Source organism: Pseudomonas sp. c313 (assembly GCF_055407145.1).
Genome location: NZ_JBUZRD010000008.1, coordinates 170402 through 227367 on the forward strand (window position 1 = coordinate 170402; position 56966 = coordinate 227367).

51 protein-coding genes and 3 pseudogenes (2 of these 54 running past the window's edge) are annotated in these 56966 nt (G+C 60.1%); 34 read left to right on the forward strand and 20 right to left on the reverse strand.

Annotated features, from left to right (window positions below):
• The 3 genes in view from ACZRKZ_RS20845 to ACZRKZ_RS20855 are tightly spaced (at most 37 nt apart) and all read left to right on the forward strand, a layout consistent with a single transcriptional unit that may run on beyond the window.
• A protein-coding gene (locus ACZRKZ_RS20845) for a CHASE2 domain-containing protein (RefSeq protein WP_463982601.1) crosses the window boundary here: on the forward strand, positions 1-797 show its 3' portion. It extends 547 nt beyond the left edge of the window; only the last 797 of its 1344 coding nucleotides appear in the window; its start codon lies off the left edge, out of view; the stop codon is at positions 795-797.
• Positions 798-834: 37 nt separating this feature from the next.
• Complete coding sequence (locus tag ACZRKZ_RS20850) at positions 835-1200, forward strand: hypothetical protein (RefSeq protein WP_133103076.1); 366 nt, start codon at positions 835-837, stop codon at positions 1198-1200.
• Between the two features lie 12 nt (positions 1201-1212).
• Entirely contained in the window at positions 1213-2778 is a 1566-nt protein-coding gene (locus ACZRKZ_RS20855) for a M48 family metalloprotease (RefSeq protein WP_463982602.1), read from the forward strand.
• A 95-nt stretch (positions 2779-2873) separates the two neighbouring features.
• Here ACZRKZ_RS20855 and ACZRKZ_RS20860 read toward each other — a convergent pair whose 3' ends face one another.
• Entirely contained in the window at positions 2874-4160 is a 1287-nt protein-coding gene (locus ACZRKZ_RS20860) for an OprD family porin (RefSeq protein WP_463982603.1), read from the reverse strand.
• Positions 4161-4627: 467 nt separating this feature from the next.
• Here ACZRKZ_RS20860 and ACZRKZ_RS20865 point away from each other — a divergent pair, with 467 nt between their 5' ends.
• A complete protein-coding gene (locus ACZRKZ_RS20865) occupies positions 4628-6697 on the forward strand; it encodes a TonB-dependent receptor (protein WP_463982604.1) in 2070 nt (689 codons plus the stop codon).
• A gap of 73 nt (positions 6698-6770) precedes the next feature.
• Here ACZRKZ_RS20865 and ACZRKZ_RS20870 read toward each other — a convergent pair whose 3' ends face one another.
• The 4 genes from ACZRKZ_RS20870 to ACZRKZ_RS20885 all read right to left on the reverse strand — a co-directional run bounded on the left by ACZRKZ_RS20870 (position 6771) and on the right by ACZRKZ_RS20885 (position 12333).
• A complete protein-coding gene (locus ACZRKZ_RS20870; RefSeq protein WP_463982605.1) occupies positions 6771-6983 on the reverse strand; it encodes a hypothetical protein in 213 nt (70 codons plus the stop codon).
• 243 nt (positions 6984-7226) lie between these two features.
• Positions 7227-8333 carry an agmatine deiminase gene (gene aguA, locus ACZRKZ_RS20875; RefSeq protein ID WP_463982606.1) on the reverse strand — a complete coding sequence of 369 codons (1107 nt, stop codon included), beginning with the start codon at positions 8331-8333 and terminating at the stop codon, positions 7227-7229.
• A gap of 5 nt (positions 8334-8338) precedes the next feature.
• Positions 8339-9217: an N-carbamoylputrescine amidase gene (gene aguB, locus ACZRKZ_RS20880; protein ID WP_463982607.1), complete on the reverse strand. Its 879-nt coding sequence runs from the start codon at positions 9215-9217 to the stop codon at positions 8339-8341.
• Positions 9218-9423: 206 nt separating this feature from the next.
• Positions 9424-12333: an aminotransferase gene (locus tag ACZRKZ_RS20885; RefSeq protein WP_463982608.1), complete on the reverse strand. Its 2910-nt coding sequence runs from the start codon at positions 12331-12333 to the stop codon at positions 9424-9426.
• Positions 12334-12621: 288 nt separating this feature from the next.
• On the opposite strand from ACZRKZ_RS20885, the gene rfbB reads away from it, so the two are divergent.
• From rfbB to ACZRKZ_RS20920, 7 genes are read left to right on the forward strand one after another with little or no spacing between them, the layout of a single operon-like run.
• Entirely contained in the window at positions 12622-13704 is a 1083-nt protein-coding gene (rfbB, locus tag ACZRKZ_RS20890) for a dTDP-glucose 4,6-dehydratase (RefSeq protein ID WP_463982609.1), read from the forward strand.
• Complete coding sequence (rfbA, locus tag ACZRKZ_RS20895; RefSeq protein ID WP_463982610.1) at positions 13701-14576, forward strand: glucose-1-phosphate thymidylyltransferase RfbA; 876 nt, start codon at positions 13701-13703, stop codon at positions 14574-14576. Before rfbB ends, rfbA begins: the two co-directional genes overlap by 4 nt.
• A complete protein-coding gene (gene rfbC, locus ACZRKZ_RS20900; RefSeq protein ID WP_463982611.1) occupies positions 14573-15118 on the forward strand; it encodes a dTDP-4-dehydrorhamnose 3,5-epimerase in 546 nt (181 codons plus the stop codon). Before rfbA ends, rfbC begins: the two co-directional genes overlap by 4 nt.
• A complete protein-coding gene (rfbD, locus tag ACZRKZ_RS20905; protein WP_463982612.1) occupies positions 15115-15996 on the forward strand; it encodes a dTDP-4-dehydrorhamnose reductase in 882 nt (293 codons plus the stop codon). Before rfbC ends, rfbD begins: the two co-directional genes overlap by 4 nt.
• Before the next feature lie 36 nt (positions 15997-16032).
• Positions 16033-17841 carry a sensor histidine kinase gene (locus ACZRKZ_RS20910; protein WP_463982613.1) on the forward strand — a complete coding sequence of 603 codons (1809 nt, stop codon included), beginning with the start codon at positions 16033-16035 and terminating at the stop codon, positions 17839-17841.
• Positions 17838-19220, forward strand: coding sequence for a sigma-54-dependent transcriptional regulator (locus tag ACZRKZ_RS20915; RefSeq protein ID WP_463982614.1), 1383 nt, complete (start codon positions 17838-17840; stop codon positions 19218-19220). Before ACZRKZ_RS20910 ends, ACZRKZ_RS20915 begins: the two co-directional genes overlap by 4 nt.
• A gap of 24 nt (positions 19221-19244) precedes the next feature.
• Positions 19245-19700 carry a YiiD C-terminal domain-containing protein gene (locus ACZRKZ_RS20920; protein ID WP_463968945.1) on the forward strand — a complete coding sequence of 152 codons (456 nt, stop codon included), beginning with the start codon at positions 19245-19247 and terminating at the stop codon, positions 19698-19700.
• Between the two features lie 42 nt (positions 19701-19742).
• On the opposite strand, the gene cysQ is transcribed toward ACZRKZ_RS20920, so the two are convergent.
• Both cysQ and nudE read right to left on the reverse strand, forming a co-directional pair.
• Positions 19743-20579: a 3'(2'),5'-bisphosphate nucleotidase CysQ gene (cysQ, locus tag ACZRKZ_RS20925; protein WP_463968944.1), complete on the reverse strand. Its 837-nt coding sequence runs from the start codon at positions 20577-20579 to the stop codon at positions 19743-19745.
• Positions 20576-21142, reverse strand: coding sequence for an ADP compounds hydrolase NudE (gene nudE, locus ACZRKZ_RS20930; RefSeq protein WP_463968943.1), 567 nt, complete (start codon positions 21140-21142; stop codon positions 20576-20578). Before nudE ends, cysQ begins: the two co-directional genes overlap by 4 nt.
• Positions 21143-21229: 87 nt before the next feature.
• Here nudE and yrfG point away from each other — a divergent pair, with 87 nt between their 5' ends.
• The gene (gene yrfG / locus ACZRKZ_RS20935) at positions 21230-21892 is read left to right on the forward strand and encodes a GMP/IMP nucleotidase (protein ID WP_350613900.1); all 663 of its coding nucleotides are present in this window, start codon (positions 21230-21232) and stop codon (positions 21890-21892) included.
• On the opposite strand, the pseudogene ACZRKZ_RS20940 reads toward yrfG, so the two are convergent.
• Positions 21891-21980, reverse strand: a pseudogene (locus ACZRKZ_RS20940) (outer membrane lipoprotein carrier protein LolA); the annotation flags it as partial. The gene yrfG and the pseudogene ACZRKZ_RS20940 overlap by 2 nt on opposite strands.
• Before the next feature lie 23 nt (positions 21981-22003).
• Positions 22004-22444, reverse strand: a complete 441-nt coding sequence (gene lysM / locus ACZRKZ_RS20945; protein WP_463982615.1) for a peptidoglycan-binding protein LysM — start codon at positions 22442-22444, stop codon at positions 22004-22006.
• 132 nt (positions 22445-22576) lie between these two features.
• Here lysM and ACZRKZ_RS20950 point away from each other — a divergent pair, with 132 nt between their 5' ends.
• The 5 genes and pseudogenes from ACZRKZ_RS20950 to ACZRKZ_RS20970 all read left to right on the forward strand — a co-directional run.
• Positions 22577-23464, forward strand: coding sequence for a LysR family transcriptional regulator (locus ACZRKZ_RS20950; RefSeq protein WP_463982616.1), 888 nt, complete (start codon positions 22577-22579; stop codon positions 23462-23464).
• 93 nt (positions 23465-23557) lie between these two features.
• On the forward strand, positions 23558-24397 hold the full coding sequence (fdhD, locus tag ACZRKZ_RS20955) for a formate dehydrogenase accessory sulfurtransferase FdhD (protein ID WP_463968939.1): 840 nt from the start codon (positions 23558-23560) through the stop codon (positions 24395-24397).
• Positions 24394-26742 (forward strand): FdhF/YdeP family oxidoreductase, encoded by a 2349-nt coding sequence (locus tag ACZRKZ_RS20960; protein WP_463982617.1) that lies wholly within the window; start codon positions 24394-24396, stop codon positions 26740-26742. Before fdhD ends, ACZRKZ_RS20960 begins: the two co-directional genes overlap by 4 nt.
• A gap of 288 nt (positions 26743-27030) precedes the next feature.
• Positions 27031-27510, forward strand: coding sequence for a glycine zipper domain-containing protein (locus tag ACZRKZ_RS20965; protein ID WP_463982618.1), 480 nt, complete (start codon positions 27031-27033; stop codon positions 27508-27510).
• A 33-nt stretch (positions 27511-27543) separates the two neighbouring features.
• Positions 27544-27660, forward strand: a pseudogene (locus ACZRKZ_RS20970) (outer membrane lipoprotein carrier protein LolA); the annotation flags it as partial.
• Here ACZRKZ_RS20970 and ACZRKZ_RS20975 read toward each other — a convergent pair.
• From ACZRKZ_RS20975 to ACZRKZ_RS20985, 3 genes are all read right to left on the reverse strand, one after another.
• Positions 27617-28048 carry an acyl-CoA thioesterase gene (locus ACZRKZ_RS20975; protein ID WP_463982619.1) on the reverse strand — a complete coding sequence of 144 codons (432 nt, stop codon included), beginning with the start codon at positions 28046-28048 and terminating at the stop codon, positions 27617-27619. The pseudogene ACZRKZ_RS20970 and the gene ACZRKZ_RS20975 sit on opposite strands and share 44 nt — an antisense overlap.
• Before the next feature lie 23 nt (positions 28049-28071).
• Positions 28072-30009: a RecQ family ATP-dependent DNA helicase gene (locus ACZRKZ_RS20980; protein WP_463982620.1), complete on the reverse strand. Its 1938-nt coding sequence runs from the start codon at positions 30007-30009 to the stop codon at positions 28072-28074.
• A 255-nt stretch (positions 30010-30264) separates the two neighbouring features.
• Positions 30265-31440 (reverse strand): tetratricopeptide repeat protein, encoded by a 1176-nt coding sequence (locus ACZRKZ_RS20985; protein ID WP_463982621.1) that lies wholly within the window; start codon positions 31438-31440, stop codon positions 30265-30267.
• 175 nt (positions 31441-31615) lie between these two features.
• Between ACZRKZ_RS20985 and ACZRKZ_RS20990 the strand changes: the two genes are divergently transcribed.
• From ACZRKZ_RS20990 to ACZRKZ_RS21005, 4 genes and pseudogenes are all read left to right on the forward strand, one after another.
• Entirely contained in the window at positions 31616-31786 is a 171-nt protein-coding gene (locus ACZRKZ_RS20990) for a YhfG family protein (protein WP_005783831.1), read from the forward strand.
• Positions 31786-32379 carry a putative adenosine monophosphate-protein transferase Fic gene (locus ACZRKZ_RS20995; RefSeq protein ID WP_463982622.1) on the forward strand — a complete coding sequence of 198 codons (594 nt, stop codon included), beginning with the start codon at positions 31786-31788 and terminating at the stop codon, positions 32377-32379. The genes ACZRKZ_RS20990 and ACZRKZ_RS20995 overlap by 1 nt, the downstream gene beginning before the upstream one ends.
• A gap of 137 nt (positions 32380-32516) precedes the next feature.
• Positions 32517-32870, forward strand: coding sequence for a DUF1493 family protein (locus tag ACZRKZ_RS21000; RefSeq protein WP_463968933.1), 354 nt, complete (start codon positions 32517-32519; stop codon positions 32868-32870).
• A 109-nt stretch (positions 32871-32979) separates the two neighbouring features.
• Positions 32980-33545 (forward strand): annotated as a pseudogene (locus ACZRKZ_RS21005) (EamA family transporter).
• A gap of 58 nt (positions 33546-33603) precedes the next feature.
• On the opposite strand, the gene ACZRKZ_RS21010 reads toward ACZRKZ_RS21005, so the two are convergent.
• From ACZRKZ_RS21010 to ACZRKZ_RS21020, 3 genes are all read right to left on the reverse strand, one after another.
• Positions 33604-35151, reverse strand: a complete 1548-nt coding sequence (locus ACZRKZ_RS21010) for a phosphoenolpyruvate carboxykinase (protein WP_133103048.1) — start codon at positions 35149-35151, stop codon at positions 33604-33606.
• A gap of 179 nt (positions 35152-35330) precedes the next feature.
• A complete protein-coding gene (gene hslO, locus ACZRKZ_RS21015) occupies positions 35331-36233 on the reverse strand; it encodes an Hsp33 family molecular chaperone HslO (RefSeq protein ID WP_463982623.1) in 903 nt (300 codons plus the stop codon).
• A gap of 167 nt (positions 36234-36400) precedes the next feature.
• On the reverse strand, positions 36401-36808 hold the full coding sequence (locus tag ACZRKZ_RS21020) for an RNA-binding S4 domain-containing protein (RefSeq protein ID WP_463982624.1): 408 nt from the start codon (positions 36806-36808) through the stop codon (positions 36401-36403).
• 297 nt (positions 36809-37105) lie between these two features.
• On the opposite strand from ACZRKZ_RS21020, the gene rimB reads away from it, so the two are divergent.
• Both rimB and rimK read left to right on the forward strand, forming a co-directional pair.
• Positions 37106-37588, forward strand: coding sequence for a retropepsin-like aspartic endopeptidase RimB (rimB, locus tag ACZRKZ_RS21025; RefSeq protein WP_133103045.1), 483 nt, complete (start codon positions 37106-37108; stop codon positions 37586-37588).
• On the forward strand, positions 37585-38490 hold the full coding sequence (gene rimK / locus ACZRKZ_RS21030) for a 30S ribosomal protein S6--L-glutamate ligase (RefSeq protein ID WP_038445187.1): 906 nt from the start codon (positions 37585-37587) through the stop codon (positions 38488-38490). Before rimB ends, rimK begins: the two co-directional genes overlap by 4 nt.
• 89 nt (positions 38491-38579) lie before the next feature.
• On the opposite strand, the gene ACZRKZ_RS21035 is transcribed toward rimK, so the two are convergent.
• Entirely contained in the window at positions 38580-39893 is a 1314-nt protein-coding gene (locus ACZRKZ_RS21035; RefSeq protein ID WP_133103044.1) for an ATP-binding protein, read from the reverse strand.
• Between the two features lie 117 nt (positions 39894-40010).
• Positions 40011-40751, reverse strand: coding sequence for an osmolarity response regulator transcription factor OmpR (gene ompR, locus ACZRKZ_RS21040; protein WP_133103043.1), 741 nt, complete (start codon positions 40749-40751; stop codon positions 40011-40013).
• A 355-nt stretch (positions 40752-41106) separates the two neighbouring features.
• Between ompR and ACZRKZ_RS21045 the strand changes: the two genes are divergently transcribed.
• The 7 genes from ACZRKZ_RS21045 to tauD all read left to right on the forward strand — a co-directional run bounded on the left by ACZRKZ_RS21045 (position 41107) and on the right by tauD (position 49302).
• The gene (locus ACZRKZ_RS21045; RefSeq protein ID WP_463982625.1) at positions 41107-43443 is read left to right on the forward strand and encodes a Tex family protein; all 2337 of its coding nucleotides are present in this window, start codon (positions 41107-41109) and stop codon (positions 43441-43443) included.
• The gene (locus ACZRKZ_RS21050) at positions 43443-43826 is read left to right on the forward strand and encodes a PaaI family thioesterase (RefSeq protein ID WP_149413872.1); all 384 of its coding nucleotides are present in this window, start codon (positions 43443-43445) and stop codon (positions 43824-43826) included. The genes ACZRKZ_RS21045 and ACZRKZ_RS21050 overlap by 1 nt, the downstream gene beginning before the upstream one ends.
• Positions 43827-44039: 213 nt before the next feature.
• Complete coding sequence (gshA, locus tag ACZRKZ_RS21055; protein ID WP_463982626.1) at positions 44040-45623, forward strand: glutamate--cysteine ligase; 1584 nt, start codon at positions 44040-44042, stop codon at positions 45621-45623.
• A gap of 180 nt (positions 45624-45803) precedes the next feature.
• Positions 45804-46781, forward strand: coding sequence for a taurine ABC transporter substrate-binding protein (gene tauA / locus ACZRKZ_RS21060; protein WP_463982627.1), 978 nt, complete (start codon positions 45804-45806; stop codon positions 46779-46781).
• 16 nt (positions 46782-46797) lie between these two features.
• Positions 46798-47577, forward strand: a complete 780-nt coding sequence (tauB, locus tag ACZRKZ_RS21065; protein WP_463982628.1) for a taurine ABC transporter ATP-binding subunit — start codon at positions 46798-46800, stop codon at positions 47575-47577.
• The gene (tauC, locus tag ACZRKZ_RS21070; RefSeq protein ID WP_463982629.1) at positions 47574-48410 is read left to right on the forward strand and encodes a taurine ABC transporter permease TauC; all 837 of its coding nucleotides are present in this window, start codon (positions 47574-47576) and stop codon (positions 48408-48410) included. The genes tauB and tauC overlap by 4 nt, the downstream gene beginning before the upstream one ends.
• 55 nt (positions 48411-48465) lie before the next feature.
• The gene (gene tauD, locus ACZRKZ_RS21075) at positions 48466-49302 is read left to right on the forward strand and encodes a taurine dioxygenase (RefSeq protein ID WP_463982630.1); all 837 of its coding nucleotides are present in this window, start codon (positions 48466-48468) and stop codon (positions 49300-49302) included.
• A gap of 64 nt (positions 49303-49366) precedes the next feature.
• On the opposite strand, the gene mgrA is transcribed toward tauD, so the two are convergent.
• Complete coding sequence (mgrA, locus tag ACZRKZ_RS21080) at positions 49367-50404, reverse strand: L-glyceraldehyde 3-phosphate reductase (RefSeq protein ID WP_463968924.1); 1038 nt, start codon at positions 50402-50404, stop codon at positions 49367-49369.
• 242 nt (positions 50405-50646) lie between these two features.
• Between mgrA and ACZRKZ_RS21085 the strand changes: the two genes are divergently transcribed.
• Complete coding sequence (locus ACZRKZ_RS21085) at positions 50647-50895, forward strand: hypothetical protein (protein WP_149413879.1); 249 nt, start codon at positions 50647-50649, stop codon at positions 50893-50895.
• A gap of 3 nt (positions 50896-50898) precedes the next feature.
• On the opposite strand, the gene betT is transcribed toward ACZRKZ_RS21085, so the two are convergent.
• Both betT and epsC read right to left on the reverse strand, forming a co-directional pair.
• The gene (gene betT / locus ACZRKZ_RS21090; RefSeq protein ID WP_463982638.1) at positions 50899-52860 is read right to left on the reverse strand and encodes a choline transporter BetT; all 1962 of its coding nucleotides are present in this window, start codon (positions 52858-52860) and stop codon (positions 50899-50901) included.
• A 317-nt stretch (positions 52861-53177) separates the two neighbouring features.
• Positions 53178-54104, reverse strand: coding sequence for a serine O-acetyltransferase EpsC (epsC, locus tag ACZRKZ_RS21095; protein WP_149413881.1), 927 nt, complete (start codon positions 54102-54104; stop codon positions 53178-53180).
• Between the two features lie 231 nt (positions 54105-54335).
• Here epsC and ACZRKZ_RS21100 point away from each other — a divergent pair, with 231 nt between their 5' ends.
• From ACZRKZ_RS21100 to tcyL, 3 genes are all read left to right on the forward strand, one after another.
• The gene (locus ACZRKZ_RS21100; protein WP_463982631.1) at positions 54336-55328 is read left to right on the forward strand and encodes a D-cysteine desulfhydrase; all 993 of its coding nucleotides are present in this window, start codon (positions 54336-54338) and stop codon (positions 55326-55328) included.
• A 185-nt stretch (positions 55329-55513) separates the two neighbouring features.
• Positions 55514-56308, forward strand: coding sequence for a cystine ABC transporter substrate-binding protein (gene tcyJ / locus ACZRKZ_RS21105; RefSeq protein ID WP_463982632.1), 795 nt, complete (start codon positions 55514-55516; stop codon positions 56306-56308).
• Positions 56308-56966, forward strand: partial view of a cystine ABC transporter permease gene (tcyL, locus tag ACZRKZ_RS21110; RefSeq protein WP_463968922.1) — the 5' portion only. Its footprint extends 7 nt past the window's final position; 659 of the gene's 666 nt are visible here — the first part of the coding sequence; its start codon is at positions 56308-56310; the stop codon falls past the right edge of the window. Before tcyJ ends, tcyL begins: the two co-directional genes overlap by 1 nt.

Consider the following 56966-nt stretch of genomic DNA (forward strand, 5'->3'; position numbering starts at 1 on the left):
TGGAGACGCCGGCGTTGGCGATGTATCGGCAGTTTTGCAAAGGGCTGGCGTGCGATGAGTTGCCGGCGGATGCCGAGGCAGCGGCGCGGTTACCGCCGATTGCGGTGCAGTGGGGGTTGAAGCTGGCGCCGGAGCAGGTGCGGATTGCCGATATTCGTCATTGCACGCCGTCGCGCAATTTTGTGCTGGATGGCGTGGCGCAGTTTTTCCAGGCGGTGTTCTGGAAGCTCGATGACTCGGCCCAGGCGCGCTGCCCTTACAGTTTTACCTTGTCGGCCAGTGATCTGGAGGTCAGTTCCGAGGAGGATCAGGCCTTGCTCGCTGAGTTGCTGCGTGATCGGCTGGTGATGGTCGGGGCGAATATTACTTCCACGGGCGACTTGGTGCAGTCGCCGGTGCACGGGCAGGTTCCAGGGATTTATCTGCATGCCATGGCGCTGGATAACCTGATCACCGACGGCATGGATTACGACCGGGAGCCGGCGAATCTGCCGTTCTTCAATATCAATTGGCTGGACGGACTGGAGCTTGGGCTGTTGGCGTTGATTGCCGTGCTCAAGGCCCTGCACGCCCGGCGCTCGGCCGGCCTGCATACCTGGAGCCGTTGGCGGCGCCAGGAGATCTGGTTTTTCTCTTCGCCTTACCTGTCGTGGCTATTGGTGATGCTGGTGTTGTTGGCGGTGTGTGTGCTGCTGCACTTCAACCACATCACGCCGGTCAACGTGCTGGGGATTGTTTTGCTGTCACTGGTGCTGTTCAGCGAGCGGATCGAAGCCTTTTTCGACCGTGGTCGCTGACGGTGCCGTTTTCTCGTCTTACTCAAGGAACTCAAGGATGAACAGAACCTTCATCGTGTTACTCGTCGCACTCTTCAGCCAAGCCGTGCTGGCCGAAACCCACGCCATCAAGGCGTTCCTCGCCGACCCGGTGGCGGTGCTGGATGAGCAGGGCAAGCAAGAGCGGGAAATCGCCCAGAAGGACGCGCCCAAACAGCCGGTGCCCGTGTTGCAGTACAACAAGGCGCTGGACCTGGTGCAGGTGGAGCTGGCGGGCCAGAAGGTCTGGCTGGACACCATGGACCTGCGCATCGACCCGCCGCTGAATGTGGTGGATCTGCCCTGCCAGATGATGCCCAAGAGTCTGGCCAAGGACAGTCACAACAATTCCACCATCGGTTTTGGTGCTGGCTGCAATCAATAAGGGAGCATCGCGGTGAAGGGATATCTATTGCTGGCCAGTGCATTACTCAGTGGTTGCGCCACCTTGAAGGGTGCCGACCAGGCGTTTCTGAACCTGGTGGGGCCGTCGACCCAGTCGCGGGTCCAGGGCCACTATGTCGATAACACCGACGTGCGCCAATACTACAAGCTCGACCCGCAACGCCAGGGCCAGCAGCGCTTGAGCTATGACGGCCACACGGTGCCCGCCGCCGAGGCGCGCCAGCAGAACCTGGTGGATATCCCGATGTTGCAGGTGTATTTGCAGGGCATCGTCACACGCCTGTCCAAGGGCTGGCCGGGGGAGTTGCCAGTGTTGCAGGTGAAGATCACCGACAGTTACGGCTTCGGGCCGTCGGCGGACCCGTACGGCAATATCTTCGTGCCGCTGGGCATGCTGGATAACGTGCGCAGCGAAGATGAAATCGCCGCGATGCTGGGCCATGAGATGAGCCATGTGTTGCTGCATCACCATGACCGCTCGGCGGCGTTCCAGCAGCAGAAGGAAATGTTCACCACCGTCGCATCCACCGTGGCCCTGGCGACGATGGCGGCAGACACAGGTATCGATCGCAGCTCCGGGACCATGAAGCTGTTCAGCAAGGACCCGGCGGGCACGCAGAAGACCATTGGCAACACTGTGTTGTACACCGCGCTGGCCAATTCCTTTTCCGACAATATCTGGAGCACCGCCTGGGGTCGCAGCCAGGAAGACCAGGCAGATTTGCTGGGCACTGACTTGATGATTCGCGCCGGTTACGCACCCCGCGCGGCGACTCATAGCCTGGAGCGGCTGAATGATTTCCAGGGCAAGCAAAAACCATTGCTCAGCGGTTTTCTCACTGCCCGCAAGAACGCCATGCAGGACTCGCTGCAGCAGTTCAACCTCAACCGCTTCACCCAAGAGTTGGACGTGCTGGTCAAGGACGGCCTGACCACCAGCATCGCCGCCACCAGCCAGTATTTCAACCGCTCCCATATGTCAGCCATGGACCGTGACAAGGAACTGCGCGAATACCTGCAACGCGAGTACCGCCAGGAGCGCCGCGCCAGGGTTAACACCCAGAGCTGGCCAAAAGTGCGTGACGCCGCGCCGGTGGCCAAGGCCATGCAGGGCTACAAGGACGCCTACGCCGCCACCGCCGCCCTGGAGAAGAACAAGGTGCCCGAGGCTGACGCCTTTATCCGTCGCGCCTTGAGTTCGCCGGTCAAGGACCAGCCGAACATTCGCCGCACCGCCTACACCGTGCGCCTGGCCCAGGGCAAAAACGCCGAGGCGTTGAAGGAGTTGCAGGCAATCAAGGACTGGTCGCTGGCCGGGCCGTCGACCTATGACTTGATGATCAGCTACCACCTCAAGCGCGGCGACGGGCAAGCGGCGCTGGCGATGATCGACAAGGCCGAGCGTCACTTGGGTTCGGAAGAGCTGTTTATCACCGAGAAGCTGCTGGCCAACCAGCAGTTGCAGAACACTCAGCAGGTGCAGACGGTGCTGCGCAAATGTGAGCAATACCCGATGCGCAAGGCCGGCTGCAAGAAGCTGGCGCCCATGAAAGCCTGAGTACTCGCCGCCAACACGCGTTAATCACAGGCATAAAAAAACCCCGACACGTCGGGGTTTTTTATCGCCTTGTATCAGGCACTGCACTAGATCAATTAGAAAACGTTGATCGGGTAGTCAGCGTACAGACGGATTTCGTTACCGCCCTCGTTGTATTTACTGGCGTTGTTGGAGACGCGCAACCACGACGCACGGGCACGCAGGCTCAGGTCTTTGGCTGGGCCGGCTTGTACCACGTATTTGAACTGGTTGAAGATCTCACGCTCGCTGCCATCGCCACGGCCGCTGCCGTCGTCGATGTTGGTGCCGCGCACGTAGGCAATGTTGTAGCTCAGGCCAGGAACACCGAAGGCGCTGAAGTCGAGGCCGTAGCCTGCCTGCCAGGAGCGCTCGTCTTTACCGTTGAAGTCGGACCAGTAGGAGTTGGCCAGCAGGATGGTGTTACCACCGTCACCAAAGCCGCCATCGTTGCGGTAGCCACCGTACAGGTAAGCGGTGTCACCGGTGCTGCGCTGGTGGGCCAGGGTCAAGCTGTGCGGACCAAAGGCCCATGTGGCGCCCAGGCTCCAGATCTTGTTGTCGCGGGCATCGGCATCACCTTGGTTGTCCAGGGCGAAGCTCTTGTCCAGCTTGGTTTTGTAGCCGTTGAAGTCAAAGGTCAACGATTGTTTTTCTGGCAGGGCCAGCACGTAGTTGACGTTGACGTATTGTTTCTTCAGCACGTTTTCCATGTCGGAAGCATAAAGAGCGGCCGACAGGCTTTCGGTGAATTTGTAGCTACCACCGATGTAGGTGATGTTTTTCAGGTCGCCGCTGTCGGTGCCTTCGGCACTCTTGCGTGCTTCCTTGGTGAAACGCCCGGCGTCCAGTTGCAGGCCTTCGATCTCTTGGGAAACGATGGAAGTACCGGTATAGACTTCCGACAACAGACGGGAATTGTCGTACTGAAGGACCGGCACGGCTGGCATCTGCTCACCGTACTTAATTACGGTGTTGGAGATGCGTGCCTTGACGGCTGCGCCGCCCTTGGCCAGGTCGCTTGCCGCTTCGCCGCTGTCACCTTGCTTGAAGAAGTCGATACCGCCATTGCCGCTTTTGCCTTTACCGCCATCCAGACGAACAGCGTATTGGCCCGTCACGTCGACACCAAAACCTACAGTGCCCTGGGTGAAGCCGGACTCGAACTTGCCGATGATGCTTTGACCCCATTCGGCGTTGTCTTGCCTGCCATTCTTGTAGTCGCGGCTGATGTAAGCATTACGCAGCGCGATGTTCAGGTGGCTGTCTTCTACAAAACCCTTGGATTGCTCCTGATCGTTAGCCATTGCCTGTGTTGCGCTCAAAATCCCCAGAGCAATCAGACCCATCCGTTTATTCAACATCTTTTTATATTCCTTATTACTGGTTGAGTACGCGCTGTGATACCAGGCTCCGTGTAGCTCTTTTGGTGTCGGCTTATCACGGATAAAAAAAGGCCCACGGACGACTGAACATGCCGCGGGCCTTTTATTATTGGGAAGTCATGGCGGTTAGCCACAGGCGTTGGGGCGAATCCTAGTCGCGCCTTTAACTGCATGTCAATTTCGTGAATCGTCTGTATTTAGGCAAAAAAATTCTAAGTAGTATTATTTGGCCATCTCTCGCATGAGGCAGGCGCATTTGCAGCTCATTGAGTGAACATCCATCTGTCTCTCAGGGAAGTTTCCCGGTGCGACAAAATATCCACGCAAAAAACACATTCCGTAACACATTACCGAGAAGCCGTGCGCAAGAATGAATAACGCAAGCAAATAGTAAGCATTATCATTCGCGCACTATTTCCTACCCTTCTTTTCGGATGCACTCCCAGATGCCTGCCCCTCGCCTGACGCCCATAACCATTGGGCTTTGCGTATTGCTGTCCGCCGGATTTGCCTGCGCTGCGACCACTCTGCCCGAAACCTCCATCAGCGCCGAAGCTGACGAAGACGATCCGCGCATCAAAGAAACCACCACCGCCACCCGCACCGCCACGCCCGTGCGCTACGTGCCCCAGGCCATTAATTCGGTAAAGACCGAAAACCTGCGCGCCTACGGCACCAATGACCTGGGCCAGGCGCTGAGCGGTATCCCCAACGTCAGCAGCGGCGCCGACACCCGTTTTGACAGCCTGCGTATCCGTGGCTTCGAGGCCAGCAGTGACTTCTACCTGGACGGTATCCGCGACGACAGCCAATACGTGCGCGACTTGCACAACATCGAGCGCATTGAAGTGCTCAAAGGCCCGGCAGCAGTGTTGTACGGGCGCGGCGGCCAGGGGGGCATCGTCAACCGGGTGAGCAAACTGCCCCAGGCCGGTCACGCCTCCAGCATTGAAGCCCAGGGCGGCAGCAATGACCTGCGCAGCCTGTACGCCGACCTCAGCACTGACCCCTCCGACGACATCAGCCTGCGTCTGAACATGGGCAACCAGGACAACAACAGTTTTCGCGATGGTGTCAGCGGTAATCGACAACTGTTTGCACCGTCCATGAGCTGGCAACTGACCCCGCAGCTGAATTGGCTGGTGCAATACGAATACAGCCGCTACAACCGCACGCCGGATCGCGGTATTCCCGGCGTCAACGGGCGCCCGGCGGATGTCGGCCGCGACACCACCTATGGCGACAATCGCGACTATATCGACGACACGTCCCAGTCCCTGCGCTCCAAACTTGCCTACGAACTCAACGACAGCTGGCAACTGCGCCACACCCTCGGCGTGTTCAAGCTCGACAGCGATTTCGACAACACCTACCTGACCGGTTACAACGCGTCGACCAACAAAGTCACGCGCCAGCGCTGGCAGCAGGACCTGACCACCCGCAACATCTTCAACAACGTCGAACTGGAAGGCGGCTTCAGCACCTTCGGCCTGGAGCACCGCCTGCTGACCGGCGTGGAACTGGGCAGCCAACGCCGTGACCCCAAGCTGTACAGCGGCGGCCAGGCGGTGCCCGGCCTTGATTTGAACCAGCCCAATCGCGACCTGAGCCACACCGGCCCCATGACGATTTCCAGCAACAACCACACCGAAGTCGAAAGCCAGGGCCTGTATGTGCAAGACCAACTGCGCCTGAACGATCAGTGGCAACTGCTGGCAGGTTTGCGTTACGACCGCTTTGAAGTGGATACCACCAGCAAAGTGGCCAACACGCGGCAAAAGGTCGACAGCCACAACACCAGCCCGCGCGTGGGCCTGGTCTGGACGCCGCTGGAAAACCATTCGTTCTACGCCTCCTGGAGCAAGACCTTCTCGCCTACCGGTGGCGGCCTGATCGGCATTACCCCCAACGCCGCTGGCAACGCCAACGACCTGAGCCCGGAGCTGACCAAGCAGAAGGAAATCGGCGTCAAGAGCGACTGGTTCGACGATCGCCTGAGCACCACCCTGGCCGTGTACGAGCTGGAACTATACAACCGCCGCACTCGCGACCCTCTGGACCCGACTATCACCCTGCTCAGCGGCCTGCAACGCTCTCGCGGTGTAGAGCTGACCGCGACCGGGAAGATCGTCGGTAATTGGTATGTGCGCGGTGGTGTCGGGCTGCAGGATGCCAAGGTCGAGAAGGACAACAACGGCTTTGAAGGCAAGCGCATCAGCGACGTGGCCAAGCGTAACGCCAGCCTGTTCGTCACCTGGAAGCCCGAGATGGGCTGGTACGCGGAAACCGGGTTGACGTTGGTCGGCGATCGTTATGCCGATAACGCCAACACAGTAGTGCTGCCGGGTTACGGGCGCTGGGACGCACTGGCCGGATTCCGGCAGAAGGAATGGGATGTAAGGGCGGCGCTGAACAACATCAGCGACAAGACGTACTACGCGTCAGCGACCAGTGCGTTCCAGATTCAGCCGGGCGATCCGCGTAGCTTGGTGGTGACAGGAACATACAGCTTTTAGGCACTACCGCACTTTTTGTGGCGAGGGGGCTTGCCCTCTCGCCACAAGGTCAGTGCAGATCTGGCTCTGTTATTCAGTCTTTCATCAACTCACACAACACCTGCAGCTCATCCTCGCTCAACAGCCCCACCGGATATCGCTCACTCATAACCCGTCGCGAATCAGGCGTCCTGATCTGTCGCGAGCCGTTTGCCTTCAACCAAAGTGCCAGCGCCTGAATCGCGTTGCCATCCACCATCAAGGGATGGGAGGTGCGCGTGTAGATCGTGTTGATTTCGGCGTTCATTCCAGCGTTCTCTCCTACTGCGTAAGCGGTCAACTTACTCAAGGTTTATGACAGAACCGTGCAGTCACACACCTTGATAACCGTCACAAAGCAGATACAAGGGCGATGCCAATGTCTGCAGTTTGTCGCCGCGCAGACAAAAAAAAGCCCACAACCTTGACGGGCCATGGGCTTGCTGCAATCGCCAGAACAACATCCTGGCTGACAGTCGCTTCCTGGGGAAATCGGCTGTTACAACTGCACTCAGATTTTGTGCGGTGCCGGCTGCTGTTGAGTCAGGCAATGGATATTGCCGCCCCCCAGTAACAGCTCGCGGCCCGGCACCATCACTACTTCATGCTGCGGGAACAGGCCCTGAAGGATTTCCCGTGCGCGGTTGTCCAGCGGGTCGTCGAAACTCGGCGCGATGATGCCGCCATTGACGATCAGGAAGTTGACGTAGGAACCCGCCAACCGCACGGTCGGATTACGCTCCTGGGTGCCATCCACGGGATCAACACCGGCGCACTCTTCCTCGGTCGCATACAGCGGGCCAGGAATCGGCATTTTATGCACTGTGAACGAGCGGCCCTGGGCATCGGTGCTGCTTTGCAACACGTCCAGTGCGGCGTGGCAGCGCGCGTAGTTCGGGTCTTGCGGGTCGTCGGTCCAGGCCAGCAATACTTCACCTGGGCGCACGTAGCAGCAGAAGTTATCCACATGGCCGTCGGTTTCGTCGTTGAACAGGCCATCCGGCAGCCAGATGATCTTATCCACAGCCAGGTTGGCGCTGAGCACCGCTTCGATTTGCGCACGGTCGAGGTGCGGATTGCGGTTGTGGTTAAGCAGGCATTCTTCGGTGGTGATCAGGGTGCCTTCGCCGTCGACGTGAATCGAGCCGCCTTCCAGCACAAAGCCTTCGGTGCGGTAACGTGGGCTGCGCTCGATCTCCAGGATCTTGCCGCCGACCTGGGCATCACGGTTCCACGGTGAATACAGGCCACCATCAAAACCGCCCCAGGCGTTGAAGTCCCAGTTCACGCCACGGACTTCACCGCGGTTATTGATCACGAAGGTCGGCCCGGTATCACGTACCCAGGCGTCGTCGCTGGACATTTCCACCAGGCGAATATTCGGCACGTCCAAACGGGCACGGGCGTTCTCGTACTGGCCGGCCGAGACCGCCACGGTTACCGGCTCAAAGCGGGCGATGGCCTTGGCCACCGCTACGTGGGCAGCCTGCGCCGGCTTGCCGCCCAGACGCCAGTTGTCCGGGCGCTCGGGCCAGATCATCCACGCTTGGGTCTGGGTCGCCCACTCGGCCGGCATGTAGAAGCCGTCAGCGCGAGGTGTGCTGTGCAAAGTGGTCATGGCGGTCAGGACTCCAGGGAACCGTCGAGGGTTTTCAGCGCGCCGTACAGGTTCGGGCGGCGGTCACGGAACGAACCCCAGGCACTGCGGATGTGCTCCAGTTCGTCGAGGTCAAAGCTGTGCACCAGGATGCCTTCTTCGGTCTCGTTGAGTTCTTCAACCTTTTCGCCGAACTGGTTGGCGATAAACGACGAGCCGTAGAAGTCGATGTCGTAGCCGTCCTGCTCTTCGTTGCCAATGCGGTTGCTGGCGATCAGCGGCATCAGATTCGCGCCGGCATGGCCTTGTTGCACGCGTTGCCAGTGATCACGGGACGAGATGGTCTTGTCATGTGGCTCGCTGCCGATGGCGGTCGGGTAGAACAGGATTTCCGCGCCTTGCAACGCCATGCTGCGGGCGCATTCCGGGAACCACTGGTCCCAGCAGATGCCCACGCCGATTTTTGCGTAACGGGTGTTCCACACTTTGAAACCGGTGTCGCCGGGGTTGAAGTAGTACTTTTCGTGGTAGCCAGGGCCATCCGGGATGTGGCTTTTACGATAAGTGCCGAGGTTGGAGCCATCAGCATCGATGATCGCGATGCTGTTGAAACGCGCACGGCCGGCCAGCTCGAAGAAGCTGATGGGCAGAACCACCTGCAACTCCTTGGCGATTTTCTGGAAGTGCTTGATGGCGACGTTGTCTTCAACAGTGGTCGCCAGTTGCAGGTAATCCGGGTTGGGCTTCTGGCAGAAGTACGGGCTCTCGAACAGTTCCTGGATCAGGATGATCTGCGCGCCTTTGGCTGCAGCCTCACGGACCAGCTTTTCAGCGGTCTCGATGTTGGCTTCAAGGTCCCAGGAACAGGCCATCTGGGTAGCGGCGACGGTAACGATACGGCTCATGAATCATCTCCTGGGCGGTGGTCAATGATCAGGGTGGCAGTGATCGATGACAGAAAAGGGAACGCTGGACGCCAGTGTATAGCGTCGGGGGCATGGGCGACTTTATAGCGGATAAAAATCGGCTTTTGAAGTACCCATAGATCCACTCATCGAAAAAAATCCTAAAATTACCGATAACAATCGGGTTATCCGGGTGAATGATCGCCTTACAACTCCTCACCCAACACCTTCGACAGCATGTCGACAAAGAAATCCACACTGCGCCTGGAGGTGACCATCGGCGGCTTGATCTTGAGGATGTTCAGATAATCCCCGGTCGGCTGCATGAATATCCCCAGCTCCCGCAGCCGATCACACAGCAACGCGGTTTCTTCGGTGGCCGGCTCCAGGGTCTGCCGATCACGCACCAACTCCAGCCCCAAGTAGAACCCGGAACCATGCACCGCACCCACCAAGGGATGGTGCTCAGTCAACGCTTCCAACCGCGCCTTGAAATGCCCGCCCACCACTTGGGCGTTTTCCCACAGCTGTTCTTCTTCCATGACATCCAGCACCGCCATGCCAATCCGGCAACTGACCGGACTGCCGCCCGAGGAAGAAAAGAAGTACCCCTCGGCCTCCAACGCCTCGGCGATTTCCCGTCGGGTGATCACCGCGCCCAAGGGTTGGCCGTTGCCCATGCCCTTGGCCATGGTGATGATGTCCGGGACCACACCCTGCTCTTCAAACCCCCAGAAGAAATGGCCCATACGCCCGTAGCCCACCTGCACTTCATCGGCGATACACACACCACCCTGGGCACGGACCAGGGCATATACCTGTTGCAGATAGCCCGGCGGCAGCGATATTCCGCCAGCATTGCCGTACACCGGTTCGCAAATAAAGCCCGCCAGTTGGCGCTTGTGGGCGGCGATTTTCGCCAGATTGTGTTCGACGCTGCGCACGTAGTCTGGTGCGCTGTCCTGGCCGCGAAACTCGCCGCGATAAGTGTTCGGCGCGGTCACCGGGTGCACCCAGTCCGGGCGGCTGCTCAGGGCCAGGGGGTTGTCGGCAATCGAGGTGGACACCGCATCAGCGGCCACCGACCAGCCGTGATAAGCCTCCAGCACGCTGAGCATGTCGCGCCCGCCGCTGTAGGCCCAAGCCAGGCGGATCGCCAGGTCATTGGCCTCGGTGCCGCTGTTGACCAGAAATACCCGGTCCATGGAATCCGGCGCCAGCGCCAGCAAACGCTCGGAAAACTCGGCAATCGCTGCGTAGTGAAAGCGTGAATTGGTGTTGAGCAGCGACCATTGCCGCGCCGCCACTTGCGCCATGCGCGGATGACCATGGCCCAGCACTGCGACGTTATTGAGCATGTCCAGGTAGGAACGGCCCTGCATGTCGATCAGATGATTGCGCCAGCCGCGCTCGATACGCGGCGGGTCGACGTAATAATGCTTCTGCGAACGAGCGAAACTGGCGTCGCGCCGGGCCAGCAAGGCGTCGGAGTCCAGCTCCGGCTCGGCGTCACAGGCCAGCCCCAGCAGCGCCGCTGGCGAAGGGCACAACGCCTGCCACGCCTGCGCCCGTGACGGTGAGCAGAACAGCGGCGCCTCAAGATCGGCGCGACACACTTGCACCGTCAACGGCCCGCCAGCCTCGCCGAGCACCTGGCCCTTGAGCACCGCTGCGCCAGGCTGCAATAAGGCTTTCACGCCCCACAGCCAAACAGTCAATTGAGCACTGTGCAGCGACAGCCTGCCATCGGCGGCATAGTGCAGGGTGCCGGCGAACGGTGATTCCACGGTGGTGCCGTCTGGCACCCATAGCTCTACGTGGATCGGGAAGGTGTCTGGCTCAGCAGAACTGTCAGCACAGGTGCGGGACAGCCGATATTGACCATAACGACTGGCCGCCAGCCCATGAGCCACCGCGGCCTCGTGCAACAGTCGCCGATCAATACCGGGCAACTCCCAGTTGCCCGCCTCGAAATGCGGGCTGAGTACGCCCAGGTCAATCAGCGCGAACTCACGCCCCACCAGCCCCGGTAATAACGGCGCGAAGCCCTCACTGACAATTGGCGGCAAGGCGCCACCGACGCAGGTCAGGATCGCTGCATCCATCAGTTCAAAAGGCACGGACGTGGCAACGTGGAAAATCTCCCACTCGTGCTTGGCATTCTTCAGCAGGTACTGGTTCTGCGGGTCGAGGCGCTGCTGCTGTTCACTGCTGAGCACCAGCACCGCCGCACGGGCAACAATCAGCGGCCACAACACCTGCAACTCTTGCGGCTGCAAGGGCGTGATGGCATGACAGGCGTGAATCGCCGGCAGGATGGCAAACGGATCACCCTCGGCGTGATGCAGCAATGCGGCGCACGTCACCGACAGGTCGGCGATGCGCCAGGTGCGCACCAGGTCGCCGAAATCGATGACGCCCTGGATCTGCCAGTGGCGCTGCTCATCCCGATGCCAGACCACATTGTCATCGGTGATGTCCATGTGCACCGCTTGCTGGGGCAGGCCATCGGCCAAGGGTCGCACCCGCCGTTCAACCTGCTCTGCCACTTGCTCAAGGGCCGCACGCTGCGGCAGGTTTTCCAGGGTCGACAACAGATAGGTAATCAGTTCATGGGCATGGCGCGGGTCCCATTGCAGGGTGCGCGCAAGGCCCGGATGCTCGAAGCCGGCCAACGCCTGGCTCATGCGCCCGCAAAGCTGGCCAAATCCGGCGATCACGTCACGGCCCAGATGGGGTAGATGGGTCAGCGGCTGGCCGTCGATATAATCCAGCAGCCGCAGACGCACGGTTTGCCCGTCGACCGTTTCCGTCAGCAACTCTTCGCCATTGAGGGCGGCAATCACCCTCGGCACCCGCACATCCGCGTGTTCCTGCAGGTGCTGAAGAGCAGCGTGCTGCGCCTGCAACTCAACAGCGGCATAGTCGCCCCGACAGATTTTCAGGACAAACCGGCCGCGATCACTGTCGACCCGGTAGTTGAGGTCTTGCTGGCTGCCCAGGGACTGCAACGTGCCGGTGAGGCCGTAATGCTGCTCAAGCCATTGCAACGCCTGCTCAGGGCCGACCTGTGGGCACGGCAGACTGGCGCGGTGAATCAACGTGGCGAGCAGCATGTGACGACCCCTTGGTGTTTTATCAGGCGCTTATATCGCCACTGTTGGTGGGTGTTAAGCAACCCCCGAAGCTGCATGAAATGTCTCATTCAATGCTGTTGTCTTCGATAACCAACCATTTTTGCGTAACCGTAACCCATGGTGAAGATCGATACAGGAGAGCTTGGTCTTGCGAAAAATGAATCCCGGCGCCCTCCAATCTGACCACCGCCCCTTGCACCGCTCCCCGCATGCCCGCAAGCTATGCACCATTCGCTCAATGTCCGTCTAAGGAAAAGGCCTCTCGACATGCGCATTCTTGTCACTGGTGGTGCAGGTTTTATTGGCTCCGCACTAATCCGTCATTTGATTCAACACACCGAGCATGAAGTGCTCAACCTCGACAAGCTGACCTACGCCGGCAACCTTGAGTCGCTGACCAGCATCGCGACCAATACCCGCTATGAGTTCGTCCAGGCAGATATCATCGACCAGGCCGCCGTCAGCGCAATCTTGGCGCGCTTCGAGCCCCAGGCGATCATGCACCTGGCGGCCGAATCCCATGTCGACCGCTCCATCGACGGCCCTTCGGATTTCATCCAGACCAATATAGTCGGCACCTACAGCCTGCTGGAGGCCACCCGCGCCTATTGGCAGACGCTGGCGGAGCCTGAAAAGAGCGCCTTGCGCTTCCACCACATTTCCACCGATGAGGTGTATGGCGACCTGCACGGCGTCGATGACCTGTTCACCGAGACCACGCCCTACGCGCCAAGCTCGCCGTATTCCGCCAGCAAGGCCGCGTCCGACCACCTGGTGCGCGCCTGGCAGCGCACCTATGGCCTGCCGGTGCTACTGACCAATTGTTCGAACAATTACGGGCCGTTCCACTTCCCCGAGAAGCTGATCCCGCTGGTGATCCTCAATGCCCTGGCCGGCAAGCCACTGCCGGTGTACGGCGATGGCCTGCAAGTGCGCGACTGGCTGTTTGTCGAAGATCACGCCCGCGCACTGCTTAAAGTCGTCACCGAAGGCGTCGTAGGCGAGACCTACAACATCGGCGGCCACAACGAGCAAAAGAATATCGACGTGGTCCGCAGCATCTGCGCCCTGCTGGAAGAGCTCGCGCCACAGCGCCCAGCCGGTGTTGCGCAATTTACCGACCTGATCACCTTCGTCAAGGATCGCCCAGGCCACGACCAGCGCTACGCCATCGACGCCAGCAAGATCGAGCGAGAACTGGGCTGGGTGCCTGAAGAAACCTTTGAAACCGGCCTGCGCAAAACCGTGCAGTGGTACCTCGATAACCTGGAATGGTGCCGCAGGGTCCAGGACGGCAGTTATCAAGGTCAACGACTTGGCTCCACCGACATGAAGGACCTGATTGCATGATGAAGGGAATTGTATTGGCCGGTGGCTCCGGTACCCGTTTGCACCCCATTACCCTGGGCGTTTCCAAGCAGCTGTTGCCGGTGTACGACAAGCCGATGATCTACTACCCAATCTCGGTGCTGATGCTGGCCGGGATCAAGGATATCCTGGTGATTTCCACTCCGGTGGATCTGCCGCAATACCGCAACCTGCTGGGAGATGGCAGCCAATTCGGCGTGCGCTTTACCTATGCCGAACAACCCTCCCCCGATGGCCTGGCCCAGGCATTCCTGATTGGTGAGGAGTTTATCGGCGAAGACCCGGTGTGCCTGATCCTGGGCGATAACGTCTTCCACGGCCAACATTTCGGCGACCAACTACGCACTGCTGCTGAACGCCCATCCGGCGCCACCGTGTTTGGCTACTGGGTCAAGGACCCGGAACGCTTCGGCGTGATCGACTTCGACAGTGAGGGCCGCGCCCTGTCCATCGAAGAAAAACCGGCCAAGCCCAAATCGAGCTATGCGGTAACCGGCCTGTATTTCTACGATAATGACGTGATCAAGATCGCCAAGGCGGTCAAGCCGTCGCCGCGCGGCGAGCTGGAAATCACCGACATCAACAATGCTTACCTCAAGCGCGGCGACCTGCATGTCGAGCGCTTTGGGCGTGGATTCGCCTGGCTCGATACCGGCACCCATGACAGCCTGTTGGAAGCCTCGACTTATGTGCAGACCATTGAGCACCGCCAAGGGCTGAAAGTGGCCTGCCTGGAAGAGATTGCTTACCAAAATGGTTGGATTGATCGTGATCATTTGCTGGAACGGGCCAAATATTTTGGCAAGACCGGCTACGGCCAATACCTGTTCATGATTGCCAGGGAAGCGCAATGAAAGTCACTGAAACGACATTGCCTGGCGTGCTGATCATCGAACCTAAGGTATTTGGTGATGAACGCGGCTTCTTCTACGAAAGCTTCAACGCCCGGGCCTTCGAAGAGGCCTCTGGGCTGAAACGCGACTTCGTCCAGGATAACCACTCGCGCTCGCAAAAAGGCGTGTTGCGCGGCCTGCATTACCAGCTCGAACACACCCAGGGCAAACTGGTGCGCGTCACCGCCGGAGAAGTGCTGGACGTGGCCGTCGACATTCGCCGCAGTTCGCCCAACTTCGGGCAGTGGGTCAGCGTGCGCCTGTCAGCACAGAACCATCGCCAGCTGTGGGTACCAGAAGGTTTTGCCCATGGTTTCGTGGTGTTGAGTGAATTCGCCGAGTTCCTCTACAAAACCACCGACTACTACCAGCCCAGCGCCGAGCGCAGCATTCTCTGGAATGACGCGACGCTGGCCATCGATTGGGAACTGACGGAACCGCCACAGCTGTCCGCCAAGGACCAGAACGGCAAAAGCCTGCAAGAGGCTGATCTGTTCCCATGAACCCCCCCCTGAAAATCCTCATCAGCGGCCAACACGGCCAGGTTTCCCAAGAGCTGCAACAGCGGCTCAAGGGCCTGGGCGAATTGGTGATCCTGGGCCGCGACCAGCTCGACCTGACGTACCCCGAGCAAATTCGCCAACAGGTGCAAGCCCATCGCCCTGGGTTAATCATTAACGCCGCAGCCCATACCGCCGTCGACCAGGCCGAAAACGAGCCGGATGTCGCCTTTGCGATCAACGCCACGGCGCCAGGCATCTTCGCCGAAGAGGCCAAGGCCCTGGGCATCCCGCTGATCCACTACTCCACCGACTACGTATTTGACGGCAGCAAAACTGCGCCCTATACCGAAGACGACGCGCCAAACCCGCTCGGCGTCTACGGCAAGAGCAAGCTGGCCGGCGAACAGGCCATCGCGGCCGTGGGCGGTGAGCACCTGATCCTGCGCACCAGTTGGGTCTACTCGACCCACGGCAAAAATTTCCTGTTGACCATGCAACGCCTGCTGCAGGAAAAACCGCATATGCGCATCGTCGCCGACCAGATCGGCGCGCCGACCTGGGCCGGGAGCATCGCCAACAGTACCCGCGCCTTGATCGAGCACTGGCAGGCAGGCCAGGCAGGCAAATGGGGCACCTATCACCTGACCGCCCAGGGCGAGACCTCCTGGTTCGGTTTTGCCCAGGCCATTGGTGAGCAATTGCTGGCCGAAGGCAAGGCCTGCGCCAAGTTGGAAGCAATTCCCTCCAGCGCCTATCCAACGCCGGCAAAGCGCCCCTTGAACTCGCGCCTCGATTGCAGCCGTCTACAGCAACAATGGCAAGTCTCGCAACCACAATGGCACGACGCATTGCGCGAGTGTCTTGCCGGGCAGCACTAGGCATAATGCGCCTGTACCCCCAGGCGCCCGACTCCCATGACCCCACCCCTTGCGCGAAGACCCCGCTGGCGTAGCCTGGCCTTGCTGGCGCTATGCCTGGCGCCGCTACTGTGGCCGCTGGAGCACTTGGCCGAGCGCTACTATCGTAGCGAATTGGCCGGGCAGAACCGTCAGACCCTCGACCTGTACGTCGCCAACCTGCTGGGCACCCTGCACCGCTACGAAGTGTTACCGCAGATCCTTGGCGACTTGCCAGCCCTGCGTACTGCCCTCGACGCGCCCCACGTCAGCACCAACCTGGTCAGCGCCAACCTGCTGCTCAAGGACGTCGCCGCCCAGGCCGGGGTGGAAGTGATGTACCTGATGGACACCACCGGCAAGACCCTGGCCGCGTCGAACTGGGACAAGCAAGACAGCTTCGTCGGTCGCAACTTCTCCTTTCGCCCCTACTTCAGCGAAGCCATGGCTGGGCGCATGGGCCGTTTCTTCGGCCTGGGCACCACCTCGGCCAAGCGCGGCTACTTCTTCGCTGCTGCTGTGCGCGACGGTGAAACCATCATCGGCGTGCTGGTGGTCAAGGTCGACCTGGACCACACCGAAAGCCTCTGGGGCAAGACCCCGGAGCAATTGCTGGTGACCGACCACAACGGCGTGGTAATTCTCACCTCGCGCCCACAATGGCGCTTTCGTGCTACCCGGCCGCTGACCGATGCGGAGCGCCAAGCCATCATCGCCATCCAGCCCTATCCGACCCGTGACCCGCAGCCACTGAACCTCAATCCCAATGCCTGGCTGCGGCAATCCACGGCAATCGCCGAAACCGGCTGGAACGTTGAAATCCTCGCCCCACGCACATTGATCGACCGTCCGGTGCGTACTGTCGTTGCGGTCGGGGGCGCGGCGTTGCTGGTGCTGATGCTCTTGCTCGGCCTGATGATGCAGCGCCGTCGCCACTACCTGGAACGCATTGCCTTCGAAGCCAAGGCCCGCCGCGAACTGGAAATGCGCGTGATCGAGCGCACCAGCGACCTGGAAGGCCTCAACCGACGGCTCAAACAGGAAGTGCTGGAGCGTGAGCACGCGCAGCAGGAACTGGTGCGCGCCCAGGATGACCTGGTGCAGGCCGGCAAACTGTCAGCGCTGGGCACCATGTCGGCAAGCATCAGCCATGAACTCAACCAACCGCTGGCGGCCATTCGCAGCTATGCGGAAAATGCCGAAATCCTCCTCGACCATCAACGCACCGACGATGCCCGAGACAACCTCAAGCTGATCAGCGAACTGACCGGGCGCATGGCCTCGATCATCGCCCATCTTCGTGCCTTTGCTCGACGTGACCGCCATGCACCGGAAAGCGTGGCCCTGCAACCGGCCCTGGATGACGCCCTGGCGCTGCTAGCCAAACGCAGGCGAACCATGGAAGTCGAGTTGATCCGCGACTTGCCGGAGGCGACCTTGTGGGTGGAGGCTGGGGAAACACGGCTGCGCCAGGTGCTGGGCAACCTGCTGGCCAACGCCCTGGATGCGCTGACCGAAAAAGGTCCGCCGCGAAAATTGTGGTTGAGTGCCCAATCCACCGAACAGGGCGTCAACCTGTACATTCGCGACAACGGCCCGGGGTTCTGCATGGAAGCCCTGGGCCGCGCCAGCGAGCCCTTCTACACCACCAAGACCCGCACCCAGGGCCTGGGGTTGGGCCTGGCGATCTGTGACACGCTGATGCGCGCCTTTGGCGGTGAACTGCTGTTCGCCAACCACCGCGAAGGTGGCGCACTGTTAACCTTGAAACTGCGCGCCGGAGCACCTGGCGTCAGTTTGCAACCGTCCGAGGACCGCAGTGTATGAGTATCGATAACCAGATTCAGGTGGTGTTGATCGACGACGATCCGCATCTGCGTCAGGCCCTGTGCCAGACCCTGGACCTGGCCGGGCTGAAAGTCCTGCCCCTTGGCGAAGCCACGGGCCTGACCCCACGCTTGTCCCGAGATTGGCCGGGAGTGGTGGTCAGTGATATCCGCATGCCAGGCATGGACGGTCTTGAGCTGCTGGCCGAACTTCACGGCCAGGACCCTGAGTTGCCGGTGCTGCTGATCACCGGCCACGGCGACGTGCCGCTGGCGGTTCAGGCCATGCGTGCCGGCGCCTACGATTTCCTCGAAAAACCCTTCGCCAGCGACGCCCTGCTCGACAGCGTGCGCCGCGCCCTGGCCTTGCGCCGGCTGGTGCTGGACAACCGCAGCCTGCGTCTGGCCCTGAGCGATCGCCAGCAACTGAGCACGCGACTGGTCGGGCAATCGGCACCGATGCTGCGCCTGCGCGAACAGATCGGGGCGCTGGCGGCGACCAAGGCCGACGTGCTGATCCTTGGCGAAACCGGCGCCGGCAAGGAAGTGGTAGCCCGCGCCCTGCACGATCTGTCGAACCGCCGTGCTGGTCCGTTTGTAGCGATAAACGCTGGCGCCCTGGCCGAGTCGGTGGTGGAAAGTGAGTTGTTTGGTCATGAACCAGGCGCGTTCACTGGTGCGCAAAAACGACGAATCGGCAAGTTCGAATTTGCCAATGGTGGCACGCTATTTCTCGATGAAATCGAAAGCATGAGCCTGGACGTGCAGGTCAAACTGCTGCGGCTGTTGCAGGAACGGGTGGTGGAGCGCCTGGGGGGCAATCAACTGATCCCGCTGGATATCCGCATCATCGCCGCCACCAAGGAAGACCTGCGCCAGTCGGCCGATCAGGGGCGCTTTCGGGCCGACTTGTACTATCGCCTCAACGTCGCGTCGCTGCGCATTCCGCCCCTGCGCGAGCGCGGCGAAGATGCGTTAATGCTATTCCAGCACTTCGCCGACGAGGCCAGCACTCGCCATGGCCTGCCGCTGCATGAGTTGCAACCGGGCCAGCGCGCCTTGCTGCTGCGCCACAGTTGGCCGGGCAATGTACGGGAGCTGCAAAATGCCGCCGAACGCTTCGCCCTGGGCCTGGAGCTGGCGCTGGACAATACGCCGGACGGCCCGGCGGCGGGCATTGCGATCGCGACCGGTGGCCTGAGTGAGCAAGTCGAACACTTCGAGAAAAGCCTGATCTGCGCCGAACTGGCCCGTCCCCACAGTTCCATGCGCAGCCTCGCCGAGGCCCTTGGCGTGCCGCGCAAAACCCTGCACGACAAACTGCGCAAGCACGGGCTGAACTTCGCCGACAGCGGCAACAGCAGTGCGGACGACGAATGACCTTCACTTTGCCAAGAGGCACCCATGAGTCGCGATAGCCGTTACCTCGAATCGATCCTCCACCACGACATTCCCCTTACGCGGGAGATGGGCCTCAAGGTGCTCGGCTGGCAGGACCGGCAACTGCAACTGCACTTGCCGTTACAGGCCAATATCAACCACAAAAGCACCATGTTCGGCGGCAGTCTCTACTGCGGTGCCGTGCTGGCGGGCTGGGGTTGGCTGCACCTGCAATTGCGTGAGGAAGGGATCGAGGACGGGCACATCGTGATTCAGGAAGGGCAGATCAGTTATCCGTTGCCCGTCACTCGGGATGCGACGGTGATTTGCCAAGCGCCGGAGGAAAAGGTGTGGAAGCGTTTTGTGGCGACGTATCGGCGGTATGGGCGGGCGCGATTGGCGCTGGAGACGTGGATTGTGAATGACGGCAGTGAAGAACGTGCCGTCGCCTTCACTGGCCAATATGTCCTTCACCGCTAAACGCAGGCTTGCCACACAACGGCGCTTGTAGGAGCAAGCTTGCTATAGGCTAGCCAGGGTCAACAGCCGCTCGCGCCACGCGGCCTTCGCCGGCAACGCCAAAAAAAACGGGTTCAGTAGCGATTCCCGCGCTGGATAACTGAACGGCTGGCCATTCAACTCCAGCACTTCACCACCCGCCCCCTCCAGCACGCCCTGGGCGGCAGCGGTGTCCCATTGCGAGGTCGGTGCCAGGCGCGGGTAGCAATCAGCGGAGCCCTCGGCCAACAGGCAAAACTTCAGCGAGCTGCCGATATTGGCCAGCTTCAACTCCCCCAGTCCTTCGCTCAATCCAGCCAGCAAGCGCTCTTGCTCGGGACTGGAGTGGCGGCGGCTGGCAACCACGGTAAACGCCTCACCCGCCGCAGGCATCTGGCGTACCTGAATCTGCTTGGGCGCTTCATTCACATCAGAGCGCCAGGCCCCAAGGCGGGCACCACCGAAATAACAACGGCCGCTGGTGGGAATCGACACCACGCCAAACACCACCCGGCCTTGTTCGATCAAGGCGATATTGACGGTAAATTCTTCACTGCCGCTGATGAACTCCTTGGTGCCATCCAACGGGTCCACCAGCCACCAGCGCTGCCAACCGGCACGTACGCTTTGATCGATGTCGGCGTCTTCCTCCGAGAGCACTGGAATGCTCGGGTCCAGCGCGGTCAGCCCAGCGAGAATCAGATGGTGAGCGGCAAGATCAGCGGCGGTCACCGGTGAATCATCGGACTTGTTGGTCACGGCTACATCGGCACGCCAATACGGCAGGATCACTTCACCCGCCTGGCGGGCCAATTCAATCACAGGAGCAATAAGCGGGTGACCCAGGAACAGTTCGCTCATGGCTGGAACGCTCCTCGTTGGGTCAACAGGTCTCGCACCAGATAGAGCGCGGCCAGGGCACGGCCTTCGCTGAACTGCTCGTTTTGCGCCAACTGTGAGAGCTCGCGCAGGTTAACCCGCTCCACGCGCATCGGCTCGGGTTCGTCGCCTTCCAGGCGCTCTTCATACAGGTCAGTGGCCAGCACTACCTGGATTTTCTGGCTCATGTAGCCGGGAGACAGCGACAGTTCTGTCAGGTGTTCCAACTGACGGGCGCCGAAACCTGCTTCTTCCTTAAGCTCCCGGTCCGCCGCTGCCAATACGTCTTCACCCGGCTCGATCAGGCCCTTGGGCAAGGACAATTCGTACTCGTCGGTGCCACCGCAGTACTCTTCGATCAACAGCGCATGGTCAGAATCGATCATCGCCACGATCATCACCGCGCCATACCCTGCGCCTTTGCCCACCAGGCGCTCGTAGGTACGTTCCACGCCATTGGAAAAGCGCAATTGCACTTCCTCCACGCGGAACAAACGGCTGCTGGCGACGATTTCGCGGGCGAGGACGGTGGGTTTCTGGCGCATAAGCGGCTCCTTGGCGTGATCGGGTTACTATACCGTGGCTTTTCCGATTGTCTGTGTCGGATGTCTTTACTTACATGAGAGCTTTTCATGCCCCCATTGCCTTGGCACGCCATCGACACCGTCCTGCTGGACATGGACGGCACCTTGCTGGACCTGCATTTTGACAACCATTTCTGGATGGAGCACCTGCCCCAGCGCTATGCCGACCTGCATGGCGTGAGCCGGGCCATGGCCGAGATGGAGCTGCAGCCGTTGTTCGAGCGTAACGCCGGTCAGTTGCAATGGTATTGCCTGGACTTCTGGAGCGCCGAGCTGAACATCCCGGTGCGCGAACTCAAACTGGAAACCGCCCATCTGATCGCGCTGCGCCCGGATGCCGACACCTTTCTGGCAGCGATCAAACAGGCCGGAAAACGCGTGATCCTGATCACCAACGCCCACCGCGACTCACTGTCGCTGAAACTGGAACGCATTGAGCTGGCGCCGTATTTCGAACGGCTGATCAGTTCCCATGACTATGGTTTCGCCAAGGAAAACCCGCAGTTCTGGGACGCCCTGCAAGCAGACATCGCCTTCGACCCGGCCCGTAGCCTGTTTATCGACGACACCTTGCCGATCCTGCGCAGCGCTCGGGATTTTGGAGTGGGGTATTTGCTGGCAGTGAAAGAGCCGGACAGCCGGAAGGGGCCTAAAGACACGGCGGAGTTTGCGGCGGTGGGGGATTATCGGGAGTTGATTGTCGGACTGTAACTGTAGGAGCGAGCTTGCTCGCGAAGAACCCGAGAACGAAGCGGGGCGTCAGGCTTCCCGCGTTATCGTTGACGACCTTCGCGAGCAAGCTCGCTCTTACAGGGGTACTGCTTACTCAGGAATACGCAGCGTCTGCCCAGGATAGATTTTGTCCGGATGGGACAGCAGCGGCTTGTTGGCCTCGAAGATTTTGTTGTACTGGTTGGCGTTGCCATACACTGCCAAGGAGATCGCGCTCAGCGTGTCGCCCTTTTTCACCACAACAAAGCGGGCCGCAGCAACTACCCGACCAGAAACAGTGATCTGGTCATCCACACTGGCCACACCGGCAATATTGCCCAGCGCCAACAGGATCTTTTCTTTCTCTTCCTGACTGGCGACTTCACCCGTTACGGTCACCTTGTCACCATCAACCGTGGTCTGCACATTCGGACTCCCCAGACCAACTTTGGCGACGTGGTCTTTCAACTGCTCACTCGCGTTCGCATTACCCGGCGTCAACAGATCAATCAACTTCTCGCCTGCTTCTTTAACAAAGCTAAAAATACTCATGGTGCGCTCTCCTTGGGTTTTGATTTCCAGATGCCCAAGACTAGACCAGTCTTACAGACCTTGGTTCCAGTCCGACCAATGACCCAAACGCGCTAGAATCCCCCAGCCATTGGAATAAGCACTGGAGCGAAGATGGACATCAAACAACTGAAATTCCTCATCGCCCTCGACGAAACCCGTCACTTCGGCCAGGCGGCCGCGCGCTGCCACATTACCCAGCCCACGTTGTCGATGCGCCTGCGCAGCCTGGAAGAAGAGTTACAGCTGCCACTGGTCAATCGCGGCCAGCGCTTCGAAGGCTTTACCGCCCCCGGTGAGCGCGTGCTGGCCTGGGCGCGCACAGTGCTGGCGGCCTATGACGGCTTGCAGGCCGAAGCGGCTGCCTGCCGTGGCAACCTGGTAGGCACGCTACGCCTGGGCGTGGTGCCATTGTCGAGTTTCGATCCCTTGGCCCTGATGCAACAGCTGCACAAACAACACCCCAGCCTACGCTTTGAACTGTCGGCCTTGAGTTCGGAACAGATCCTCGAACACTTGGCGAGCAATCGCCTGGACCTCGGCGTGTCGTACCTGGAACGCCTGGACAGCGAACGCTTCGACTCCCTGGCCTTGGGCGAAACACGCATGGGCCTGCTTTACGACCAGCGTTTCTTCAGCTTCGGTGAAAAACCCCTGAGCTGGGAATCGCTGATCGAATTGCCCCTGGGCATGCTCACCAGCGGCATGCATTTTCGCCAATCCATAGACCACAACTTCCACAGCCGTGGCCTCACGCCACAACCGCTGCTGCAAACCGATGCTGTCCATCAGTTGCTGCAAGCGGTACACGGCGGCTTGTGTTGCGCGGTGATGCCACTGGACGGAGGCCTGGACGCCTTGACTGAGCATCTGCGCCTGCAACCCATTGAAAATGCCCATACCCTGGCGAACCTGGGCCTGATCATGCGCCGCAGCGCCCCACGCTCCGCGCTGGCGGAAGCCTGTTTCGCGCTTTACCAGAAATCGCTGCTGGAACCCTGATCGACGTCATCTATCGGTAGATCAGTACTGACGATTAGACGCGACTCTTTGTCGCGCCTAGTCTTAGTACTGAACAGTCCGCAGGTATGACCCATGAACGCCAAGCGCCAAGCCTGCGCGGCGCCCGCTCTCAAAATGCCAGCGCCCGCCGCCAGCCAGAGCTATCAATACAGCAATCTCGAACACACCGAATCAGCCAGCACCGCCTTGGCCGAGGAAGTCGCGCTGGCGATTGCCTACAACGACATCAGCCAGGCGGTCATGCTGGTTACACCCACCGACCTTGAAGACTTTATTGTTGGCTTCAGCCTGGGTAGCGGCATCATTGCCGACGTCAGCGATATTTATGACCTGAAACTCAGCGGCGCAGGCTCGGCCCAGTACGCCCAGGTACAGATTTCCAGCCGCGCCTTCTGGAACCTCAAGCAGCAACGCCGGCAACTGGCCGGTACCAGCGGCTGCGGCCTGTGTGGCGTGGAAGCGGTGGAGCAGGCGCTGCCAGACCTCAAGGTGCTGCCCGGCGCGCCCTTGCCGCCTGCCGCATGGCTCGACGGCCTGCGCCAGCGCATCAGCGCCTTCCAGCCCCTGGGCCAATACAGCGGCGCGGTGCATGCGGCGGTGTTCATGAACGGCCAGGGCGAATTGCTGCTGGGTCGTGAGGACATCGGCCGACATAACGCGCTGGATAAACTGATCGGCGCGCTGATCCGCCAGAACATCTCGACCGACGGCGGCGTGGCGATTGTCACCAGCCGCTGCAGCCTCGAACTGATCCAGAAAGTCCTGCGCGCCGGCATCCAGACCCTGGTCAGCCTATCGTCGCCCACCGGCCTGGCCCTGCAATGGGCCCGCCGGCACAACCTCAATCTCATCCACCTGCCGCAGAAAAGTGCGCCGCGGGTCTACAGCCCTGCGATGGAGAATCAAGCGTGAGCACTCATCATCAAGCCGACAAGCCCCCAACCCCGCGCTACAAGCCTTACAAAGGCCCGGCCGGCGGCTGGGGCGCATTGATCAGCGTGGCACAGGCCTGGTTGACCAGTGACAACGCGCTGAAAAACCTGCGCATGATGCTCAAGACCAACCAGAACGGCGGCTTCGACTGCCCTGGCTGCGCATGGGGTGACTCGCCGGAAAGCGGCATGGTCAAATTCTGCGAAAACGGCGCCAAGGCGGTCAACTGGGAAGCCACCAAGCGCCGGGTCGACAGCGCGTTCTTCGCCAAGCACAGCGTCAGCTCGCTGCTGGAACAGAGTGACTACTGGCTGGAATATCAGGGCCGCCTGACCGAGCCGATGAGCTATGACGCCGAGACCGACCGTTACAAACCCATCAGTTGGGAGTCGGCCTTCGACCTGATCGGCAAGCACCTGCAGGCGCTGCCAAGCCCGGACATGGCCGAGTTCTACACCTCGGGCCGGGCCAGCAACGAGGCGGCTTATTTGTACCAGCTGTTCGTGCGCGCCTATGGCACCAACAATTTCCCGGATTGTTCGAACATGTGCCACGAGGCCAGCGGTGTGGCCCTGGCGCAAAGTGTGGGCGTCGGCAAAGGCACCGTGACCTTCGACGACTTCGAACATGCCGATGCAATTTTCGTCCTCGGCCAGAACCCTGGCACCAACCATCCGCGGATGCTGGAGCCACTGCGTGAAGCGGTGAAGCGCGGCGCCCAGGTGGTGTGCATCAACCCGCTCAAAGAGCGCGGCCTGGAACGTTTCCAAAACCCACAACACCCGCTGGAAATGCTTACCAACGGCGACAAGCCGACCAACACCGCGTATTTCCGTCCGGCGCTGGGCGGCGACATGGCGATCCTGCGAGGCATGGCCAAGTTCCTGCTGCTGTGGGAGCGCCAGGCCCAGGCCGAAGGCAAGGAAGCGGTGTTCGACCACGACTTTCTCAACGAACACACGGCCAACATCCTCGAATACCTGGGGCGCATCGACGATACCTCTTGGGAGGAAATCGTCGAGCAATCCGGCCTGACCCTGGTGGAGATCGAGCAAGCGGCGCGCATGTACGCCAAAGGCAAGAACGTAATCATGTGCTGGGCCATGGGCATCACCCAGCACCGCCACTCGGTGCCGACCATCCAGGAAATCGCCAACCTGATGATGCTGCGCGGCAACATTGGCCGCCCAGGCGCGGGCCTGTGCCCGGTGCGCGGCCACAGCAACGTGCAGGGCGACCGCACCATGGGCATCAACGAACGGCCACCGGTGGCGTTCCTCGATTCCCTGGAACGGCGCTTCCAGTTCAAGGTTCCCCGTGAAAACGGCCACAACGTGGTAGAAGCAATTCACGCCATGCTCGACGGTCGCTCCAAAGTATTTATCGGCCTGGGCGGCAACTTCGCTCAAGCAACGCCAGACAGCCCGCGCACCTTCCAGGCCCTGAGCAATTGCAACCTGACCGTGCAGATCAGTACCAAACTCAACCGCAGCCACTTGGCTCACGGTAAGGAAGCGCTGATCCTGCCGTGCTACGGCCGCACCGACATCGACATCCAGGCCGATGGCCCGCAGGCGGTGACGGTGGAAGACTCGTTCAGCATGGTCCACGCCTCCAACGGCCAGTTGCAGCCGCTGTCCAAACAGATGCGCTCGGAGCCGGCGATTCTCGCCGGTATCGCCGCCGCTACCCTGGGCAGCAAACCGGTGGACTGGAACTGGCTGGTGGCCGATTACAGCCGCATCCGCGACCTGATTGCCGACACCATCCCTGGCTTCAAGGACTTCAACGAGCGAGTGAAAAACCCAGGCGGCTTCTACCTGGGCAACAGCGCCGGCGCCCGTCGCTGGAACACGCCATCAGGTCGCGCCAACTTTCGCGCGAACATCCTGCCCAAGGACCTGGTGCACGAACGCACCCGCGCCACCGGGCAGTTGCCGGACCTGATCATGCAGTCGATGCGCTCCCACGATCAGTACAACACCACTATCTATGGCCTTGATGACCGTTATCGTGGAGTGAAGGGCCAGCGTGACGTGCTGTTCGTCAACGAAGCCGACATCATCCGCCTGGGCTTCAAGCCAGGGCAGAAGGCCGATATCGTGTCGATCTGGGATGACGGTCGTGAACGTCGGGTCAAGGGTTTCACCCTGCTGGCATTTGATATTCCCGCTGGGCAGGCGGCGGCTTACTACCCGGAAGTAAACCCGCTGGTGCCGCTGGAAAGCACCGGGGATGGCAGCCATACGCCGACGTCGAAGTTTGTGGCGATTCGGCTGGAAGCGGCCAGTGCGACAGGGTTGATCATGGCCAAATCCGCGTAAGGCAATGTGGCAAGCGGCGGCAACTCCCCCGCAGTGGTCGAGCTTTAGCGAGGCTACGTGGGCAGCAGCGTCGCCCTCAAGCAACCCGAATTTTGGGCATAAAAAAGGCCGCTTTTACATAAAAGCGGCCGTTCCGAAGTAACTACAGACTCACAAAATTGACTTAAGTTCCCCATATAAAACAGTAAGTTAGATTATTGTATACAACTCGTGTCATTGGTCGGATACCCATTGTCACCAGCCCGAGACGGCCTCAGGATCGCGCCGTCATCCTCTTGAGGTTCCCCTATGAAGTTCTCCTCGATTCTCTTGTTGTCCCTTGGCCTGGTCAGTGGCGCAGCCATGGCCGGTGGCACCACCGAAGCCGGTGTGGGCGGCGCATTGGGCGGGGTACTCGGTTCGGTTGTTGGCCAGCAGTTGGGTGGTAACACCGGTTCGGCAATCGGTGCGGCCCTCGGCGGCGCAGGCGGCAGCGCGGTTGGCGCAGACAAACGCAGCCGTGGCGAAGCAGCCATTGGCGGCGCACTAGGCGCAGCCGGCGGCAACGTGGTCGGCCGCAGTGTCGGCGGCAGCACTGGCAGCCTGATCGGCGCGGCCGCAGGCGGTGGCGCCGGTGGCGCGCTGGGCAACTACATGGGTAACAAGAGCGATGACGACGACCGCGGTTACCGCGGTCGCGACAACCGTCGCTATGACCGCGATGATCATCGTGGCCGTGGTCATGCGTATGGGCATCGCAAGAACAAGCATCACTCCCGTCACCGCTAAGACCTTCCCCCAGTAGGAGCGAGCTTGCTCGCGATGATCGTCAACGATGACGATGGAAACCTGACACCCCGCTGTGCTCTCAGGTTTTTCGCGAGCAAGCTAGCTCCTACAATACCAAGCGCTGTAACGCACCTCGCAGCGCTTGCGGGATCGTCACCGGCTGATTCGACGCCCGATCCACGAACACATGCACAAACCTCCCCGCCGCACAGGCCTCGTCCTCACCGGCCTTGAACACCGCCAACTCATACTGCACCGAACTGTTGCCCAACTTGCCCACCCGTAACCCAATCTCGATCCGGTCGGGAAAGGCAATCGAGGCGAAGTAATCGCAGGCCGAGCTCACCACAAACCCCACCACTTCTCCGTCATGGATATCCAGCCCGCCCTGCTCAATCAGGTAGGTATTCACTGCCGTGTCGAAAAAGCTGTAGTAGGTGACATTATTCACATGGCCATACACATCGTTGTCGTGCCAACGGGTAATGATCAGCTGGAAGTGACGGTAATCGGCGCGCTTGGGCATTGAGTCGGACATGGGCAAGTCTCAGGAAAGTGGTTTTACACGCTATTCAAATGAGTCTCGGCCCATTCCCGCACAGCCGCATAAGGATATTCCTCCAGCGCAGCAAAACCTGGAATCCCTCTCGCCTTCAGCTTGGTAAATAGCGGAACGCTGATACCGCACAAAAACCGCGTCAACCGTTCGGCTCCGGGCAAGTGGCCGTTGTACTGATGATGCCTGTGGATAAAATCGCCGCACAGCCCCTGGAAGTTTTTATCCACAAGTGGCGGCAGTCTTGGCGGCTCCGGTAAATGCGCGACCTGACCGTGGCAGACCGAACAATGTCCGCACTGCTGGGGCGCTTTTTCGTCACCAAAGTACTGCGCAAGGCGATAGCCCAGGCAGCGATCGGTGGCGAACAGATCCAGCATCGCGTGGATCCGCGCAACCTCCGTGGCCTCGTGCTGTTTGAAGCTGGCGTGCAGTTGCGCACTCAGGGCCTGCGGATCAAAATCGGTATTGAGCAGGCTGTAGACCTCGGTCATCTGCTTGCTTTCCAGCTCGATCAGGCCCTGTTCCTGGAAGTAATCCAGGGCCGTCACCACCCTGTTTCGCTCGGCTTGATGCTGTTGATAGAGCGCGTCGAAATCCACCGTCGCCCAGGTTTTAGCCCTTTTGCAGACTTGGATAATCGCCGAGACAAACTGCTGCCGCTCGCCGGAAAAACGCGCAAGCAATGCCTCGGGCTCCACCAGATACTTGAAGCGGTACTCAGCGTAAAAGGCGTAGCGCGGGGCGATCAAGCCCTTGAGCTCGAGCTGCACCAACAAGGTCTTGAGCGGCAGTTCGCGGATGTTGCTGTGGTCCGAAAGTGACCTGAGCAAAAACTCCCACTGCCCATCACCACGGGCTGCCAGCAACTCCTCCAGTACACAGCGAATGCCTTCCTGCTCCGGCGTGTCGCCGTACACGAAGTTCTCCAAAATATTGAGGCTGTCACGGTTAGCCAAAACCAGACAGTCAGACGGCTGCCCATCACGCCCGGCACGACCGATTTCCTGGCTGTAGTTCTCGATGGATTTGGGCAGGTCGAAGTGCACGACGTTGCGGATGTCGCTCTTGTCGATACCCATGCCGAAGGCGATGGTAGCGACGATGCAATTGGACTGGCCGCCCATGAACCGTCGTTGGATACCCTCACGCTTATCGTGGGGCAAACCCGCGTGATAAGCCTCGGCCTGGATGCCGTTGCGGTTCAAATGCTCGGCAATCTGCTCGGCGGTTTTTTGCAGGGTGACATAGACGATGCTCGGCTGATTGGCCCGCTCCTTCATCCACGTCACCAAGTGCCGACGCTTGTCTTGACCGGTGACGGGCTCCACCAGCAGATTGAGGTTGGGCCGGTAGAAGCCCGTGGTGATCACATCCTCCGGCGCAATGGCGAACTTGGCCTGCATGTCGGCGATCACCTTGGGCGTCGCCGTGGCGGTCAACAGCAACGCCTGGGGGATGCGGAACTGGCGCTGGTAGTCCGGCAGCTTCAAGTAGTCCGGGCGAAAGTTATGGCCCCATTCGGAAATACAGTGAGCCTCGTCCACCACCAACAGCGAGATCGGCACGGTTTGCAGGAAATTGCGGAAACGCTCGTTTTTCAAGCGTTCCACGGAAACCATCAAGATCTTCAGCTCGCCCGAACGCGCCCGGGCCATTACGTCATTGGCGTCATCGCGGCTCTGGGCCGAGTCAATACTGCCGGCCGAGATACCGTGGCGCTGCAAAAAACCCAGTTGGTCTTGCATCAGCGCCAGCAGCGGCGACACCACCAACGTCAGGTGTGGCAACAACACGGCAGACAGCTGATAACAAAGAGACTTGCCGGAGCCGGTGGGGAAAATCGCCGCCGCCGAACGGCCAGCCAGCACGGCACTGACGGCTGCCTCCTGGCCCAAACGAAACTGTGGATAACCAAAGACCTGTTGGAGGGTGTTGTGCATAAGCTGTCACTCCATTGACCGCTGAACGAGGCAAAAACATAGTTCGAAAACACAGCTCGAAAAAATAGCCCAGCACGTTCGGCGAATCGAGAAAGGCCGCAGAAAAAAAGAGACAAGATAATACACAGGGTACGGGGTGGCCTTGGGCCGAATCGGGATGATTGGACAAGTGTTGCAGGAATAAGCAATTTGCCGCGTAAGAAATGAACAACGCGCCAAAGGGCGCGTTGTGGATATCGCTGCGTTACAGCTCGATCAGCGGTTCTGCACCCGCTCGATCGCCTTGTCATACACCGGACTGGCCTTCTGCTCCTTGGCCAACTGGTAGTGACGCAACGCATCGGCGAACTGCCCGGCCGCTTCATAAATCCGCGCAATGTTGTAGTAGGAGCCCGCACGTACCGTAGCCGCTGTAGGACCGCTGGCCAGGGCAATTGCCTTGCGGTTGGCCCAGATCGATTCGGCAGTGTTGCCGGCTTTCTGATAGGCCAGGCCGAGGTTACCGTAGGCTTGACCGTAAGAGTTGTTCAGCTCAATGGCCTGACGGAAGTAGTCAATCGCCTGGTCCAGGTTACCGGCCTGGTAGGCTGCTTCACCTTTAGTGTTCAGCTTCTTCGCATCGCCCTGGGCCGAGGAACTCACCACCACCGCATCGACCGCCACACTGTCATCCAGCAGCGGCTTGACTTCGTTGAGTACGTTCTCAGCGTCGACATTTACGCCGCTGAAGGAGTTGATGTCCTGGAAATCGCCACTGCCGGTCATGCGGAACACGGTCCACAGGTTGCCACTGCGGCTTTGCGGCACGTAGTAGGTGCGCACCAGCGACTGGCCCATGTACACAAATACCTTGGCTTCACTGTCGGACAGTTCGCGCGAGCCTGGGTTGCCGCGGTTGGTGAAGTCATGCACGGCGTAGACATAGCTTTCACCGTAATGCTTCTTCTGCAGCGTGATGGTTTCCGGCCCGTAGCTGTCAGTGTCGTCCACATCCAGTTCGGCGTCGGTACCGGTCTTGCTTTGGAAGTAGATGTTGTTGCCAGGGAAGATCATGTGGGAATCGAGGTCGGATGGCGTCCGTCCCCAGGTCAACACCACGCGCAGGCCGTCGAGGTTTTCCATCACTGGGCTTACGGCATAGGTCATGCCCTTGCACGGGCACTTGACCACCAGGTTGGAGTAGCCAGGCTTCTTGATGATCAGCAGGTTGCTGGCGTCATCAGCGGCTTCGCTGGTCAGGGTGACTTGGCCCTGAGCGTTGGTACGGCCCACTACGTTCTGCGCGCCGTTACGTTGCAGCAGCACTTCGGCGTCGTCAATTTTCTGGTCCTTGACCACCGCACTGAGCACTTCAATTGGCAATTGCTCAGCCTGAACCGACAACGCGGCCACGCACAATGACATCGCCGAAGCGACACGAAGCAAACCCATGCTTAACTCCCTTTAAGATGCGGACGGAAACGTCCTGTAAGATTTCGCGGTGGAACATACGCTGAATTCAGGGGTTTTGCCGGAAATTTATGCAAAATGTGACATGGTTTTTATCCCGCCTACGCCCGGACGCATTGCGCTACACTCTAGCCTTGCCACCCTGGAGAACGCTGTGATGAGCGAACTGACGTTTGAGCAAAAGCAGGATCACTACCACAAGATCCGCCGTTCCAACTACCTGGCTAGCCTGCGCCTGGAAGGGTTCGACACCCAACCCGCCGATGTCGACAAACCCCTGCCGACCCGCGAAGCCGTCCTCGCCAAGTACCGCAACACCTCACGCTGATGCTCGACAAATACGGGGTGGGCCATGACCCGTACTGCTACCCCGGTAGCAGCGTTCTGCGTAACCGCCTCGACTTGTTTGATGAAGAGCGTCTGCACCAGGCCGAGCGGGAATTGTCCGAAATTGCCGTCGGCAGCCTCCCCCTCTATCCGCCGCCCTACGACCTTGAACGGCTGCAGCACATCCACCGCATCCTGTTCGGCGATATCTACGAATGGGCCGGGGAACTGCGCACGGTCAACATTCAGAAAGGCGACACCCTGTTCTGCACCCCGGAACGCATCCCGCCCGAATCGGCAAAAATCATCCGGCAGATGGAACAGGCCAACTGGTTCATTGGCCTCGGCCAAGGCGAACTGGTGTCCCGCATCGCCGAAGCCTACGGCGACCTCAACGTCATTCATCCTTTTCGCGAAGGCAATGGCCGGGCGCAGCGGATTCTGTTCGAGCAAATCATCGTTAATGCCGGGTTTTCGGTGAACTGGTGGCTGGTGAAAAATGCCGCGTGGATACCCGCGAATATTGATGCGGTGGCTTGTGATTACCGGGGGCTGGAGGCGATTTTTGAGCGGTGTATCAGTTCGCCGCATTAGCCCTCGATCGTCAACTAACCACCGCTGAGGCCGTCAAGCGAACGCCTCCTCAACAGCCACATTTGACTTGTTTCGTTTGAAGGATCGCAGTCCCATCGATAAAGTCAGTCATCCCCACCCACTCTCGCGTGCCCACCATGAACCTGGCCCCCAACTTCCCCGAAGACGCCGCCATGCAGCAGCTCCTGCAACTGCTGCACGAAGAAATCGGCTTGCCCGAACACAAGACCCTGCGCCTTGAAACCGCCATCAATCTCGATCTGGGTTGCGACGGCGTCGAAGCCAAACAGTTCATGGAAGCGCTGGAACAAGACTTCGCCGTCCACTTGAACGACTACGATGCTTATCGTTACTTCCAACCTCCCGTCTTCGACGTCTTCCTGAAACACCGAGCTAAAGGCCGCGGCGAGAAAATCGCGCTGACCATCGGCATGCTCTACCTGGCAATCAAGACTCAACGCTGGGACACGCAAACCCTGGAAAACCTGTAGGAGCGAGCTTGCTCGCGAAAAACCTGAGAGCGCCGCGTTAAACCTGGAAGCCCGCGTTATCGTTAACGACCTTCGCGAGCAAGCTCGCGCCTACAATTAAGGACCCTACATGGACGTACTAATGGGCCTGCTGGCCGCCCTGCTCTGGGGTGGCACGGACTTTCTCGTTGGCCTCAACGCCCGAGCCGTCGGCGTCAAACGCGCGGTGTACTTCGGCCAAGCCTTGGGCTTCGTGATCATGACCCTGCTGCTGATCATATTCCCCGCCTTCCTCCTGAAATCCCTCGCCGCGCCCTTGAGCGTCTGGCTCCTTGGCGCCGCAGCCGCCTTACTCACTGTCTCCGGCGCCCTCGCCCTGTCCAAGGCCTTCGCACTGGGCAAAGCGGCCATCGTCGCGCCTCTGGTGACGTCCTACGGCACGGCCTGAAAATCCCACCGCTAAAAAACTGCGCAACGCTGACCGGGGCGAGCTTGATGAACCTGGGCGGTTTCTCGGCATTTTCCTGGGGCGCGATGGCTGGGTCGGTTTCAGTGGTGACGGTGATCAGCACTCTGTCCGGCGGGATCGCGGCGATTTTGGGGTTTGTGTTTTTCAAGGAACGACTGTCGGCGGTGCAGGTGACGGGCGTTGTACTGGTGCTAGCGGGTGCGGTGGTTTTACATCTAGTCGACTAATCATTTGCCCACAAAAAACCGCCCACAAGGGGCGGCTTTTTCAAACAGCTACCGAATCTTACAACTTCGGCCCAGCCGCCTTGATCGCGTCGCTCACTTCAAACTTCTTGAAGTTCTCAACAAACAACCCAGCCAGCGCTTTCGCTGCTTCATCGTAAGCAGCCTTGTCAGCCCAAGTGTTACGTGGGTTCAACAAGCCAGTCTCAACACCCGGCACGGCCAATGGCACGTCGAGGTTGATGGTGTCGAGGTGCTCGGTTTCAGCACCGATCAACGCGCCGCTCTGGATCGCTGCAATCACGCCACGGGTGGTCGGGATGTTGAAGCGTTTGCCCACGCCGTAGCCGCCACCAGTCCAGCCGGTGTTGACCAGGTAGACCTTGGAGCCGAAGCCGCGGATGCGCTTGATCAGCAGTTCTGCGTATTCGCCAGCCGGACGCGGGAAGAACGGTGCGCCAAAGCAGGTGGAGAAGGTCGACTTGATGCCGCTGCCCGAACCCATTTCAGTCGAGCCCACCAAAGCGGTGTAGCCGGACAGGAAGTGGTAGGCCGCTTGTTCTTCGCTGAGGATCGACACTGGCGGCAGTACGCCGGTCAGGTCGCAGGTCAGGAAGATCACGGCGTTTGGCTCGCCACCAAGGTTTTTCGGTGCGCGTTTTTCGATCAGCTCGCGTGGGTAAGCGGCGCGGCTGTTCTGGGTCAGGCTGTCATCGGCGTAGTCGGCCTTTTTGTCGGCATCCAGGACAACGTTTTCCAGTACGGCGCCGTGCTGGATGGCTTTCCAGATCACCGGCTCGTTCTTCTCGGACAGGTCGATGCACTTGGCATAGCAACCGCCTTCGATGTTGAAGACCACGCCAACGCCCCAGCCGTGTTCGTCGTCGCCGATCAGGTAGCGGCTTTCGTCGGCGGACAGGGTGGTTTTACCGGTACCCGACAGACCGAAGAACAACGTGACGTCGCCTTCTTCGCCCATGTTGGCAGCGCAGTGCATTGGCAGCACGTCGACGGCTGGCAGCAGGAAGTTTTGTACGGAGAACAGGGCTTTTTTCATTTCGCCGGCGTAGCGCATGCCAGCGATCAGCACTTTCTTGGCCGCAAAGTTGATGATTACTGTGCCGTCGGAGTTGGTGCCGTCACGCTCAGGTTCGCAGACGAACTCTGGGACGTTGAGGATCTGCCACTCGCCCTTGCCGCCGGCGTTGTACTGGCCAGCTTCAGGGTTGATGAACAGGCAACGGCCGAACAGGTTGTGCCAGGCAGTACCGGTGGTCATTTTGACCGGCAGGTAGTGCGCCGGGTCGGAGCCTACATGCACGTGGGAAACAAAACGCTCACGCTCGCCGATGAAGGCTTCAACGCGGTTCCACAGGGCGTCGAACTTGTCGGCCGGGAACTTGCGGTTGATCGGGCCCCAGGCGATGGCGGCCTGGGTGGAAGGCTCTTCAACGATGAAACGGTCGACCGGCGAACGGCCGGTACGGTGACCGGTGCGTACGACCAGCGCGCCAGTATCGGCAAGCTCGCCTTCACCGCGCTGCAGGGCTTCTTTGACCAGATCGTCAACACTCAGATCGGTGTATACGGCGTTATTGGCTTGCGTCATGAGGTTCCCCGTCGGCCTATGGCCGAGTGCTCCAAACGTTTTGTAGTAGAAAGTTGCGCACTACTACCGCAGAAAAAGTGGGCCGGATTATGCCAGAAAAGCCCAAAAAAAGTAGGGCCCTCCCGTCAGAACGGCGCTAACCCGGCGTTTGTCAGGTGATTTACCTGTGCTTAAACGTTTTAGTGGTGGGTGCCCGAAGGGGTATCGACGCCCGCCCCGGCGAATAATTGGGCGATATCGGCAGCGTCGAACAGGTAGCGCTGGTTGCAGAATTGGCAATCAATTTCGATATTGCCACCGTGTTCTACCACCAGAGTCTGGGCATCTTCCAGGCCCAGGCTCACCAAGGCATTGGCCGAGCGCTCGCGGGAACAGCTGCAGCGAAAACGCAGAGACTGCACGTCGAACAGGCGCACGGTTTCTTCGTGGTAGAGGCGGTGCAGGACGGTTTCGTTGTCCAGGCCCAGCAACTCTTCGGCAGTCAGGGTGCTGGCCAGAGCGGTGATGTGCTGCCAACTGGCGGCGCGGTCTTCCTCATCGCGGATACGGTCGGCTGGCAGTTGCTGCAACAGCAGGCCACGGGCGCGCTTGCCGTCGGCGTTGAGCCAGAAGCGGGTGCCCACTTGCTGGGACATCACGAAATAGTTGGTGAAACACTCCGACAGGTCGGCGCCGTCCAGGTCAACGATGCCCTGGTAACGCTGGCCCTGGGTCGGGTCGACGGTGAGGGCCAGCACGCCGCCGGGCATCAGGTCGGCCAGCGTGGCGTCGGGAGCGATCTGGTCGGCTTCGTAACGGGCCAGGCCGCGGATTTCGCGCTCGCTGGAGCACTCGATCATCAGCAGCGGGATCGGACCATCGGAACGGGCCTGCAGGATCAGCAAGCCATCGAACTTCAAGGTACCGACCAGCAGCGAGGCCGCGGCCATCAGCTCGCCGAGCAGTTGCGCGACCGGCTCCGGATAGGGGTGCTTGGCAAGGACTTCGGCATAGCTGCGCTCCAAGGCGACCAGTTCGCCGCGGGCGTCGTTGTCGTCGAAGATGAAGCGTTGGGTGAAGTCGGTATCCGGTAGATCAGTCATAGGTCTGGGTATCTGAATTGATGACGATGTTTCTAGAATTATGCGTTTTAGCACCGATTTGGTGCATTTCTCCTCTGAAAAACGAAGCGTTTTAAAGCGAAGATGAGACAGTTTATGAACAAACCGGGTTTGTTCCAAGCCAAGTGAAGCCTCGGGCGATTAGCCCGTTAATCATCGTTGCCGCTGCCGCGGAACTTAAACAAATCCCGGCGCTGCTTCTTGCTCGGTTTGCCATCGGTGCTGACACCCAGTGATCCGGCCTTGCGCATCGCCGCCGCGTTCTCGCGCTTGGCGATACTGGCTTCGGTCTCGGCGTACAGCGCCTGTGCCTCGGGCGCGCCTCGGCGGACAATAGAGAGCGCCTGAACCACCACCGTACGCTCATCAAAACCGACGCGGATCTGGAACTCATCACCCATGCGCGGCTCCTTGCCCGGCTTGCAGCGCAAGCCACGACAATGCACCTTGCCACTCTCAATAGCGGTCTTGGCCAGCGCACGGGTCTTGTAGAAGCGCGCCGCCCACAGCCATTTGTCCAAACGGACTTTTTCGTCCTCTTCCTGCTTTTGAGCCACTTGAATTCCCCGCTCTGAAAAATGCCGCAACTGAACAGTCGAACCCCATCGACGCATAAACATCGGGGCTCACCTAAGATACGCCAGTCACTACACTGTTTCTGTGAGTTTCCATTGAGCCGACTGATTTCTGAAGCTCGATAGATAACGGTCGCCATTTGCCAAGTATTCTGCGTGAATACCGCGAATTCGATCCCGAGCCCTGAGTAACAGTTCGGGGATTGTCACAATCCGTGAGCAGTTGGACGTTACTGTCCTCGACGACTGCGAATTATTTCTGAATGCCGGTTACCCATATTGAAGACTTTTGACCATTTGACCGTTGTGGGTCTGCGTGAGTGGGTGGCACTTCCCGGCTTGGGAGTGGCCGGCCTGCGAGCAAAGATCGACACCGGCGCCAGTACCTCAAGCCTGCATGCCACCGAGATCGAGCCCTTTGAGCGCGACGGTGAAAAATGGGTGCGGTTCACCGCACACCTGGGCAGCGTGGTGCAACTGCGTCACCGACGCTGCGAAGCACCGCTGGTGGCGATGAAAACCATTAAGAGCTCCAACGGCCAGGCGCAGGTGCGCTATGTCATCAGCACGACTCTGGCTTTGGGTGATCGGGTATGGCAGGTGGAGTTCACCCTCGCCTGCCGCAAAGCCATGCGCTATCGCCTGCTGCTCGGTTCCAAAGCCCTGATTGACGGCCAACTGGTGGTCAATCCCGGGTTCAAGTACGTTCAAGACAAGCCGGTGTTCCCGGCCTCTACTATTTCTGTCACAGGTGTTGCATGAAAATCGCTGTGCTGTCGCGTAACCCGCGTCTGTATTCCACCCGTCGCCTGGTCGAGGCCGGCACCGAGCGTGGCCATGAGATGGTGGTGATCGATACGTTGCGCGCCTATATGAACATTGCCAGCCATAAGCCGCAGATCCATTACCGGGGCAAGCCGTTGGAGGGCTTCGACGCGGTGATTCCACGGATCGGCGCTTCGGTGACGTTCTACGGCTGCGCGGTGTTGCGCCAATTTGAAATGATGGGGGTGTTTCCCCTCAACGAATCGGTAGCCATCGCCCGCTCGCGGGACAAGCTGCGCTCGCTGCAGTTGCTGTCGCGGCGCGGCATCGGCTTGCCGGTGACCGGGTTCGCTCACTCCCCCGACGACATTCCCGACCTGATCGAAATGGTCAACGGCGCGCCGCTGGTGATCAAGGTACTGGAAGGCACCCAAGGCATCGGCGTCGTGTTGTGTGAAACCGCAACAGCGGCAGAGTCGGTGATTGAGGCGTTCATGGGCCTCAAGCAAAACATAATGGTCCAGGAATACATCAAGGAAGCCGGCGGTGCGGATATCCGCTGCTTCGTGGTCGGCGACAAGGTGATTGCGGCGATGAAGCGCCAGGCCAAGCCGGGCGAGTTTCGCTCCAACCTGCACCGTGGCGGTAGCGCCAGCCTGATCAAAATCACCCCTGAAGAGCGCATGACAGCGCTGCGGGCAGCCAAGGTCATGGGGTTGAGTGTGGCGGGTGTGGATATCCTGCGTTCCAACCACGGGCCGCTGGTGATGGAAGTGAACTCGTCACCGGGCCTGGAAGGGATTGAGACCACCACCAACAAGGATGTGGCGGGGATCATCATTCAGCATCTAGAGAAGAATAGCGGGCCGAATATGACTCGGACCAAAGGGAAGGGGTAGAGGAGCAGTTACAAGCTTCAAGCTATAAGCTGCAAGAAAGAGCAAAAGCAGCCTGCTTTTCTCTTGCAGCTTGAGGCTTACCGCTGCACCTACACAGCATCCCTGGGCAACATCAGCCCCAATGGCAAGCGCACCCGCGCTTCCAGGCCGCCATCGGTACGGTTACGCAGCTCAACATTGCCGCCGTGCATCGAGGCAATCCGCCGGACGATCGCCAGCCCAAGGCCCGTACCCTTGCCACCACGGGCACGGTCGCCACGGGTGAACGGGTTGAAGATGCCCTCCAGCTCCGCCGGGTCTATACCTGCGCCACGGTCCATGACGCTCAGTACCACGTAAGGCGCATTGGTATCGCCCGATACATAGGCCGCGACTTCCACATCTGAGCCAGCGTGATGCAGGGCGTTGCCGATCAGGTTGTTCAGCAGTCGCTTCATTGAAACCCGACGCAAGGCAAACGGCTGGATCGGCTCCAGGCGCATGCGCACCTGCTCGCCATTCTGGTTGTAGGGCGCCACTACTTCACGCACCAGGTCGGTCAGATCGACCTCTTCCACCACTTCGTCACGGCCATCGCGGATAAACGCGAGGAACTGGTCGAGAATGGCGTCCATGTCTTCGATGTCGCGGACCATGCCGTCGGTAAGGTCAGTGTGATTGCCCATCAGTTCCAGGGACAGACGCAGTCGCGTCAGCGGCGTGCGCAAGTCATGGGAAACTCCGGCAAGCATCAACTCGCGCTCACGGCCGGCCTGTTCGACGTCCTCCGCCATCTGGTTGAACGCGCTGTACACCTCGGTCATTTCGCTGGGGGTGTCACTGATGGGCAAGCGCACGCTACGCCCCTGCCCCAGTTGTCGGGCAGCAAACACCAGGCGCTTGAGCGGCTGGTTCAACTGACGAACGAAAATCCACGCCGACGCGGTAGACAGCAAACCGATGGCGAGGAACCAGCCCAGTACGTTCCAGATTTTCTGCCCCCGCAATGGATGCGGATACAGCGGCACTTTCAGCCAGCCATCCCCCAGGCTCGGAGCCCGCACCCATAGCGCGGGAGACACATGCATGCGCAGCCGCACCTCGGTGTCTTCACCCAGTTCAGCCTGCATCTGGCGTTGATAGATTTCACTGTAGGGCCAATGCTGCTCCCCTTCCGGTACACCAGCGCCCACCACTCGGGTCAGCGTCGCGGCCTTGGCGATCTTCTCGCGATTCTCGGGGTCTGCGGCCCAATAGGCACGCAAGGTCAGAGCGACACCGTGGCTGTACTGCCGGTCCACCAGCACGTCTTCGTTCATCAATAGATAAACCAGTGTCAGTGCCTTGGAAAACAGTACGACGATCAGCACCAGCCAAAGGGTGCGAGAAAAAAAGCTTTGCGGGAACCACAGCGGGGTTTTCATAGAAGACAGCTAGACACCTTGCAGGAGCGAGAAGGGCTCGCAGAATTGCAGACGCCGGGCATCCGGCTGACCCTCAAGGGATCAAATACCGAAATACCCGCACCTGCAAATCATTGGTCACTTGGTCGCAGTGCCATCCGGCACAAATACGTAACCCACACCCCACACCGTCTGGATATAACGCGGCTTGGACGGGTCTGGTTCGATCATGCGGCGCAGACGGGAAATCTGCACGTCAATGGAGCGCTCCAGAGCGTCCCACTCGCGGCCACGGGCCAGGTTCATCAGTTTGTCGCGGGTCAATGGCTGACGTGCATTCATCACCAGCGCCTTGAGCACAGCGAATTCGCCGGTGGTGAGCATGTGGACTTCGTCGCCACGCTTGAGCTCACGGGTCGCCAGGGACAGCTCGTAGTCGCCAAAGGTGACGCTTTCGTCTTCACTGCCCGGGGCGCCCGGCACTGGAGCGGCCTGGCGACGCAATACCGCCTTGACCCGAGCCATGAGCTCATCAGGGTTGAACGGCTTGGCCAGATAATCGTCGGCGCCCAGTTCGAGCCCCTTGATGCGGCTCAGCTCATCGCCCTTGGCGGTCAGCATGATGATCGGAATCTGATTGTTCGCGCCGCGCAAGCGTTTGCAGGCCGTCAGGCCGTCTTCTCCGGGCAGCATCAGGTCGAGTACGACCAGGTTGAATACTTCGCGCCCCAGCAGGCGGTCCATCTGCTCGGTATTGGGCACCGATCGGGCGCGGTAGCCCTTGGAGTTGAAGAACCGCTCCAGCAGGCTGCTCAGCCCTGGATCGTCATCAACGATGAGAATTTTTTCGCCTTCAGCAGTTTGTGCAGTGCTGCTCATTAGATGCTCCTCTTATCTCGGTGCGCATTATGGCGTAGCTGCCGTTATACGCACCGTGTGCATTGTTAGCAGATTTTTCCTCTACTGCCAGTGAACCTGCGCCCTTCAACATCCCGCGCAATCCCCCCAACGGCAGAACGCTGGTTATACTGCGCCGCCTTTGTGCAGGGAAAATTCAGATCTTTACCGTTTGCTGCATGCCGTTTTTTTCACAGGTACGCAGTGATTTTCCGATTTCGAGGGTCAATAGGCTGCCTCTTGACCCAGGCAGCGGCGCCAGTCGGGCCGCTCAACCAGTCTCAAAGGGCCTTGTTCTCCGGGCCTGCGAGCTGCTTTCAGAATTTCAGGTGGTTTTATGGACAGCATCAACAGCCGCATCGCCGAGGAACTCGGTGTACGCCCACAACAGGTCGAAGCGGCCGTCGCTCTACTGGATGAAGGCTCCACAGTGCCCTTCATCGCCCGTTACCGTAAAGAAGTGACCGGCAGCCTCGATGACATCCAGTTGCGGCATCTGGAAGAACGCCTGCGCTACCTGCGAGAACTCGACGAACGGCGCATCAGCATCCTTGCCAGCATCCAGGAGCAGGGCAAGCTGACCCCGCAATTGGAGCGCGACATCAAGCTCGCCGACACCAAGACCCGCCTCGAAGACTTGTACCTGCCGTACAAGCAGAAGCGCCGCACCAAGGGCCAGATCGCCCTGGAAGCTGGCCTCGGCGACTTGGCCGACGGTCTGTTCAACGACCCGTCCCTGGCCCCGGAAAGCGAAGCTGCACGCTTTGTCGACGCCGAAAAAGGTATCGCCGACGTCAAGGCTGCCCTCGAAGGCGCCAAGTACATCCTCATGGAGCGCTTCGCCGAAGACGCCAATCTGCTGGAAAAACTGCGCAGCTACCTGAAACAGGAAGCCGTCCTCAGTGCCCGAGTCATCGCCGGCAAGGAAGAGGAAGGCTCCAAGTTCCGCGATTATTTCGAACACGACGAGCCGCTCAAGAGCATGCCGTCCCACCGCGCTCTGGCGATTTTCCGTGGGCGCAACGAAGGCATTCTCAGCTCCGCGCTTAAAGTCGGCGACGAGCTGCCGGGCACCATGCACCCGTGCGAAGGCATGATCGGTCAACAATTTGGCATCCAGAATCAGAATCGTCCTGCGGACAAGTGGCTCGGTGAAGTCGTGCGCTGGACCTGGAAGGTCAAGCTCTATACTCACCTGGAAACCGACCTGCTGGGCGAGTTGCGCGACGGCGCCGAAACCGAGGCGATCAACGTATTTGCCCACAACCTGCATGACCTGCTGCTGGCTGCACCGGCCGGCCCGCGCGCCACTCTGGGCCTGGACCCGGGCCTGCGCACCGGTTGCAAGGTCGCTGTGGTGGATGCCACCGGCAAGATGCTCGACCACGCCACGGTCTATCCGCACGTGCCCCACAACAAGTGGGACCAGACCATCGCCATCCTCGCCGCCTTGTGTGCCAAACACTCGGTGGACCTGATCGCCATCGGCAACGGCACTGCCAGCCGTGAAACTGACAAGCTTGCCGCCGAGCTGATCAAAAAGTACCCAAGCATGAAGATGACCAAGGTCATGGTCTCTGAGGCGGGCGCGTCGGTGTACTCGGCCTCGGAACTGGCTTCCAAGGAATTCCCGGACCTCGACGTGACGATCCGTGGCGCGGTATCGATTGCTCGCCGCTTGCAGGACCCATTGGCCGAGCTGGTGAAAATCGACCCTAAATCCATCGGTGTCGGCCAGTACCAGCACGACGTGTCGCAGCTGAAACTGGCGCGAGGCCTGGACGCGGTGGTGGAGGATTGCGTGAACGCCGTCGGTGTCGATGTAAACACCGCTTCCGTGGCGCTGCTGGCCCGGATCTCCGGCCTCAACGCTACCCTGGCGCAGAACATCGTCACCCACCGCGACGAAAACGGTGCCTTCAAGACCCGTGCAGCGCTGAAAAAGGTCGCACGCCTTGGCGAAAAAACCTTCGAGCAGGCCGCCGGCTTCCTGCGCGTGATGAACGGTGACAATCCGCTGGACTCCTCGGCCGTCCACCCGGAAGCCTATCCGCTGGTGCAACGGATCGCCGCTGAAACCGATCGCGACATCCGCTCGCTGATTGGCGACGCCACGTTCCTCAAGCGCCTGGACCCGAAAAAGTACACCGACGAAACCTTCGGCGTGCCGACCATCACCGACATCCTGCAAGAGCTGGAAAAGCCGGGCCGCGACCCACGTCCCGAGTTCAAGACCGCCGAGTTCCAGGAAGGCGTCGAAGACCTCAAGGACCTCCAACTGGGGATGATCCTCGAAGGCGTGGTGACCAACGTGACCAACTTCGGCGCGTTTGTGGATATCGGCGTGCATCAGGACGGTTTGGTGCATATCTCGGCGCTTTCCGAGAAGTTCATCAAGGACCCTCGCGAAGCGGTGAAAGCCGGTGACGTGGTCAAGGTCAAGGTCATGGAAGTCGACATCCCGCGCAAACGCGTGGGCCTGTCGATGCGCATGAGCGACACCCCCGGCGAGAAAATCGACGGTGCCCGTGGCGCACGCCCAGGCTCGGCGCCTCGCCAGTCGCAAAACCGCTCTCAAAATACGGCACCGCGCAAGGAAACCGCCACCGAAGCCCCGGCCAATAACGCCATGGCGTCGCTGTTCGCCAACGCCAAACAACTGAAGAAGCGCTAATGGAATTGCCAGCCGGTTTGACCCACAGCGCATTCAGTGAACTGATCGGCTGCCGCCTGCAACGCCTGGACCAGGGCGTTGCCGAAGTGGCCATGACCCTGGAACCGCAGCTGCGCAACCGCGCTGGCAAGCTCCATGGCGGGGCTATTTTCAGCCTGGTGGACATTGCCATGGGGCTGGCTTGTTCCAGCGCCCATGGTTTCGACCAGCAGAGCGCGACCATCGAGTGCAAAATCAACTACATCCGGGCCGTTTCAGACGGCGACGTGCTGTGCACCGCCCGGGTTATTCACCCAGGCCGGCGCACGTTGGTGGTTGAGGCTGACGTGTACCAGGACGAAAAACTGGTCGCAAAAGCGCAAGGCACCTTCGCAGTCCTATAGCTCCCTGTCATCGATTTGAGTTAATTTCGGCGCAGTGAAAGCTGCGCCGAAATTTTTTTTGTGCGCAATAGCCAGATTCCGGATGAAGGCGGCTCTTTCAGAGTGGGTCAATCCGGCTCGAAAGCCAGGCGATAACGCCAGTTTTAACTTCACCCTTGTAGACCGTCTTGCCCACCCCCATATTGGGGCGACTGACGCGTGAAGGAATCCAACTTGAGCGAACTTCTCAACCGCCGCCTGGCTCTGCTCGGCGAGCGCGCCCACCTCTCTTTGCTTGAGCATTGCCTGCACGGCATCGAGCGTGAATGCCTGCGTGTCACCCATGAAGGTCGGCTGGCGCAAACGCCGCATCCCGAGGCCTTGGGCGCCGCACTGACCCATGAACAGATCACCACCGATTACTCCGAGTCGCTGCTGGAGTTCATCACTCCGGCCCTGCCCAACCCGGCAGACACCCTGAGCAGCCTCGACAAGATTCACCGTTTTGCCTACAGCAAGCTCGGCAACGAGTACCTGTGGAGTCCATCGATGCCGTGCCCATTGCCGGCCGAGGAAGATATTCCGATTGCCTACTACGGCACCTCCAACATCGGCCAGCTCAAGTATGTGTACCGCAAGGGCCTGGCCCTGCGTTACGGCAAGACCATGCAATGCATCGCCGGCATCCACTACAACTTCTCCCTGCCGGAAGATTTGTGGCCACTGCTCAAGGAAGCCGAAGGCTTTGTCGGTACTGACCGCGACTATCAGTCCACGGCCTATATCGCACTGATCCGCAACTTCCGCCGCTACAGCTGGCTGCTGATGTACCTGTTTGGCGCCTCGCCAGCCCTGGATGCCGGCTTCCTGCGCGGTCGTTCCCATCAGCTGGAGCAACTGGACGCCGATACCCTGTACCTGCCCTATGCCACCAGCCTGCGCATGAGCGACCTGGGTTACCAAAGCAACGCCCAGGCGGGTCTCACGCCTTGCTACAACGACCTGGACAGCTACACCGACAGCCTGCGCGAAGCGGTGGCAACCCCCTACGCCCCGTATGTCGAAGTCGGCACCCACAAGGACGGTGAGTGGGTACAGCTCAACACCAACATCCTGCAGATCGAAAACGAGTACTACTCCAACATCCGCCCCAAGCGCGTGACCTACACCGGCGAACGGCCGATCCAGGCGCTGGTGGCCCGTGGCATCCAGTACATCGAAGTGCGCTGCCTGGACATCAACCCGTTCCTGCCAATGGGCATCGACTTGCAAGAGTCGCGCTTCCTCGACGCATTCCTGCTGTATTGCGCGCTGAACGACAGCCCGCTGTTTGCTGATAACGAATGCGGCAACGCCACGTCCAACTTCCTCAGCGTGGTCAAGGAAGGCCGCCGTCCGGGCCTGCAATTGCAGCGTCGCGGTGAATCGGTGGAGATGACGGAATGGGCCGCCGAGTTGCTGGCGAAGATTGCTCCTCTCGCGACGCTGCTGGACCAGAGCCACGGTTGCACTGAACACAGCCAGGCACTGGACGCCCAGTTGGCGAAGATCAAGGACCCGTCCCTCACGCCATCAGCCCAGGTGCTGGCAGCGATGAGTGAACGCAAAGAAAGTTTTGCGCAGTTCTCCCTGCATCAGAGCCAGGTGCATGCCGAGTTCTTCCGCAAGGAGCCGCTGGCCGCTGAGGAACAGGCGCGTTTTGAGGAACTGGCGCGCAGTTCACTGGCGCAACAGGCGGAGCTTGAGCAAAACGAAGTGGGGGATTTCGACGTGTTTGTCGGGTCGTACCAGGCGAGTATTTTGGCGATCAGTAACTAATTAACGGCCAACGAATAACCTGTGGCGAGGGAGCTCGCTCCCTCGCCACAGGTTTGGTGTTCTCCCGGCAATGGATTTTCCCCTCATAAGCTAATTCGAAAATGTTATTTATTTTCGGGTTCTTAGATCATTTAGTCTCCTCAAACGCCGACCCTCGGCCGCCTGATGAGGAGCTTCCCCTTGAAACTGCACTTCCCCCTACGCCTCCTGGCGGCTTTTTCCCTGGCCGGCGCCAGCCTGTTTGCCCAGGCCGCCGATGTCACTATCGCCTACCAGACCACCGTGGACCCGGCGAAAGTCGCCCAGGCCGACGGCGCTTATGAAAAAGCCACCAATGCCAAGATCGACTGGCGCAAATTCGACAACGGTTCCGACATCATCGCCGCTATCGCGTCCGGCGATGTACAGATCGGCTACCTCGGTTCCAGCCCGCTGACCGCCGCCATCACCCGCAAAGTGCCGGTGGAAACCTTCCTCGTCGCTACCCAGATCGGTGGTGCTGAAGCCCTGGTGGCCCGCAACGGCTCCGGGATCAATAGCCCACAGGATCTGATCGGCAAGAAAATCGCCGTGCCTTTCGTCTCCACCGGCCATTACAGCCTGCTGGCGGCGCTGAAGCACTGGAACATTGATCCATCAAAAGTAACCATTCTCAACCTCGCACCACCGGCCATCGTCGCCGCCTGGAAGCGCGGTGATATCGACGCCACTTACGTTTGGGACCCAGCCCTGGGCGTGGCCAAGGAAAACGGCAAGGTGCTGATCACCTCCGGCGAACTGGCCAAGTTCGGTGCGCCGACCTTCGATGCCTGGATCGTGCGCAAAGACTTCGCCGAGAAACACCCGGAGATCGTCAGCGCATTCGCCAAAGTCACCCTCGATGCCTACGCCGACTACCGCAAAGACCCACAAGCCTGGCTCGCCGACAAAGGCAACGTCGACAAACTGGTGAAGCTCTCCGGGGCCAAGGCCAGCGACATTCCTCTGCTGCTGCAAGGCAACGTCTACCCGCTGGCAGCTGATCAAGTAACGCTGCTGGGTGCGCCGACCACCAAGGCCGTCACCGACACCGCCGCGTTCCTCAAGGAGCAGGGCAAGGTCGAAGCCGTGCTGGCGGACTACGCGCCGTACGTCAGCGCCAAGTTCATCACCAACTGATCGGGAGTACATCGCGATGGCCTTGCTACAACTGGAGCGCATCAGCGCACAGTACCCAGGCGCCACAGAGCCTGTGCTGGCTGATATTTCCCTAAGCCTTGGGCCCCAGCAATTGCTGGTCGCCCTCGGCCCGTCCGGCAGTGGCAAGACCTCGCTGTTGAACCTGATTGCCGGCTTCGTCGAACCCAGCGCCGGGCACATCACCCTTGATGGCGTGCCTGTAAAAGGGCCGAGCGCCGAACGTGGCGTAGTGTTCCAGGACGATGCCCTGCTGCCCTGGCAGGACGTGCTGGCCAATGTCAGCTTCGGCCTTGAGCTGGCGGGCGTACCGAAAGCCAAGCGGGAAATCCGCGCCAGGGAAATGCTCGCCCTGGTGGACCTGGCCGGTTTCGACAGCCGACGCATCTGGCAGCTTTCCGGCGGCCAGAGGCAGCGTGTCGGTTTGGCCCGTGCGTTGGCCGCCGACCCGCGCGTGTTGCTGATGGACGAACCTTTCGGCGCCCTTGATGCCTTCACCCGCGAACAGATGCAGGAGTTGCTGCTGCAGGTCTGGCAGCGCACCGCCAAGCCAGTGTTCCTGATTACCCATGACATTGAAGAAGCCGTCTTCCTCGCCACTGACCTGATTCTACTGGCGCCCAATCCGGGCCAGATCGTCGAACGCCTGAGCCTGGACTTCGGCCAGCGCTACGCCGCTGGCGAACCAGCACGGGCGATCAAGTCCGACCCGCGCTTTATCGAAACCCGCGAACACGTCCTGGGCAAAGTATTCTCCCAACGGCAGGTGTCCGCATGAGCAGTTATGAATTACCGGCCACGGCGACCAAGCCAGCGTCCCAGCCCACCGTGCCGGTGCGCCGCAGTTTGAGCACGCGCTGGATCAGCCTGCTGACCCTGGTTGCCTTGCTGGCCATCTGGTGGGCCGTGACCGCCAGCGGGATGATCGAACCATTGTTCTTGCCACCGCCTTCTGCCGTGCTGCAAAAGGGCTGGCTGCTGGCGACCAGCGGCTACATGGATTCCACCTTGTGGCAGCACTTGGCCGCAAGCCTCGGCCGTATCGGCCTGGGCCTGGGTTTTGCCGTACTGACCGCCGTGCCGGTAGGCATCGCCATCGGTTCCAACCGCATCGCCCGGGGCATTCTCGACCCGCTGATCGAGTTCTACCGCCCGATTCCACCGCTGGCCTATCTGCCGCTAATCGTGATCTGGTGCGGCATCGGCGAGCTGTCCAAGGTGTTGCTGATCTACCTGGCGATTTTCGCACCGATTGCCATCGCCACCGCCACCGGCGTGCGCACCGTCGACCCGGCCAAGCTGCGCGCCGCACAGTCGTTGGGCGCGACCCGCGCACAACTGATTCGCCACGTGATCCTGCCCAGCGCCTTGCCGGACATCCTCACTGGTGTGCGGATTGGCTTGGGTGTCGGCTGGTCAACCCTGGTAGCCGCCGAACTGATCGCCGCCACCAGCGGCCTGGGTTTCATGGTGCAGTCGGCGGCGCAGTTCCTGGTCACCGACGTGGTGGTGCTTGGCATCCTGGTCATCGCCCTGATTGCCTTCGCCATGGAAATGGGCCTGCGCGCCCTGCAGCGCAAACTGGTGCCATGGCACGGCCAGGCACACTGAACAGAACCGCACTGACTACGCCGACACCTCGGCGCCCAACACTTTCGAGAACAGCATGAGCAGCCTGACCGTAACGCCCTTAAGCATCGCCCTTGGCGCCCAGATCAATGGCGTCGACATCACTCAGCCACTGAATCTGGAGCAACGCGACGCCATCGAACAGGCGTTGCTCAAGCATTCGGTGTTGTTCTTTCGCGACCAGCCAATCACCCCCCAGCAACAGGCACGATTCGCGGCAAATTTCGGCGACCTGCACATTCACCCGATTTACCCCAACGTGCCGGAGCAGCCCGAAGTACTGATCCTCGACACCGCCGTCACCGACGTGCGTGACAACGCCATCTGGCACACCGACGTGACCTTCCTGCCGACCCCGGCCCTGGGCGCGGTGCTCAGCGCCAAGCTGTTGCCGGAGTTTGGTGGAGACACCTTGTGGGCCAGCGGTATTGCCGCTTATGACGCGTTGTCGAAGCCGATGAAAAGTTTGTTGAACGGTTTGACCGCGACTCACGATTTCACGCGGTCCTTCCCCCTGGAGCGTTACGGCAACACCGCCGAAGATTTAGCCCGCAGGGAAGAAGCCCGGCGCAAAAACCCGCCACTGTCCCATCCGGTGATTCGCACCCACCCGGTGAGCGGGCGCAAATCGCTGTTCGTCAGCGACGGCTTCACCAGCAAAATCAACGAACTTGAACCCGCCGAAAGCGAAGCCATCCTCAAGTTGCTGTTCGCCCACGCCACCCGCCCGGAATTCACCATCCGCTGGCGCTGGCAGAAAAACGACGTGGCCTTCTGGGACAACCGCGTGACCCAACACTACGCCGTTGACGATTACCGGCCGCAACGGCGGGTGATGCATCGGGCGACGATTTTGGGAGATGTGCCGTTCTGATTAAGGCGCTGATCGTTCCCACACCCTGTGCGGGAACGATCAGTTATCAACTGAGCACTACCGTTTACTCAGCGGTAGACGGCTTCTCCCACAAGTTAATCCCGCCTTCCTGGGCAAACCGATCAATTTCCGCCAGCTCATCCGCCGTGAAGCTCAAGTTCTTCAACGCCCCGACGTTTTCAATGATCTGCTCTGGCCGGCTCGCACCGATCAAGGCGCTGGTCACCCGTGGATCGCGCAAGGTCCAGGCCAAGGCCAACTGCGCCAGGCTTTGCCCACGACGCTTGGCGATCTCATTGAGAGCTCGCACGTGGGCGATGTTGGCCTCCGACAGGTGCGAAGTCTGCAACGAACCTCCCCCCGGCCGATTCACCCGCGCATCGGCCGGTACGCCATTGAGGTATTTGTCGGTCAGCAGCCCCTGGGCCAGCGGCGTGAAGGCAATCACCCCGGTGCCAAGTTCGTCGGTGGTGTCCAACAGGTCCTTTTCCACCCAACGGTTGAGCAGGTTGTAGGCCGGCTGGTGGATCAGCAGCGGGACTTTCCACTCTTTGAGTAGCGCCGCCATTTCCCGGGTTTTTGCCCCCGAATAGGATGAGATACCAATGTACAGTGCCTTGCCTTGTTGCACGGCAGTGGCGAGGGCGCTGGCCGTTTCTTCCAGCGGGGTGTCGGCGTCGAAGCGGTGGGAATAGAAGATATCCACGTACTCGACACCCAGGCGTTGCAGGCTCTGATCCAGGCTCGCCAACACGTATTTGCGCGAACCACCGCCCTGGCCGTAAGGGCCGGGCCACATATCCCAGCCGGCCTTGCTGGAGATGATCAGTTCATCGCGGTAGTGCTTGAAGTCTTCGCGCAGCAGGCGACCGAAATTGATCTCGGCGCTGCCGTAAGGCGGGCCATAGTTGTTGGCCAGGTCGAAGTGGTTGATACCCAGGTCGAATGCCGTACGCAGCAAGGCGCGCTGGGTATCGATGGGGGTGCTGTCGCCAAAGTTGTGCCACAGCCCCAGGGACAGTGCTGGCAGCACGAGCCCGCTGCGGCCCACGCGGCGATAGGGAATAGATTCATAGCGGTTTTCGGCAGCAATGTAAGTCATCGAATCCTCTCTGGTCTGGGCATATAAGGCGCAGGAATAACGATATTCCCAGGCCTTTTAAGGGCAGCTGAATCGCTTAAGTGCACCTATCCTTTCTACAGCAAAGGCCTATCAGGGTGGTACGACGAAGCTCACATAGAGGCGGTTTTCATACTTCTCGGTAGCCGTTCTCGGACGCGGCCTCGTTCTGCTCGACCGCTGCTACGCTAACGTCTGCCTTCAGGGATGTAGAGATATCGATCATGCACACCACACTCGTCATCACCTTCGGCCTGGCCCTGCTGGCGCTGATGCTGTTGATCGGCCAAAAACTGGGCGTCAGCCGGCACATGCTGGCTTATAGCTTCGTCGGGATTTGGTTGGTTTTATCGGTGGTCAACGGCGCGATAGGCGTGATCACCGCCGGCCAGCCCCTGGTGTCAGAGCTGGTGATCGGCAGTGTGGTGTTCGGTACGCCATTGGTGGCACTGGCCCTGTTCATCAGGGCCTGAGCTTCAACGAACCATGTGCAGGAACTGCATGTGGCGCTCGTACTGGTCGAGGATGTCGTTGATGATCTGCTCCTTGGTGTAGCCCACCAGGTCGTAATCCTGGCTGCCCTCACTCAAGTGCACTTCCGCCCGGTAGTAGCGGCGGTTGTTGATCTCCTTGGAAGCCATGCCACCCCGGGCAAACGACGGCGTGAAATAGCCGCGCATCTGCACCTGATAGACAAACGGCTGCTGCTCGCCGTGACCGATTTCCAGGCTGACGCTGTCGTTGGCCGGGTCGGGCTGGGTGACTACGTTCAGGCCTTTTTCGACAAACACCGCAGTCACTTCTTCGATAGCCGGACGCACCGTGGTTTCGAGGAAGCGGTACACCTCATCCCGTGACGGGAAGTGCACGGCCTGGCTCAAACGCTGACGCCAACCGCCACGCCCCTTGCGTGAGCCCGACACCGGAGCCAGGGAATGCAGCTGCGCAATCTGCTTCTGGGATTCGAGGTAGAAAGCCTTGTGCAGCCCCCACATCATCAGCAACAGGATCATCGAGAACGGCAACGACGTCAGCACTACCGCTGACTTCAGCGAATCGATACTGCCGGCAAACAGCAAGGCGCTGGTCACCAGCGCAGTCATCGCGCCCCAGAACACCCGCAGCCATTTCGGCCCGTCTTCATCGGCGGTGCCACCTTTGGAGGACAGGGTGGACAGCACCACAGTGCCGGAGTCGGCAGAGGTGACGAAGAACACAAAGCTGATAAACACCGTGACCGCGATGACCGTCTTGCTCCACGGGTAGGTTTCCAGCAGCAGGTAGAGGCTCATCGACGGATCATCAATAGCCGACTGCCCCAACGCGGTCAGGCCATGGTTGAGCACTTGGTCGATGGCGCTGTTGCCGAAGATCGACATCCAGGCCAGGGTGAAGCCCAACGGGATCAATAGCACGCCGAAGACGAATTCGCGGATGGTGCGGCCCCGGGAAATACGCGCGATAAACAGGCCCACAAACGGCGACCATGCGATCCACCAGGCCCAATAGAACACAGTCCAGCCACCCAGCCAGTCGCTGGGTTTATCGTAGGCGTAGAGGTCGAAACTCTTGGTCGGCAAGGCGCCGAGGTAGTCGCCGATATTCTGGATCAGGGTGTTGAGCAGGTGCTGGGTAGGCCCGGCGAACAGCACGAACAGCAGCAGCGCGCAGGCCAGCAGCATATTGATGTCGGACATCACCCGCACGCCCTTGTCGACACCAGAGACCGCCACCAGGATCGCTGCGCCCATCATCAAAGTGATGAGGCCGACTTGAATCCATTGGGTATGGGCCACGCCGAACAGGTAATCCAGCCCGGAGTTGAGGTGCAATACGCCAAAGCCCATGTCGGCACCCAGGCCGAACACCGTGGCGATGATGCCAAAGCCATCCACCGCATAGCCGATGGGGCCGTTGATACGTTTGCCGATCAGCGGGTACAGCGCCGAACGCAACGCCAGCGGCAGGTTATGCCGGTAGGCAAAATACGCCAGGGCCATGCCGACGAAGGCAAATACACCCCAGCCGTGCAGACCCCAGTGCAGAAACAGGATCTGCATGGCCTGGCGTGCGGCGTCTGCGTTCAGGGCCTCGCCCTGGGGCGGTTGCACCAAGTGGGTCAACGGCTCAGAGACGCAGAAGAAAAACAGCGTGATGCTGATCCCGGCAGCGAACAGCATGCCGGCCCAGGACAGGTAACTGAATTCGGGCTCGTCGTGGTCGGCACCTAGCTTGATCTTGCCGTAACCAGATAGAGCGGTGACCACCACGAAGACCAGATACAGGGTCATCGCCAGCATGTAGTACCAGCCGACCGTATTGGCCGCCCAGTTTTGTGCGGCCAGCAGCCAGGCGCCAGCTTGCTCGGGAATAGCGATAACGGTCAGGCCGAACAGCAAAATGAAACTCGCGGCAAAGTAAAACACCGGCGGATTCATGCGGATCAGACCGCTGGAAGGTGTGGACGATGCACTCATGAAGGGCGCACCTCAGGGGTGTTGGATGTGGCTGTAAAAAGCGGACTCAGCAAAGGCAAGCCTCCTGTTGTGAGCGGGCAGCGAACCACCGGTTTAACTTGAACGAACAGACAAGTTAAACATGGATAGCCGTTTTTGGACTAATCGCAAGGCCCGGCGGTCGTGCTTTCTTACGGTAGTTCAAGGAAAGGTATGACGCATTGGGATGACAAAACGTTCAGCAGAAACTTGGAACTGATCGCTCCAACGTTCTGCGTGGGAGCGATCATTAAATAAACCTACTTCTGCGCCCCATCATCATGCTGCAAATTCGCCTGGGTCAGGTTGGCCCCCGCCGGCACGCTGCGGGTCAGCCAGACGTTGCCGCCGATGGTCGAGCCCTTGCCGATGGTGATCCGCCCCAGAATCGTCGCCCCGGCGTAGATCACCACGTCGTCCTCGACAATCGGGTGGCGCGGATGACCTTTCTGCAACTGCCCGTCCTCGTCCGCCGGGAAGCGCTTGGCCCCCAGGGTTACGGCCTGGTAGATGCGTACCCGCTCGCCAATGATCGCCGTCTCGCCAATCACCACTCCCGTCCCGTGGTCGATAAAGAAGCTCGGACCGATCTGCGCGCCGGGGTGGATGTCGATGCCGGTGGCCGAGTGGGCGATTTCCGCACTGATCCGTGCCAGCAGCGGCAAGCCGGCGCGGTACAGATGATGAGCCAGGCGATGGTGGATCACCGCCAGAATCCCCGGATAGCACAGCAGCACTTCGTCGACGCTGCGGGCGGCCGGGTCGCCGTGGTAGGCGGCCAGCACGTCGGTGTCCAACAGGCTGCGCAGAGCTGGCAGCGCCAGGGCAAAATCCTGGATCAATCGGATGGCGGTGGCATCGATTTCGCGGTCTTGTTGACCGCCTTGTCGTGCGGCATAGCGCAACTCCAGGCGGGCCTGGGCGAGCAAGGCGTTCAACGCCACATCGAGGGTATGACCGACGTAGAAGTCTTCACTTTCCTCGCGCAGGTCCACCGGCCCCAAACGCATGGGGAATAGTGCTCCGCACAGCGCTTCAAGAATCTGCGCCACAGCGTCCCGCGACGGCAGTTCACGCCCGCCCTGCTCGCCGCTGACCCGGCCATTGTGGGTGCGCCACTGGTCCCGGGCGCTGCGCAACTGGCTGACGATGGTCTGTAATTGCCAATGACTGGAACGCTCGCTCATGGTGGAACCTTCGGTAGTGGGAAGCTGCAAGCAAGAACCCGCCTGCTTTTACTTGAAGCTTGAAGCTTGCCGCTTGAAGCTGAAATGACCGCTACCTTACGACATGCCACAGGGTCCGCCTTAAGAACTAATCATGCCGAGTACATAACCAACCGACATAAGCGATTGGCGGTTGCCCGATGAAAAGTGCCTGCCTATAGTCGCTGCATCTTTTATCTCCCGTGCGTAGCCATGATCAAACAACAGCTCGACCGTTTTAATCGTCTGGAACTGCTGGGCGGCGCCACTGCCCTGGAAAAACTCGATCGGTTATCGGCCTGGCTGGGCCGCGATATCTACGTCAAGCGCGACGACACCACGCCACTGGCCATGGGCGGCAACAAGCTGCGCAAACTCGAATACCTGGCGGCCGATGCCCTGGCCCAAGGCGCCGATACCCTGATCACCGCCGGCGCCATCCAGTCCAACCATGTGCGCCAAACCGCTGCCTTGGCGGCCAAGCTGGGCCTGGGCTGCGTCGCCCTGCTGGAAAACCCCACCGGCACCAAAGACCCCAACTACCTGGGCAACGGCAACCGCCTGTTGCTGGAGCTGTTCGACGCCAAAGTTGAATTGGTGGAGAACCTGGACAACGCCGACGAACAACTGAGCGCCCTCGCCGAGCGCCTGCGCAGCAACGGCAAGAAACCGTATCAGGTGCCCATCGGCGGCTCCAATGCCATCGGTGCCCTGGGCTACGTGCGCGCCGGGCTGGAGCTGGCCAGGCAGATCGAAGACAGCGGCATCACCTTTGCCGCCGTGGTGCTCGCCTCGGGCAGCGCCGGCACCCATAGCGGGCTGGCCCTGGCCTTGAGTGAAACGCTGCCGGATTTGCCGGTGATTGGTGTGACCGTGTCGCGCACCGATGAGGCCCAGCGGCCCAAGGTGCAAGGCTTGGCCGAACGGACTGCCGAGTTACTCGGTGTCGAGATTCCCGCCAGCTTCAAGGTGATCCTCTGGGACGAATACTTCGCCCCCCGCTACGGCGAGCCAAATGCCGGCACCCTGGCGGCGATCAAGCTGCTGGCCAGCCAGGAAGGCCTGTTGCTGGACCCGGTCTACACTGGCAAGGCCATGGCCGGGTTGCTGGATGGCATTGGCCGCCAGCGCTTTGAGGACGGCCCGATCATCTTCCTGCACACCGGCGGCGCTCCGGCGTTGTTTGCTTATGACTCGCTGTTCTGAACAGCCTCGCCATATATTCCAAAAAAGAATAACAGGTGTGATTTATATTATTTTCAAGTCTTAAAAACCCAATTTATAGTCCCGCCAAAGGCGAACGTGTTGCGAGACGCACACGCCGCTTTAAGGCAGGATACGACTACTGCTGTCACTTGCTTCGCTCAACATAAAAAACACAGGGGCTTGTCATGACTATTTCTGTATTCCGTCGCACGTTACTGGTTGGCACATTGGGGCTGGGCCTAGGGGCTGGGTTGCTGGGCCAGGCGGTTGCTGGCGAGCAGTTGGACAACATCAAGAAGGCCGGTGTGATCAAGGTCGGCCTGGAAGGCACCTACCCACCGTTCAGCTTCGTCGATGAAAGCGGCAAGCTCACGGGTTTTGAGGCCGAGTTTTCCCAAGCCCTCGCCAAGGAGCTGGGGGTCGAGGTCAAGTTACAAGCCACCCCATGGGACGGCATCCTCGCAGCGCTGGAATCCAAGCGCCTGGACGCAGTGATCAACCAGGTGACCATCTCTGAAGAGCGCAAGAAGAAGTACGACTTCTCCGAGCCCTACACCGTTTCCGGTATTCAAGCGCTGACCCTGAAAAAGAATGAAGGCACCATCAAGACCGTTGCCGACCTGGCTGGCAAGAAAGTCGGTGTAGGCCTGGGGACCAACTACGAGCAATGGCTCAAGGACAACGCGCCGAAAGCCATCATCAAGACCTATAACGATGATCCGACCAAATACCAGGACCTGCGCATCGGTCGTATCGACGCGATTCTGGTAGACCGTCTGGCCGCTCTTGAACTGTCGAAAAAAGCCCCGGACACCGCCGCCGCTGGCGAACCCTTCTCTCGCCAGGAAGCCGGCGTAGCACTGCGCAAAGGCGAACCTGAATTGCTGGCCGCCGTTAACAAGGCCATCAACAAACTGCGCGCTGACGGCACCTTGAAAAAGCTGTCCGAGAAATACTTCAACGCTGACGTCACTCAATAATGGAAGCAGGTTTCCAACTCGCGCTGGACTCCGCGCCCTTTCTGCTCAAGGGCGCGTACTACACGGTGATTCTTAGCTTGGGCGGGATGTTTTTTGGCTCCCTGCTGGGGTTCGCCCTGGCCTTGATGCGCCTGTCGCGCTTCAAGCTGCTGAGCTGGATCGCCCGGGTCTATGTGTCGTTCTTTCGCGGCACGCCGCTGCTGGTGCAGCTGTTCCTGATCTATTACGGCTTACCGCAAGTGGGCATAGAGCTGGACCCGATACCGGCGGCAATGATCGGCTTCTCGCTGAACATGGCCGCTTATGCCTGTGAAATCCTGCGTGCCGCGATCAGTTCCATCGAGCGTGGCCAGTGGGAAGCGGCAGCCAGTATCGGCATGACCCGCGCGCAGACCTTGCGTCGGGCCATCCTGCCGCAGGCCATGCGAACAGCCTTGCCGCCCCTGGGCAACAGCTTTATTTCGCTGGTCAAGGACACTGCCCTGGCCGCGACCATCCAGGTGCCCGAGCTGTTTCGCCAGGCACAACTGGTCTCTGCACGCACCTTCGAAATTTTCACCATGTATCTGTCGGCCGCCTTGATCTACTGGGTACTCGCAAGTGTCCTGGCACACCTGCAGAATCGCCTGGAAGCACGGGTCAACCGGCATGACTTGGA

Coding starts and splice junctions, on each gene's coding strand:
- ACZRKZ_RS21100 (WP_463982631.1), top strand. CDS start 54,336: ATGATCAAACAACAGCTCGACCGTTTTAATCGTCTGGAACTGCTGGGC.
- ACZRKZ_RS20950 (WP_463982616.1), top strand. CDS start 22,577: ATGGACATCAAACAACTGAAATTCCTCATCGCCCTCGACGAAACCCGT.
- aguB (WP_463982607.1), bottom strand. CDS start 9,217: ATGAGCCGTATCGTTACCGTCGCCGCTACCCAGATGGCCTGTTCCTGG.
- epsC (WP_149413881.1), bottom strand. CDS start 54,104: ATGAGCGAGCGTTCCAGTCATTGGCAATTACAGACCATCGTCAGCCAG.
- ompR (WP_133103043.1), bottom strand. CDS start 40,751: ATGAGCAGCACTGCACAAACTGCTGAAGGCGAAAAAATTCTCATCGTT.
- ACZRKZ_RS20980 (WP_463982620.1), bottom strand. CDS start 30,009: ATGCACAACACCCTCCAACAGGTCTTTGGTTATCCACAGTTTCGTTTG.
- rimK (WP_038445187.1), top strand. CDS start 37,585: ATGAAAATCGCTGTGCTGTCGCGTAACCCGCGTCTGTATTCCACCCGT.
- rfbA (WP_463982610.1), top strand. CDS start 13,701: ATGATGAAGGGAATTGTATTGGCCGGTGGCTCCGGTACCCGTTTGCAC.
- ACZRKZ_RS20995 (WP_463982622.1), top strand. CDS start 31,786: ATGCTCGACAAATACGGGGTGGGCCATGACCCGTACTGCTACCCCGGT.
- nudE (WP_463968943.1), bottom strand. CDS start 21,142: ATGCGCCAGAAACCCACCGTCCTCGCCCGCGAAATCGTCGCCAGCAGC.
- yrfG (WP_350613900.1), top strand. CDS start 21,230: ATGCCCCCATTGCCTTGGCACGCCATCGACACCGTCCTGCTGGACATG.
- mgrA (WP_463968924.1), bottom strand. CDS start 50,404: ATGACTTACATTGCTGCCGAAAACCGCTATGAATCTATTCCCTATCGC.
- lysM (WP_463982615.1), bottom strand. CDS start 22,444: ATGAGTATTTTTAGCTTTGTTAAAGAAGCAGGCGAGAAGTTGATTGAT.
- tcyJ (WP_463982632.1), top strand. CDS start 55,514: ATGACTATTTCTGTATTCCGTCGCACGTTACTGGTTGGCACATTGGGG.
- hslO (WP_463982623.1), bottom strand. CDS start 36,233: ATGACTGATCTACCGGATACCGACTTCACCCAACGCTTCATCTTCGAC.
- ACZRKZ_RS20975 (WP_463982619.1), bottom strand. CDS start 28,048: ATGTCCGACTCAATGCCCAAGCGCGCCGATTACCGTCACTTCCAGCTG.
- rfbC (WP_463982611.1), top strand. CDS start 14,573: ATGAAAGTCACTGAAACGACATTGCCTGGCGTGCTGATCATCGAACCT.
- ACZRKZ_RS21050 (WP_149413872.1), top strand. CDS start 43,443: ATGGAATTGCCAGCCGGTTTGACCCACAGCGCATTCAGTGAACTGATC.
- ACZRKZ_RS21085 (WP_149413879.1), top strand. CDS start 50,647: ATGCACACCACACTCGTCATCACCTTCGGCCTGGCCCTGCTGGCGCTG.
- ACZRKZ_RS20870 (WP_463982605.1), bottom strand. CDS start 6,983: ATGAACGCCGAAATCAACACGATCTACACGCGCACCTCCCATCCCTTG.
- ACZRKZ_RS20965 (WP_463982618.1), top strand. CDS start 27,031: ATGAAGTTCTCCTCGATTCTCTTGTTGTCCCTTGGCCTGGTCAGTGGC.
- rfbD (WP_463982612.1), top strand. CDS start 15,115: ATGAACCCCCCCCTGAAAATCCTCATCAGCGGCCAACACGGCCAGGTT.
- rfbB (WP_463982609.1), top strand. CDS start 12,622: ATGCGCATTCTTGTCACTGGTGGTGCAGGTTTTATTGGCTCCGCACTA.
- ACZRKZ_RS20985 (WP_463982621.1), bottom strand. CDS start 31,440: ATGGGTTTGCTTCGTGTCGCTTCGGCGATGTCATTGTGCGTGGCCGCG.
- tauC (WP_463982629.1), top strand. CDS start 47,574: ATGAGCAGTTATGAATTACCGGCCACGGCGACCAAGCCAGCGTCCCAG.
- betT (WP_463982638.1), bottom strand. CDS start 52,860: ATGAATCCGCCGGTGTTTTACTTTGCCGCGAGTTTCATTTTGCTGTTC.
- tauD (WP_463982630.1), top strand. CDS start 48,466: ATGAGCAGCCTGACCGTAACGCCCTTAAGCATCGCCCTTGGCGCCCAG.
- ACZRKZ_RS21010 (WP_133103048.1), bottom strand. CDS start 35,151: ATGACGCAAGCCAATAACGCCGTATACACCGATCTGAGTGTTGACGAT.
- aguA (WP_463982606.1), bottom strand. CDS start 8,333: ATGACCACTTTGCACAGCACACCTCGCGCTGACGGCTTCTACATGCCG.
- ACZRKZ_RS20865 (WP_463982604.1), top strand. CDS start 4,628: ATGCCTGCCCCTCGCCTGACGCCCATAACCATTGGGCTTTGCGTATTG.
- ACZRKZ_RS20860 (WP_463982603.1), bottom strand. CDS start 4,160: ATGTTGAATAAACGGATGGGTCTGATTGCTCTGGGGATTTTGAGCGCA.
- ACZRKZ_RS21035 (WP_133103044.1), bottom strand. CDS start 39,893: ATGAAAACCCCGCTGTGGTTCCCGCAAAGCTTTTTTTCTCGCACCCTT.
- ACZRKZ_RS21000 (WP_463968933.1), top strand. CDS start 32,517: ATGAACCTGGCCCCCAACTTCCCCGAAGACGCCGCCATGCAGCAGCTC.
- cysQ (WP_463968944.1), bottom strand. CDS start 20,579: ATGAGCGAACTGTTCCTGGGTCACCCGCTTATTGCTCCTGTGATTGAA.
- ACZRKZ_RS20915 (WP_463982614.1), top strand. CDS start 17,838: ATGAGTATCGATAACCAGATTCAGGTGGTGTTGATCGACGACGATCCG.
- ACZRKZ_RS20990 (WP_005783831.1), top strand. CDS start 31,616: ATGAGCGAACTGACGTTTGAGCAAAAGCAGGATCACTACCACAAGATC.
- ACZRKZ_RS21045 (WP_463982625.1), top strand. CDS start 41,107: ATGGACAGCATCAACAGCCGCATCGCCGAGGAACTCGGTGTACGCCCA.
- ACZRKZ_RS20850 (WP_133103076.1), top strand. CDS start 835: ATGAACAGAACCTTCATCGTGTTACTCGTCGCACTCTTCAGCCAAGCC.
- fdhD (WP_463968939.1), top strand. CDS start 23,558: ATGAACGCCAAGCGCCAAGCCTGCGCGGCGCCCGCTCTCAAAATGCCA.
- ACZRKZ_RS20885 (WP_463982608.1), bottom strand. CDS start 12,333: ATGCTGCTCGCCACGTTGATTCACCGCGCCAGTCTGCCGTGCCCACAG.
- ACZRKZ_RS20910 (WP_463982613.1), top strand. CDS start 16,033: ATGACCCCACCCCTTGCGCGAAGACCCCGCTGGCGTAGCCTGGCCTTG.
- tauB (WP_463982628.1), top strand. CDS start 46,798: ATGGCCTTGCTACAACTGGAGCGCATCAGCGCACAGTACCCAGGCGCC.
- ACZRKZ_RS20920 (WP_463968945.1), top strand. CDS start 19,245: ATGAGTCGCGATAGCCGTTACCTCGAATCGATCCTCCACCACGACATT.